Source organism: Microbacterium pollutisoli, assembly GCF_053586795.1.
Genome location: NZ_JBNYWT010000009.1, coordinates 1 through 42,078, shown reverse-complemented (window position 1 = coordinate 42,078; position 42,078 = coordinate 1). Strand labels below are relative to the sequence as shown.

General features: G+C 69.5%; 36 protein-coding genes and 3 rRNA genes. 34 read left to right on the top strand and 5 right to left on the bottom strand.

Annotated elements, in window-relative coordinates:
• Positions 1-118 precede the first annotated feature (118 nt).
• Positions 119-2,017, bottom strand: a complete 1,899-nt coding sequence (locus tag ACQ143_RS14670) for a dipeptidyl-peptidase 5 (RefSeq protein WP_449571446.1) — start codon at positions 2,015-2,017, stop codon at positions 119-121.
• A 108-nt stretch (positions 2,018-2,125) separates the two neighbouring features.
• Here ACQ143_RS14670 and ACQ143_RS14665 point away from each other — a divergent pair, with 108 nt between their 5' ends.
• Positions 2,126-2,686, top strand: a complete 561-nt coding sequence (locus ACQ143_RS14665; RefSeq protein ID WP_449571445.1) for a cysteine hydrolase family protein — start codon at positions 2,126-2,128, stop codon at positions 2,684-2,686.
• Between the two features lie 37 nt (positions 2,687-2,723).
• On the opposite strand, the gene lexA is transcribed toward ACQ143_RS14665, so the two are convergent.
• A complete protein-coding gene (gene lexA / locus ACQ143_RS14660; RefSeq protein ID WP_449571444.1) occupies positions 2,724-3,386 on the bottom strand; it encodes a transcriptional repressor LexA in 663 nt (220 codons plus the stop codon).
• A 256-nt stretch (positions 3,387-3,642) separates the two neighbouring features.
• Here lexA and ACQ143_RS14655 point away from each other — a divergent pair, with 256 nt between their 5' ends.
• From ACQ143_RS14655 to ACQ143_RS14630, 6 genes are read left to right on the top strand one after another with little or no spacing between them, the layout of a single operon-like run.
• Positions 3,643-4,008, top strand: a complete 366-nt coding sequence (locus ACQ143_RS14655; protein WP_449571443.1) for a LysM peptidoglycan-binding domain-containing protein — start codon at positions 3,643-3,645, stop codon at positions 4,006-4,008.
• 24 nt (positions 4,009-4,032) lie between these two features.
• On the top strand, positions 4,033-5,106 hold the full coding sequence (locus tag ACQ143_RS14650; RefSeq protein WP_449571442.1) for a histidinol-phosphate transaminase: 1,074 nt from the start codon (positions 4,033-4,035) through the stop codon (positions 5,104-5,106).
• A gap of 40 nt (positions 5,107-5,146) precedes the next feature.
• Entirely contained in the window at positions 5,147-5,758 is a 612-nt protein-coding gene (gene hisB, locus ACQ143_RS14645; RefSeq protein ID WP_449571441.1) for an imidazoleglycerol-phosphate dehydratase HisB, read from the top strand.
• Complete coding sequence (gene hisH, locus ACQ143_RS14640; RefSeq protein WP_449571440.1) at positions 5,755-6,405, top strand: imidazole glycerol phosphate synthase subunit HisH; 651 nt, start codon at positions 5,755-5,757, stop codon at positions 6,403-6,405. Before hisB ends, hisH begins: the two co-directional genes overlap by 4 nt.
• A 51-nt stretch (positions 6,406-6,456) precedes the next feature.
• A complete protein-coding gene (gene priA / locus ACQ143_RS14635; RefSeq protein WP_449571439.1) occupies positions 6,457-7,203 on the top strand; it encodes a bifunctional 1-(5-phosphoribosyl)-5-((5-phosphoribosylamino)methylideneamino)imidazole-4-carboxamide isomerase/phosphoribosylanthranilate isomerase PriA in 747 nt (248 codons plus the stop codon).
• Positions 7,187-7,972 (top strand): SseB family protein, encoded by a 786-nt coding sequence (locus tag ACQ143_RS14630; protein ID WP_449571438.1) that lies wholly within the window; start codon positions 7,187-7,189, stop codon positions 7,970-7,972. Before priA ends, ACQ143_RS14630 begins: the two co-directional genes overlap by 17 nt.
• Before the next feature lie 9 nt (positions 7,973-7,981).
• On the opposite strand, the gene ACQ143_RS14625 is transcribed toward ACQ143_RS14630, so the two are convergent.
• Positions 7,982-8,377, bottom strand: coding sequence for a DUF1844 domain-containing protein (locus tag ACQ143_RS14625; RefSeq protein WP_449571437.1), 396 nt, complete (start codon positions 8,375-8,377; stop codon positions 7,982-7,984).
• Positions 8,378-8,601: 224 nt separating this feature from the next.
• On the opposite strand from ACQ143_RS14625, the gene infC reads away from it, so the two are divergent.
• The 20 genes from infC to ACQ143_RS14525 all read left to right on the top strand — a co-directional run bounded on the left by infC (position 8,602) and on the right by ACQ143_RS14525 (position 29,118).
• On the top strand, positions 8,602-9,258 hold the full coding sequence (gene infC / locus ACQ143_RS14620) for a translation initiation factor IF-3 (protein WP_449571436.1): 657 nt from the start codon (positions 8,602-8,604) through the stop codon (positions 9,256-9,258).
• 48 nt (positions 9,259-9,306) lie between these two features.
• On the top strand, positions 9,307-9,501 hold the full coding sequence (gene rpmI, locus ACQ143_RS14615) for a 50S ribosomal protein L35 (RefSeq protein WP_172990219.1): 195 nt from the start codon (positions 9,307-9,309) through the stop codon (positions 9,499-9,501).
• 29 nt (positions 9,502-9,530) lie between these two features.
• On the top strand, positions 9,531-9,911 hold the full coding sequence (gene rplT, locus ACQ143_RS14610) for a 50S ribosomal protein L20 (protein ID WP_449571435.1): 381 nt from the start codon (positions 9,531-9,533) through the stop codon (positions 9,909-9,911).
• A gap of 97 nt (positions 9,912-10,008) precedes the next feature.
• Positions 10,009-10,815: a TrmH family RNA methyltransferase gene (locus ACQ143_RS14605; RefSeq protein ID WP_449571434.1), complete on the top strand. Its 807-nt coding sequence runs from the start codon at positions 10,009-10,011 to the stop codon at positions 10,813-10,815.
• Between the two features lie 103 nt (positions 10,816-10,918).
• The gene (locus ACQ143_RS14600) at positions 10,919-11,710 is read left to right on the top strand and encodes an amino acid ABC transporter ATP-binding protein (RefSeq protein ID WP_449571433.1); all 792 of its coding nucleotides are present in this window, start codon (positions 10,919-10,921) and stop codon (positions 11,708-11,710) included.
• 58 nt (positions 11,711-11,768) lie between these two features.
• Positions 11,769-12,680 carry a glutamate ABC transporter substrate-binding protein gene (locus ACQ143_RS14595; protein ID WP_449571432.1) on the top strand — a complete coding sequence of 304 codons (912 nt, stop codon included), beginning with the start codon at positions 11,769-11,771 and terminating at the stop codon, positions 12,678-12,680.
• 76 nt (positions 12,681-12,756) lie between these two features.
• Entirely contained in the window at positions 12,757-13,404 is a 648-nt protein-coding gene (locus ACQ143_RS14590; RefSeq protein WP_449571431.1) for an amino acid ABC transporter permease, read from the top strand.
• Positions 13,401-14,321, top strand: a complete 921-nt coding sequence (locus tag ACQ143_RS14585) for an amino acid ABC transporter permease (RefSeq protein ID WP_449571430.1) — start codon at positions 13,401-13,403, stop codon at positions 14,319-14,321. Before ACQ143_RS14590 ends, ACQ143_RS14585 begins: the two co-directional genes overlap by 4 nt.
• A 49-nt stretch (positions 14,322-14,370) precedes the next feature.
• Positions 14,371-15,411, top strand: a complete 1,041-nt coding sequence (pheS, locus tag ACQ143_RS14580) for a phenylalanine--tRNA ligase subunit alpha (protein ID WP_449571429.1) — start codon at positions 14,371-14,373, stop codon at positions 15,409-15,411.
• Positions 15,411-17,957, top strand: a complete 2,547-nt coding sequence (gene pheT / locus ACQ143_RS14575; RefSeq protein ID WP_449571428.1) for a phenylalanine--tRNA ligase subunit beta — start codon at positions 15,411-15,413, stop codon at positions 17,955-17,957. The genes pheS and pheT overlap by 1 nt, the downstream gene beginning before the upstream one ends.
• Before the next feature lie 46 nt (positions 17,958-18,003).
• Positions 18,004-18,801 carry an ABC transporter ATP-binding protein gene (locus ACQ143_RS14570; RefSeq protein ID WP_449571427.1) on the top strand — a complete coding sequence of 266 codons (798 nt, stop codon included), beginning with the start codon at positions 18,004-18,006 and terminating at the stop codon, positions 18,799-18,801.
• Entirely contained in the window at positions 18,783-20,363 is a 1,581-nt protein-coding gene (locus tag ACQ143_RS14565; protein ID WP_449571426.1) for a hypothetical protein, read from the top strand. Before ACQ143_RS14570 ends, ACQ143_RS14565 begins: the two co-directional genes overlap by 19 nt.
• Before the next feature lie 223 nt (positions 20,364-20,586).
• Entirely contained in the window at positions 20,587-21,642 is a 1,056-nt protein-coding gene (gene argC, locus ACQ143_RS14560) for an N-acetyl-gamma-glutamyl-phosphate reductase (protein ID WP_449571425.1), read from the top strand.
• Positions 21,639-22,796: a bifunctional glutamate N-acetyltransferase/amino-acid acetyltransferase ArgJ gene (gene argJ / locus ACQ143_RS14555; protein WP_449571424.1), complete on the top strand. Its 1,158-nt coding sequence runs from the start codon at positions 21,639-21,641 to the stop codon at positions 22,794-22,796. Before argC ends, argJ begins: the two co-directional genes overlap by 4 nt.
• A complete protein-coding gene (argB, locus tag ACQ143_RS14550) occupies positions 22,793-23,695 on the top strand; it encodes an acetylglutamate kinase (RefSeq protein ID WP_449571423.1) in 903 nt (300 codons plus the stop codon). The genes argJ and argB overlap by 4 nt, the downstream gene beginning before the upstream one ends.
• Entirely contained in the window at positions 23,692-24,939 is a 1,248-nt protein-coding gene (locus ACQ143_RS14545) for an acetylornithine transaminase (protein WP_449571422.1), read from the top strand. The genes argB and ACQ143_RS14545 overlap by 4 nt, the downstream gene beginning before the upstream one ends.
• Complete coding sequence (gene argF, locus ACQ143_RS14540; RefSeq protein WP_449571421.1) at positions 24,936-25,859, top strand: ornithine carbamoyltransferase; 924 nt, start codon at positions 24,936-24,938, stop codon at positions 25,857-25,859. Before ACQ143_RS14545 ends, argF begins: the two co-directional genes overlap by 4 nt.
• Entirely contained in the window at positions 25,838-26,911 is a 1,074-nt protein-coding gene (locus ACQ143_RS14535) for a heparan-alpha-glucosaminide N-acetyltransferase domain-containing protein (protein ID WP_449571420.1), read from the top strand. Before argF ends, ACQ143_RS14535 begins: the two co-directional genes overlap by 22 nt.
• Positions 26,912-26,961: 50 nt before the next feature.
• A complete protein-coding gene (gene argH, locus ACQ143_RS14530; RefSeq protein WP_449571419.1) occupies positions 26,962-28,392 on the top strand; it encodes an argininosuccinate lyase in 1,431 nt (476 codons plus the stop codon).
• Between the two features lie 75 nt (positions 28,393-28,467).
• Positions 28,468-29,118 (top strand): SatD family protein, encoded by a 651-nt coding sequence (locus ACQ143_RS14525; protein WP_449571418.1) that lies wholly within the window; start codon positions 28,468-28,470, stop codon positions 29,116-29,118.
• Positions 29,119-29,169: 51 nt separating this feature from the next.
• On the opposite strand, the gene ACQ143_RS14520 is transcribed toward ACQ143_RS14525, so the two are convergent.
• Positions 29,170-29,760, bottom strand: a complete 591-nt coding sequence (locus ACQ143_RS14520) for a hypothetical protein (protein ID WP_449571417.1) — start codon at positions 29,758-29,760, stop codon at positions 29,170-29,172.
• Between the two features lie 103 nt (positions 29,761-29,863).
• Here ACQ143_RS14520 and tyrS point away from each other — a divergent pair, with 103 nt between their 5' ends.
• Together tyrS and ACQ143_RS14510 are read left to right on the top strand one after the other, a co-directional pair.
• Positions 29,864-31,183, top strand: coding sequence for a tyrosine--tRNA ligase (tyrS, locus tag ACQ143_RS14515; protein ID WP_449571416.1), 1,320 nt, complete (start codon positions 29,864-29,866; stop codon positions 31,181-31,183).
• Between the two features lie 38 nt (positions 31,184-31,221).
• On the top strand, positions 31,222-32,028 hold the full coding sequence (locus ACQ143_RS14510; protein WP_449571415.1) for a DUF4184 family protein: 807 nt from the start codon (positions 31,222-31,224) through the stop codon (positions 32,026-32,028).
• Positions 32,029-32,051: 23 nt separating this feature from the next.
• Here the strand turns inward: ACQ143_RS14510 and ACQ143_RS14505 are convergent, their stop codons facing one another.
• Complete coding sequence (locus ACQ143_RS14505) at positions 32,052-33,320, bottom strand: CoA transferase (RefSeq protein ID WP_449571414.1); 1,269 nt, start codon at positions 33,318-33,320, stop codon at positions 32,052-32,054.
• 726 nt (positions 33,321-34,046) lie between these two features.
• Here ACQ143_RS14505 and ACQ143_RS14500 point away from each other — a divergent pair.
• From ACQ143_RS14500 to ACQ143_RS14480, 5 genes are all read left to right on the top strand, one after another.
• Positions 34,047-35,570, top strand: a 16S ribosomal RNA gene (locus ACQ143_RS14500).
• 389 nt (positions 35,571-35,959) lie between these two features.
• A 23S ribosomal RNA gene (locus ACQ143_RS14495) occupies positions 35,960-39,066 on the top strand.
• Between the two features lie 104 nt (positions 39,067-39,170).
• Positions 39,171-39,287 (top strand): 5S ribosomal RNA (rrf, locus tag ACQ143_RS14490).
• Together the 16S, 23S and 5S rRNA genes form the textbook arrangement of a ribosomal RNA operon.
• A 73-nt stretch (positions 39,288-39,360) precedes the next feature.
• On the top strand, positions 39,361-40,839 hold the full coding sequence (locus tag ACQ143_RS14485; RefSeq protein WP_449571413.1) for a primosomal protein: 1,479 nt from the start codon (positions 39,361-39,363) through the stop codon (positions 40,837-40,839).
• Complete coding sequence (locus ACQ143_RS14480; RefSeq protein ID WP_449571412.1) at positions 40,839-41,870, top strand: HAD-IIA family hydrolase; 1,032 nt, start codon at positions 40,839-40,841, stop codon at positions 41,868-41,870. Before ACQ143_RS14485 ends, ACQ143_RS14480 begins: the two co-directional genes overlap by 1 nt.
• The last annotated feature ends 208 nt before the right edge of the window (positions 41,871-42,078 follow it).

The following is a 42,078-nucleotide window of genomic DNA, read 5'->3' as shown; positions in this document are numbered from 1 at the left end:
CCACGCGTCACCAGACACGCCGCATCTCTGCCCGGTCACGGCGAACGACGAAGCGCCCGCCGGACAGACCAGCCCGACGGGCGCTTCACCCTGCCCGCTTGACAAAACGAGTTACATATCAGTCGAGCGCGACCGGCGCCACCCCCGGCGTCTCGAAGCCGAACACCTGGCCGAGGAAGGCCAGTTCCGTCTCCAGTGCGTGCACGATCGTCTCGGCCCGCCGGAATCCGTGGCCCTCACCCGGGTACAGCACGTACGCGTGGGGCACCCCCTGCGCCGCCAGCGCATCGCGGATCGCCTCGGACTGCGACGGCGGCACGACCTCGTCCTCCGCACCCTGCAGCAGCAGGAGCGGCACGCGGAACCGGTCCGGGCGGCTCAGCGGCGACCGCTCCACGTACGTCTGCTCCGCCTCCGGCAGCGGGCCGATGAGGCCGTCGAGGTAACGCGCCTCGAAGTCGTGCGTGTCCGCGGCGAGGGTGCGGGCATCCCCGATGCCGTAGCGGGAGATGCCGGCGCTGAACACGTCGGTGCCCACCAGTGCGGCCAGCACCGTCCATCCGCCGGCCGAGCCACCCGCGATCGCGAGCCGCCCGGCATCCGCCCGTCCCTCGGAGGCCAGGCCCGCCGCCGCCGACGCGACGTCGTCCACATCGACCACGCCCCACTGGCCGTTCAGGCGCTCCCGGTACGCGCGGCCGTACCCGGTCGATCCGCCGTAGTTGACCTCGAGCACGCCGATGCCGCGGCTGGTGAGGTACGCCGTCCGGCTGTCGGCGACGCCCCCCACGTGCGCCGTCGGGCCACCGTGGACCAGCACGACGTACGGGGGCTTCTCGTCGGCCCGGCCGGTCGCATCCGGGTTCATCGGGGGGTAGTCGAACGCGTGCACCGGGCCGTGGATGCCGGGGAACGTCACCGGCCGTCCTTCGGGATACCAGTGCGCGTCGGCGGACGGGCCGCCGGCGACCAGCAGGGGCTCGCGCCCCGGCTCGACCATCCACACGCCGGTGCCGCCCGGCGCCGCCCCGGAGAGGAGCACCCGGGTGCCCGACACGTCCTCGACCACGACGCGGGCCCGGCAGGGAACCGCCAGCGTGGCCACCTTTCCGTCGGGGGCGATGTGCACGACGGAGTCGGACCCGTTCGTGCGGACGGCGATGAAGCCGCCGTCGGCCAGCGGCGCGAACCAGCGCGCACCGAGCACCCACAGCCCGCCGCCGGTGTCGGCGTCCGCCGGCGCGATCGGGGCGCGGTCGGCCGACCGGTCGGCGGCCGGATCGGCACGCCACAGGTTCCACCGGTCGGTCGGATCGTCGACGTAGACCAGGGCGCCGTCGGCGGTCCACTCCGGCTGCAGGGCGGCGCTCGTGCCGCCGGCGACCGTCACGACGTCGGTCACCCGGCCGCCCGTGGTGCGCCCCACCTGCAGCGTCGTGCGGTCCCACGGCATGTCGGGGTGGTTCCACCCGACCCAGGCCAGGCGGGTGCCGTCGGGGGACAGGGCCGGCTGCGCGACGAAATCCGTGCCCTCCGCCAGGGTGGTCACGGTGCCGTCCTCGGCGATCGCGACGATGTCGCGGGCGGGTACCGGCTGCCGGCCGTGTCGCTCCCGCACCGCGAGCAGGGTGCCCGCGTGCCACCGCAGGCCGCCGTACCGGGTGTCGCCGTCGACCGGGGTCAGCGGGTGCGGTTGCCCGCCGCCGGTCGTGGTCCACACGCGCTGGTCGGTCTTCTCCACGAAGAACAGGCGGCCCTGGGGCGTCGCCGTCCATGAACCGCCGCCGTACTCGTGCACCCGCGAGCGCGCGTCGGCGGGGGCGGCGAGCAGCTCGTCGACGGTGCCGTCGGCGCGGCGGCGGCGCACCGTCGTGCGGCCGCCTTCGCTCGGCACCGATTCGCCCCACCAGATCTCGTCGCCGACGAACGCGGCGCCGTCGAAGCGCGGTGAGGCCGCCGAGGCCCACGTGGCGGTCAGCGGCGAAGGCCAGGAACCGCAGGGGAGGGTTTCGCTCATGGCCCCACGCTAGCCGCGATCGGGCGGGGGTGATCGATGGCACCATTCGTGCGCGGGGTGGCGCTCGTGGTTCTGGTCGCGGGGGCGGCCATGCGGTCGACTTGAGGCATGGACACCCCACCGCCCGCGCTCATCGTCATCGACATGCAGGAGGGATTCACCGACCCCTTCTGGGGCCCGACCGCCAACCACCCCGGCTGCGAAGACAACGTGGCGCGGCTCATCGCGGGGTGGACCGCCCGGGACCGGCCGATCGTGGTGGTCCGCCACGACAGCGTGCATGCGGACTCACCGCTGCGGCCGGGCCACCCCGGCAATGCCCTCGTCGCCGCGGTGGATGCGGCACCGGCCGGCCTGCGGGTGGTCAAGACGGTCAACTCGGCCTTCTACGGCACGCCCGACCTCGAGGCCTGGCTGCGCGGGCGGGACATCACCGAGCTCGTGCTGTGCGGCATCCAGACCAACATGTGCGTGGAGACCACCGCCCGCATGGGCGGCAACCTCGGGTTCGATGTCGTGGTGGCGCTCGATGCGACGCGCACCTTCGACCTCGCCGGCCCGGACGGCCGGGTGATCGGGGCCGCAGAGCTGATGGCGGTGACCGCGGCGAATCTGCACGGCGGCGGCTTCGCCCGGCTGCGGGCCACCGACGACATCCTCTCGCACTGACGGCGGCCCCGGATGCCGGGTCTGCGGCCGGCCGGTGTCAGACGGCCCGCAGCACCGCCACGACCTTGCCGAGCACCGTGGCGTCGTCGCCCAGGATCGGCTCGAACGCCGTGTTGCGGGGGAGCAGCCACGTGTGGCCGTCGCGCTGCCGGAACGTCTTGACCGTGGCCTCGCCGTCGAGCATCGCGGCGACGATCTCGCCGTTGTCGGCGGTCGACTGCGCGCGCACGACCACCCAGTCGCCGTCGCAGATCGCGGCGTCGATCATCGAGTCGCCGCTCACCTTGAGCATGAACAGCTCGCCCTTGCCCACCAGCTGACGCGGCAGCGGGAAGATCTCCTCCACCTGCTGCTCGGCCGTGATCGGCACGCCCGCGGCGATCCGCCCGACCAGGGGCACCAGGGCGGCGTCGCCGACCGACGGGCCTTCGTCGGGGTTGTCCGTGCTGCTGCCGGGCAGATCGATGAGCACCTCCATCGCGCGGGTCTTGCCAGGGTCGCGTCGCAGGTAGCCGCTGAGCTCGAGCTGGTTGAGCTGGTGGGTCACGCTCGAGAGCGACTTGAGCCCGACGGCGTCGCCGATCTCGCGCATGCTCGGCGGATACCCGTGCCGGGCGATCGAGCGCTGGATCACCTCGAGGATGGCCATCTGCTTGTCGCTCAGGCTCTTGCGCCGGCGGGTCTGCGGCTTGTCGGTCATGTCCGGCTCCTTCTCGGGCCCGGCTCCGAGTTCGAATGTCGGAGGTGGGTGATGGGCTCTTCTCATCGAAACGGTATCCGGTGACGGGCGGCTCGTGCGGCAGGCATTCGCGTGTCGCGTGCGATTCGATCTCCGATCCGGTTACCTCTTGACACGCTATCAGCTCGAAGATACATTCGGAAGAGAGATTCGCATCCGGCCCTCCCGGCCGAGGTGCCGGATGCGAATCTCTGACACCGCCGCACGAGGAGGAATGATGACCACCATCGACGTCGCCGCCCGCATCCCCGCCCCGCGTCCGACGCGTCTGCGTCTCACCGTCCGCGGCCGGCGTGTGCTGGCGACGCTCGCCTCCCTGCCGGCGGTGGTCGCACTGACGATCGCCGTCGTGTCCGGCGGCGGCGCGATCGCCTCCTCCGAGGCCGGGGCGCCCGCCGGCAGCTTCGCGACGGTGACCGTCATGCCCGGCGAGTCGCTGTGGTCGATCGCCGAGCGCGTCGCCCCGACGGCCGACCCGCGCGATGTCGTCGACGAGATCATGCGGCTCAATGCACTGGCCGGTGCCGGCCTCGACGCCGGGCAGAGCATCGCCATCCCGGCCCGGTACAGCACCGGCGGCTGAGCCCGGCGGGCCTAGCATGGAGGGGTGACTGCCCGTCTGGAAGACCTTCCGATACGCGACGACCTGCGGGGGCTCAAGCCCTACGGCGCCCCGCAGGTGCCCCTGCCCATCGCACTGAACGTCAACGAGAACACCCACCCGGTTCCGCCCGAAGTGGCCGACGACATCCTCGACGGCATCGGTCAGGCACTCGGCGACATCAACCGCTACCCCGACCGTGAGTTCACCGCCCTGCGCGAAGGCTTCGCCGACTACCTCGGCCACAGCCTGACCCGCGAGCAGATCTGGGCGGCCAACGGGTCGAACGAAGTGCTGCAGCACCTGCTCCAGGCCTTCGCCGGGCCCGGCCGCACCGCCTTCGGGTTCGCGCCCACCTACTCGATGTACCCGCTGCTGACCCGCGCCACCGGCGCCGAGTTCATCGCCGGCACCCGGGGGGTGGACTACACCGTGTCCGCCGACGACGCCGCCGCGCAGGTCGCCGACGCCCGGCCGGACGTGGTCTTCCTGTGCGCGCCGAACAACCCGACCGGCACGCCGATGCCGCTGGATGTCATCGAGGCCGTCTACGAGGCCGCCCCCGGCATCGTGATCGTCGACGAGGCGTACTGGGAGTTCGCACCCCGCGAGGAGCGATCGGCCCTCACGCTCCTGCCCGGCCGCGAGCGCCTGGTCGTGTCGCGCACGATGAGCAAGGCGTTCGCCTTCGCCGGGGCCCGGATCGGCTACCTCGCCGCAGACCCCGCGGTGATCGACGCGCTGCGCCTCGTGCGGCTGCCGTACCACCTCGGCGCGCTCACCCAGGCGGCGGCCACCGCGGCGCTGCGGCACGCGCCGACGATGCTGCAGATGGTGGACGAAATCGTCGGCCAGCGCGACCGCATCTCGGCGACGGTGGAGGCCCTGGGCTACACGCCGCACGAGAGCTGGACGAACTTCGTCCTGTTCTCCGGCGTCGACGACCCGGCCGCGACCTGGCAGGCGCTGTACGACCGCGGCGTGCTGATCCGCGACGTGGGCATCGCGCACAGCCTCCGGGTGAGCGCCGGCACCGAGGCGGAGACCACGGCCTTCCTCGACGCGCTCGCGTCGCTCTGAGCGCGGCGTCGGTGGCCTCGCGCCTCGGTAGACTCGGGGCATGAGCAGCACCGGGGCCCGTACGGCCAGCATCCGCCGCGCGACCAGCGAGTCCACCGTCGAGCTCGAACTCGACCTCGACGGCACGGGCACGAGCCGCATCGACACCACGGTGCCGTTCTTCGACCACATGCTCACGGCCTTCGCGAAGCACTCGCTGACCGACCTGACCGTCCGTGCCTCCGGCGACACCGACATCGACGCGCACCACACGGTCGAGGACATCGCGATCGTCCTGGGCCAGGCCATCCGTGAGGCGCTGGGCGACAAGGCGGGCATCTCGCGGTACGGCGACGCGCTCGTCCCGCTCGACGAGGCGCTCGCACAGGCGGTCGTCGACATCAGCGGCCGCCCCTACCTCGTGCACAGCGGCGAACCGACCGGGTTCGAGCACCACCTCATCGGCGGGCACTTCACCGGGTCACTCGTGCGGCACGTGTTCGAGGCGATCTCCTACAACGCCGCGCTGACGGTGCACGTCACCGTGCTCGGCGGCCGGGACCCGCACCACATCGCCGAAGCCGAGTTCAAGGCCTTCGCCCGCGCCTTCCGCCAGGCCAAGGCCCTCGATCCGCTGGTGCACGGCATTCCGAGCACCAAGGGCGCCCTGTGACCGGATCCGCGCCGATCGTCGCGGTGCTCGACTACGGGTCGGGCAATGTCCACTCCGCCGTCAAGGCGCTGATCGCCGCCGGCGCCGACGCGCGTCTGACCGCCGACCGCGGTCTCATCCAGGATGCCGCGGGCCTCGTCGTGCCCGGCGTGGGCGCCTTCAGCGCCGTGATGTCAGCGCTGCACGCCGGCCGCGGCGACGAGATGATCGGCCGACGCCTGGCCGGCGGGCGCCCGGTGCTGGGCATCTGCGTGGGCATGCAGATCCTCTTCGAGCACGGCGTCGAACGCGGCGTCGACACCGAAGGCATGGGGGAGTGGCCCGGAGCGGTCACGGAACTGGACGCGCCGGTGCTGCCGCACATGGGCTGGAACACGGTGCGCGCCGGCGAGGGCTCGGTGCTGTTCCGCGGCATCGAGCACGAACGCTTCTACTTCGTGCACTCCTACGGCGCCCAGCACTGGAGCCTCGATGTGATGCGCCCGTTCGCGCCGCCGGCGGTCACCTGGTGCGACTACGGCACGCCGTTCCTGGCCGCCGTCGAGAACGGTCCCTTGTCGGCCACGCAGTTCCACCCGGAGAAGTCCGGCGCGGCCGGAATCCGCCTCCTCGCCAACTGGATCGAGTCTCTGCCGCAGTCCGAGTAGGCTTGCCCCTTGTGCGCAATCGGCGCACGGATCCACTCTCCCTGGGGAACCATGAACGATTTCGCGACGACTCCTGAACTGATCCTCCTGCCCGCCGTCGATGTCGCCGACGGCAAGGCCGTGCGCCTCACGCAGGGCGAAGCCGGCACCGAGACCAGCTACGGCGACCCTGTCGACGCCGCGCTGAACTGGGCCGAGCAGGGCGCGCAGTGGATCCACCTCGTCGACCTCGACGCCGCGTTCGGCCGCGGCAACAACACCGCGATCCTGCGCCGCACCATCAAGCACCTCAAGGGGGTGCAGATCGAGCTGTCCGGCGGCATCCGCGACGACGCATCGCTGGACGCCGCCCTCGAAAGCGGCGCGACGCGGGTCAACCTCGGCACGGCGGCGCTGGAGAACCCGGAATGGGCGGCGGACGTCATCGGCCGCTACGGCGACGCGATCGCCGTCGGGCTCGACGTGCGCGGCACGACCCTCGCCGCCCGCGGCTGGACCCAGGAGGGCGGTGACCTGTGGGAGGTGCTCGAACGCCTCGAGCACGCGGGCTGCCGCCGCTACGTCGTCACCGACGTCACCAAGGACGGCACACTGCGCGGTCCCAACCTCGACCTGCTGCGCGAGATGGCCGCCCGCACCGACAAGCCCATCATCGCCTCCGGCGGCGTCTCCAGCCTCGACGACATCATCGCTCTGCGCGAGCTCGTCCCGCTCGGCGTCGAGGGCGCGATCGTCGGCAAGGCCCTGTACGCGGGGGCGTTCACCCTCGTCGAGGCTCTGGATGTCGCCGGCGCCTGATCACTCGTGCGAGCTGCCCGGCGATTCCGCCGGCCAGCCGTGGGCGGGGCGCAACTTCGAGGCGAACCCGCACGCCGGTGACGACGGCTCAGCCGACCCCGCACTGCTGGCCGCGCTGGTCGCCTTCCGCGAAGGTCGCGGCGAGGCGGCCGCGGTCGTCGACGCGTACCGTGCCGCGCGCCTGCTGATTCCGCTCGTGGCCGAGAAGGGCGACGAGGGGGTCGGGCCCACCGGACTGCCGGTGGACAAGACCCAGGAGCTGGCCATCGTCACCGTCGCCGCCCCCGACGGACGGCGCGTGCTGCCGGTGTTCACGTCGGTCCAGACCATGTCGGCGTGGGACGCCCAGGCCCGCCCGGTTCCCGCCGACGGCGTCCGCACCGCGCTGTCGGCGGCCGCCGACGACACCGATCTGATCGTCATCGACCCCGGCGCGCCGACCGAGTTCGTGCTGCGGCGCCCGGCCGTGTGGGCGATCGGCCAGGGGCAGCCCTGGGAGCCGGCCGACCGGTCGCCCGAAGTGGTCGCCGGACTGCAGGAGAGCATCGGCGGCGAACTCGCGGTGCTCGATCTGTCCGTCGCGCCGGGCGACCCGGATGCGCGGCTGCGCGGCCCCGAGCTGATCGTGCGGCTGCACCTGATCGACGGACTCGATCAGGGCGAGCTGGATGCCGTGCTGCAGCGCCTGGCGTCCCGGTGGGCCGCCGACGACCGCATCGCGGTGCTCGTCGACTCCCTCACCGTCAAGCTGCTGCGCAGCCCCGCGTAGCGCGGCGCGTCAGGTGACCGGCCCCGTCCACTTCTCGCCCGGCCCCTGACCGATCGCGTCGGGGATGGTCGAGGCCTCACGGAAGGCCAGCTGCAGCGAGCGCAGGCCGTCGCGCAGCGGCGCCGCGTGCGCGCTGCTGATCTCGGGGGCACCGGCGGTGATGAGGCCGGCGAGGGCGTTGATGAGCTTGCGGGCCTCGTCCAGGTCGAGCTGGGCGTCGGGGTCGTCGGCCAGGCCGAGCTTGACGGCGGCGGCGCTCATCAGGTGCACGGCGGTCGTGGTGATGACCTCCACCGCGGGCACGTCCGCGATGTCGCGGGTCGCCGCCTCGGCGGCCTGTGCCTGCGCGTCCCAGCGGGCCTGGCGTTCGTCGTGGGGACCGGGGGAGGAGGGAATCGTGTCCACGTGCTGCTCTCTGATAGACTTTGCGGGCACCGGAGTGTTCTGCTCCGGATCGAAAGAGGATCACATCCCACCCGCGCTTGCCGCTCCAGGCTACCGGGTCACGCACTCCGCCCCCGACGTCCGCGCCGGGGGTAGCCAGGGTGCAGAACACTTAATGCCGATGCGCGCGCATCGCGCGGGGTGGACGTGGCTCTCTTCCGCCCGAGGTACAACCCTGTATCCCGGTGGCCGTCCCGCACGAAGAGGAGTTCCGCATCAGCGATCCCCGCACCAATGAGCGCATCCGCGTCCCCGAGGTCCGCCTCGTGGGTCCCAACGGAGAGCAGGTCGGCGTCGTCCGCATCGAAGCCGCGCTGCGTCTCGCCCAGGAGGCCGAACTCGACCTGGTCGAGGTCGCCCCCAACTCGAAGCCCCCCGTGGTCAAGATCATGGACTACGGCAAGTTCAAGTACGAGGCGGCGCAGAAGGCCAAGGAAGCGCGTCGCAATCAGGCCAACACCGTCCTCAAGGAGGTCCGGTTCCGCCTGAAGATCGATGCGCACGACTACGAGACCAAGCGCAAGCGCGCCGAGGGCTTCCTCAAGTCGGGCGACAAGGTCAAGGCCATGATCCTGTTCCGCGGCCGCGAGCAGCAGAAGCCCGAGCAGGGCGTCCGGCTGCTGCGCCGGTTCGCCGAGGATGTCGCCGAGTTCGGCAGCGTCGAGTCCAACCCGACGATCGACGGCCGCAACATGGTGATGGTGATCGGACCGCACAAGAACAAGTCCGAGGTGAAGACGGAGCAGAACGCCGCACGTGCGGCGAGCAAGCAGGCCGCTCGCCAGGCGCGCTCGGCCGAGAACGCCGAGAACGCCGCCCCCGCGCCCTCTCCGTCGGAGTAGGCGCCCCACAGACTCCCGCCCGGCGGGAAGCACAACGAAGGAAGAGACATGCCGAAGCAGAAGACCCACTCGGGTGCCAAGAAGCGCTTCAAGGTCACCGGTAGCGGGAAGATCATGAAGCAGCAGGCGAACCTCCGCCACAACTTCGAAGGCAAGCCCACCAAGCGCACCCGCCGCCTGTCGCAGGACCAGGTCCTGGCCCCGGGCGACGCGAAGGTCGCCAAGAAGCTCCTCGGCCGCTGAGCGCCGACGCACGTTAGGAATCAATACCCATGGCTAGAGTCAAGCGGGCAGTCAACGCCCACAAGAAGCGTCGCGTCATCCTCGAGCGCGCCTCCGGTTACCGCGGACAGCGTTCGCGCCTGTACCGCAAGGCGAAGGAGCAGGTCACCCACTCGCTCGTCTACGCGTACCGCGACCGCCGCAAGCGCAAGGGCGACTTCCGTCGTCTGTGGATCCAGCGCATCAACGCCGCCGCCCGCCAGAACGGCGTCACCTACAACCGCTTCATCCAGGGTCTGAACCTGGCCGGCGTCCAGGTCGACCGTCGCATGCTGGCCGAGCTGGCCGTCAACGAGCCCGCCGTGTTCGCGAGCCTCGTCGAGACCGCGAAGAAGGCGCTGCCCGCCGACGTGAACGCCCCCAAGGCGTAAGCACTCCGGCATCCGGCTTCGAAAGGGCGTCCTCCCCGGGGAGGGCGCCCTTTCGTCATCTGACGGATGCCGGGACACGGCCCTCTAGACTGAGGGCGTGCTCGAGAATCCCCGATCGCCGCGAGTGCGCGCTGTCGCCAAGCTGAGCAAGCGCAGCGCCCGACAGGAGACCGGACTGTTCCTGCTGGAGGGTCCCCAGGCCGCGCGCGAAGCGCTCGCGTTCCGCCCCGACACCCTCGTCGAACTGTTCGCCACCCCGACGGCCGCCGAGAAGCACCCCGACATCCGGGACGCGGCCGCCGATGCGGGCGTCGACGTCGTGTTCACCTCGGAGGATGTGCTCGACGCGATGGCCGACACGGTCACGCCGCAGGGCATCGTGGCCGTCGCCCGCCAGTCGCCGGCGAGCCTGCGCGATGTGTTCGCGGCGTCGCCGCGGCTGCTCGTGATCTGCGAGCAGGTGCGCGACCCCGGCAACCTCGGCACCATCATCCGCGCGGCCGACGCCGCCGGCGCCGACGCCGTCGTGCTCACCGGACGCACGGTCGACCCGTACAACCCGAAGGTCGTGCGCGCCACCACCGGGTCGCTGTTCCACCTCCCGGTGGCGCTGGGCGTCGACCTGCCCACCGTCGTCGAGAAGGCGCACGCCGCCGACATCAGGGTCATCGCCGCCGACATCGGCGGATCGGACTTCCTGGCCGCGCGCAGCCTGCTGGCCGAGCCGACGGCGTGGCTGTTCGGCAACGAGGCGCACGGCCTCGACGACGAGGCGCGCGCGCAGGCCGATCTGGTGCTGCGGCTGCCGATCTACGGCTCGGCCGAGTCGCTGAACCTGGCCACCGCCGCCAGCGTCTGCCTGTACGAGACAGCCTTCGCGCAGCGCGCCGGCGACGCCTCCTGACACCGACCCGGGCGTCCTGCGCCGCCGGCGGCCCGGTAACGGATCGGTAAAGGCGCCGTGCAGGCGATGACACAGGTCGGTGCCTGCTCGTAGTGTTTCCGGCATGACGACACCGGACGATGCCGCACCGAAGACATCGAACATCAACGTCCGCCGCGGCGACCCGCTCGTCGTGGCCAGCGACGTGCAGAAGCATTACGGCGACTTCCACGCGCTGAAGAACATCAACCTCACCGTCAACCGCGGCGAGGTCGTGGTCGTGATCGGCCCGTCCGGATCCGGCAAGTCGACCCTGTGCCGCACGATCAACCGGCTCGAGACCATCACCAGCGGCACGATCTCGATCGACGGCAAGGAACTGCCCAAGGAAGGCAAGGCGCTGGCCGCGCTGCGCGCCGACGTGGGCATGGTCTTCCAGTCGTTCAACCTGTTCGCCCACCTCACCATCCTCGAGAACGTGACCCTCGGGCCCATCAAGGTCAAGGGCATGAAGAAGGCCGATGCCGACGCGCTCGCCAAGCAGCTGCTCGACCGGGTCGGAGTCGGCCAGCAGGCGGCCAAGCTCCCCGCGCAGCTGTCGGGTGGTCAGCAGCAGCGCGTGGCCATCGCGCGGGCCCTGGCGATGCAGCCGAAGGTCATGCTGTTCGACGAGCCCACCAGCGCCCTCGACCCCGAGATGATCAACGAGGTGCTCGACGTCATGGTCGGTCTCGCACACGACGGCATGACGATGATCGTCGTCACCCACGAGATGGGCTTCGCCCGCAAGGCCGCCGATCGGGTCGTGTTCATGGCCGACGGGCAGATCGTCGAAGAGGAGACCCCCGAGGAGTTCTTCACCAACCCGAAGACCTCCCGCGCCAAGGACTTCCTCTCGAAGCTCCTCACCCACTAGACGTCCGCGTCGTACAACGGCTCGGCGACCGAAGAAGACCCCGAACTTGGAGGATCACATGCGCAAGACACGGATCGGCGGCGCATTCGCCGGAATCGCGATCGCCGCACTCGCCCTCACCGCCTGCGCCGGCGGAACGCCCGGCGGCACCCCGGGCGGCGACGGCGACGGTGACGGCGACACGAATGAGGCGCCCTGGTCGGTTGCGACCGATGTCGCGCTGGAAGGCAGCCCCACGTTCGATGCGATGACCTCGCGCGGCACCGTCAACATCGGTGTCAAGGAGGACCAGCCGGGCCTGGGCTACCTCGACCCGACCACGGGCGAGCGCACCGGCTTCGACGTGGACATCGCCCGCTGGATGGCGGCGTCGCTCGGCTTCGACGAGGACGACATCGAGTTCACGACCATCCCGTCGGCCAACCGCGAGCAGGCGCTCATCAACGGCGACATCGACATGTACGTCGGCACGTACTCGATCACCGACAAGCGCAAGGAGCAGATCTCCTTCGCCGGCCCCTACTTCATCACGGGGCAGGGTCTGCTGGTGGCCGCCGACAGCGACATCACGGGTGTCGACTCGATCGACGGCAAGACCATCTGCTCGGCGACGGGTTCGACCTCGATCCAGCGGATCCGCGACGACCACCCCGAGGCCGAGACCGAGGAGTTCGACACGTACTCGCAGTGCGTCGAGCAGCTCAAGGCCGGTCAGGTCGACGCGGTCACCACCGACGAGGCGATCCTCATCGGCTACGCCGCCGGCGACCCCGACAACCTCAAGGTCGTCGGTGAGCCCTTCAGCGAAGAGCGATACGGCATCGGCATCCCGAAGGGCGACACTGCCCTGCAGGAGCACCTGAACACCACCCTGACCGACGGTGGCGACATCTGGCAGGCCATCTTCGACAACAACCTCGGCGCATCGGGCGTGGCCGCGACCCAGCCCGAGGTCGACCCGGTCGGCTGACGCGGCTCGGTGGCGGCGCCCGACCCGGCGCCGCCACCGTCCGTGACCCCTGTCCGACGACCTGCGAAGGAGCGCAGTGAACCAGATCTTCGACTACCCCGACCTGTGGCGCGAGGCCCTGTGGGGCACGATCCTGCTGTTCCTGGCGGGTGGGGCGATCGCGCTGGTGCTGGGCCTGGTGGTCGCGGCCATGCGGGTCTCGCCCGTCCCGATCGCACGCGCGGTGGGCGCGGTCTATGTCAACACGGTCCGCAACACCCCGCTGACGCTCCTGTTCTTCTTCTTCGCGTTCGGCATCCCGCTGCTGGTCGACTTCCGCGTCGACTTCACCGTGCTGGCGATCTGGGCGCTGGGCGTCTACACCGCCACCTATGTGGCCGAGACGATCCGCTCCGGCATCAACACGGTGCCGGTGGGTCAGGCCGAGGCCGCGCGCGCCCTGGGGTTGACGTTCGGGCAGGTCATGACGCTGGTGGTGCTGCCGCAGGCGTCGCGCTCGGTGATCCCGCCGATGATGAGCGTGCTGATCGCGCTGCTGAAGAACACCACGGTCGCGTCCGGGTTCTCGGTGCTCAACCTCGGCAACATCCGCGCCGAGATGAGCGAGAACGGTGAGAACCAGATGATCACCATCCTGCTGGTGATGGTCGCCTTCGTGATCATGGTGCTGCTGCTGGCCTGGCTGCAGCGGTTCCTCGAGGACAAGTGGAGGGTCGCCCGATGAGTTCGGTGCTCTATGACGTTCCCGGCCCCCGCGCCGTCGTCCGCAACCGCATCCTGGGCGTGGTCACGGTCGCCGTCGTGCTCGCCGCGATCGGCTTCGTCCTCTGGCGGCTGATCGATGCCGGTCAGTTCTCCGCCCAGAAGTGGGAGGTGTTCGGCTACGCGGCGATCTGGCGCGGATTCGGCGACGCCACCCTGCGCACGCTGGCGGCGTTCGCCGTCGCCGGTGTCGGCGCCCCCATCCTCGGCTTCCTGCTGGCCATCGCGCGGCTGAGCGACCACGCCTGGGTGCGGGTGCCGGCCGCGTGGCTCGTCGAGGTGCTGCGCGCGGTGCCGGTGCTCGTGTTCATGATCCTGCTGTACTACGGCCTGCCGGTCATCGGCATCCGGCTCCCGTCGTACTGGGCCGTGGTCATCGCCCTCATCGCCTACAACGGCTCGGTGCTGGCCGAGGTGCTGCGCGCGGGCGTCGAATCGCTGCCGCGCGGACAGAAGGAGGCCGGCTACGCGATCGGCCTGCGCAAGTCGGGCGTCATGCGCCTGATCCTCATGCCGCAGGCGATCCGCGCGATGATGCCGGTCATCATCGCCCAGCTGGTCGTCACGCTCAAGGACACCGCGCTCGGCTTCATCATCACCTACCCGGAGCTGCTGTACTACGCCAAGACCCTCGGGTCCAACGCGCTCTACGGGTCGCCGCTGATCCCCTCGGCGATCGTCGCCGGCTCGATCTACATCGCGATGTGCCTGGCGCTGTCCTACCTCGCGTACCGCGTCGAGAAGCGCCTGCGCCGCAGTGAGAAGGCCACCGGCTTCGAGCCGACGGAGGGGGCGGGCCTGGACCCGGCCACCGAGACCGAGGTCATCGCGCTGCGCACCCGCGCCGGCAAGCACGACGCGACGGGCGGCACCCCCTAGTCCGGCGACACGACGGGCCGGTCGCCGCGCGCCGGTAGACTCGGTTCTCGTGTCTGACGCACCTGAAATCACGCCCCCGGCGGTGGATGCCGCGGTCACGGCCGCGCTGGCGGCGATCGCCGCCGCCGGCACGACCGCCGACCTGAAGGCCGCCCGCAACGCCCACGCCGGCGAGGGGTCGCCCCTGGCCGCGCTCAACGCGCAGCTGCGGCACGTGCCGAACGAGCGCAAGGCGGAGTTCGGCAAGCTCGTCGGCCAGGCCCGTGGCCGAGTGACCCAGGCGCTCGCCGCCCGCGAGGCGGAGCTCGCCGAGGCCGAGACCGCCGCCAAGCTCGAGTCCGAGCGCATCGACATCACGGCGCTGCCCACGCGCGCCCGCATCGGGGCGCGGCATCCCCTCACCCTCCTGCAGGACCAGATCGGCGACATCTTCGTCGGGATGGGGTGGGAGATCGCCGAAGGGCCCGAACTCGAGCACGAGTGGTACAACTTCGACGCGCTGAACCTCGACGCCGACCACCCCGCGCGGCAGATGCAGGACACGTTCTACGTCGACCCGGTCGCCCAGCACCTGCTGCTGCGCACGCAGACCAGCCCCGTGCAGATGCGGACGATGCTCACCCGCGACCTGCCGATCTACATCATCTCGCCCGGCCGCGTCTACCGCACCGACGAGTTCGACGCGACCCACCTGCCGGTGTTCAGCCAGTTCGAGGGACTGGTCATCGACAAGGGCATCACGATGGCGCACCTGCGCGGCACCCTCGATCACGTCGCCCGCGCCCTGTTCGGCGACGAGGCCAAGACCCGGCTGCGTGCCAACTACTTCCCGTTCACCGAGCCGTCCGCCGAGCTCGACCTGTGGCATCCCACCTTCACCGGCGGCGCCCGCTGGATCGAATGGGGCGGCTGCGGCATGGTCAACCCGAACGTGCTGCGGGCCGCCGGCATCGACCCCGAGGAGTACTCGGGCTTCGCGTTCGGCATGGGGATCGAGCGGACCCTGATGTTCCGCTCGGATGTGAAGGACATGCGCGACATGGCCGAAGGCGATGTCCGCTTCAGTGAGCAGTTCGGAATGGTGGTCTGATGCGCGTCCCCCTCTCATGGCTGCGCGAGTACGTCGACGTGGCCGACGACGCGACGCCCGAAGACGTCCTGGCGGCGCTGGTCTCGGTCGGCTTCGAAGAAGAGGACGTGCACACCTTCGGGCTGACCGGCCCGATCGTGGTGGGCGAAGTGCTCTCGTTCGTCGAAGAGCCGCAGTCCAACGGCAAGACGATCCGCTGGTGCCGGGTGCGCGTCGCCCCCGACGGGCAGCCGGCCGCCGACGGCGGTGACGCGGTGCACGGCATCGTGTGCGGCGCCCGCAACTTCTTCGAGGGCGACAAGGTCGTGGTGACCCTGCCCGGCGCCGTGCTGCCGGGGCCGTTCCCGATCGCGGCCCGCAAGACCTACGGCCACGTGTCCGACGGCATGATCGCCTCGGCCAAGGAGCTCGGCCTCGGCGACGAGCACTCCGGCATCCTGCGGCTCGTCGAGCTGGGTATCGACGCACCCGTCGGCACCGACGCGATCGCACTGCTGGGGCTGGACGACGTCGCCGTGGAGATCAACGTCACCCCTGACCGCGGCTACGCGCTGTCGATGCGCGGCGTCGCCCGCGAGTACGGCCACGCGACCGGCGCGGCGTTCCGCGACCCGGGCCTGCGCGAGTGGGGCGAGCTGCAGCAGCCCACCGGCGGCTTCCCGGTCGCCGTCGACGATGTCGCACCCATCCGCGGCCACGTCGGCGCGACCGAGTTCGTCGCGCGCATCGTGCGCGACGTCGACCCGGGCAAGCCCACGCCGGCGTGGATGGTCGCGCGGCTCACGCTGGCCGGCATCCGGTCGCTGGGCGTGCTCATCGACATCACCAACTACGTGATGCTCGAGCTGGGCAACCCCATCCACGGGTACGACCTCGACACGCTGCGCGGCGGCATCACGGTGCGGCGCGCCCACGCGGGGGAGCGGCTCACGACTCTGGACGGCAAGGACCGTGCGCTGTCGACCGAAGATCTGCTGATCACCGACGACTCGGGGCCCATCGGCCTGGCCGGCGTCATGGGCGGCGGCACGACCGAGATGACCGACGCCACCCGCAATGTGCTCATCGAGGCTGCGATCTTCGACCCGGTCTCGATCGCGCGCACCGCCCGGCGGCACAAGCTGCCCAGTGAGGCCTCCAAGCGGTTCGAGCGCGGCGTCGACCCGCTCATCCCGTTCGTGGCGGCGCGCCGCGTGGCCGACCTGATGGTCGAGTACGCCGGGGGCACCCTCGACACCGAGAAGGGCGGCGCACTGTTCGCCACCGTCGAGCAGTCTGCCATCGCCCTGCCCCAGGGCTTCGTGTCGGCCCTCATCGGCGTCGACTACACCGACGCCGAGATCACCGGCGCCCTCGAACTGATCGGCTGCGAGGTCTCCGCCGGCGACGGGCAGTGGTGGGTCACCCCGCCCACGTGGCGCCCGGACCTCACCGACAAGTGGACCCTCGCCGAGGAGGTCGCCCGCATCACCGGCTACGACCGCATCGGTTCGGTGCTGCCGCTGCCGCCCGCAGGCCGTGGTTTCACGCCGGCCCAGCAGGGGCGGCGCCGCGTCGCCAACACCCTGGCGGCCGCCGGGTTCGTGGAGACCCCGTCGTTCGGGTTCACCACCGCCGAGCAGAACGACCTGCACGGGTCGGCGTCGGGTGAGAAGCTCCCGTCGGTCAAGCTCGCCAACCCGCTCGACGGGCAGGCGCCGTTCCTGCGCCGCTCGCTCGTGCCGGGTCTGCTGCAGGTCGCGCACCGCAACGTGGCGCGCGGCCGGACCGACCTCGCGCTGTTCGAGACCGGCACCGTGTTCCTGCCCCGGCCGGGCGTGGAGTACGGCACCGCCACGGTGCCTGCCGCCGCGGTGCGCCCCGATGCGGCGACCCTCGCCGCGCTCGACGCCGCGATCCCGCCGCAGCCGCGCCACGTCGCGGTGCTGCTGACCGGCCACCGCGTCGCGAAGCAGCCCGGACAGGCCGCCGAGCCGTTCGAGGTCGCCGACGCGCTCGACGCCGTGGGCACGATCGCCTCCGCCGCCGGGGTCACCATCGACGTCGCCCAGACCCAGCGCGCCGCGCTGCACCCGGGCCGCGCCGGTGTGCTGACGGTGACGGATGCCGCCGGTGCCGCCGTCGAAGTCGGCTACGTGGGCGAGCTGCACCCGAGTGTGTCGGCCGACGCCGACCTGCCGGGCCGTGTGGTGGTCGCCGAACTCGACCTCGACCGCGTACTGGAACTGGCCGGCGAGCGGGTCGTCGCGGCGTCCCTGTCCGGCTACCCGGCCGCGACGCAGGACGTCTCGCTCGTGGTCGGCGCCGAGGTGCCGGCCGCCGCCGTGCGCGACGCGCTGACCGAGGGCGCCGGTGCGCTGCTGGAGTCGCTGCGCCTCGTCGACGACTACCGCGGCCCGGGCGTGCCCGACGGATCCAAGAGCCTGACCTTCGCGCTGCTGTTCCGCGCCGCCGACCGCACGCTCACGGCCGCCGAGGCGACCGAAGCGAAGCTGGCCGGCGTCGCGATGGCCGCCGAGCGGTTCGGGGCGACGCTGCGCGAATAGCCGGACCGGAGGCCGCGGCGGGGGAGGGCGCCACTAGGCTCGCACCGTGACCGACACGACCGCGATCCCCACTCCCGTCCCGCCCGGACCCACGCCGGCGCTCGAGCTGACCGGCCTGACCAAGCGGTTCGGCGACAAGGTCGCCGTCGCCGGCATCGACCTCGTCGTGCCGGCGGGGTCGTTCTACGGGCTCGTGGGTCCCAACGGCGCGGGTAAGACCACGACGCTGTCGATGGCGACGGGCCTGCTGCGTCCCGACGCCGGCACGGCGCGGGTGCACGGCCTCGACGTGTGGCAGCAGCCCGTCGAGGCCAAACGCATCATCGGCAATCTCGCCGACGGCGTGCGCCTGTTCGACCGGCTCACCGGCGAGCAGCTCATCACCTACACCGCGATGATGTTCGGCATCCCGCGCCCCGACATCGCACCGCGGGTGGCCGACCTGCTCGAGCTCATGGACCTGCGCGAGGCGGCCGGCACGATCGTGGCCGACTACTCCGCGGGCATGACCAAGAAGGTCGCGCTGGCCTGCGCCCTCGTGCACGCCCCGCGGCTGCTCGTGCTCGACGAGCCCTTCGAGTCGGTCGACCCGGTCTCGGCCGCGAACATCGAAGACGTGCTGCGCGGCTACACCGCCACCGGCGGCAGCGTCATCGTCTCGAGCCACTCGATGGACCTCGTCCAGCGCATGTGCGACCACGTCGCCGTGATCGCCGCCGGCCGGGTGCTCGCCGCCGGCACCGTCGACGAGGTGCGCGCCGGCGAGACTCTGCACGACCGGTTCGTCTCGCTCGTCGGCGGCCGCCACACCTCGGAGGGGCCGCAGTGGTTGCGACAGTCCTGAAGCTCCGGTACCGGGTCCTCGGCAACACCCTGGCGCGCCGACCGTGGCAGCTGGTCGGGTTCTGCCTGGGCATGCTCGGCGCGCTGTGGATGCTGGGCCTGGCCGTGGCCGGGCTCGTCGCACTCGGGTTCGCCGGCGACCCGGAGCTCTCGCGCACGCTGGTGGTCCTGGCCGGCTCTGTGCTCATCGCCGGCTGGGTGATCGGGCCGCTGCTGGTCGCCGGCACCGACACGACAGTGGATGCCGGGCAGCTGGCCCCCTTCCCGTTCTCGCTCCGGCAGCTCATGCTCGCGCTCGCCGGGGCCGGTCTCACCGGCATCCCGGGCATCGCCACCACGCTGGCGGCGGTGGCGACGACGGTCGTGTGGGCACGCTGGCCGGCCGCGGCGATCATCGCGGTGCCGGCGGCGGTGATCGGCGTGCTGATCGCCGTCGTCGCCAGCCGCCTGGTCGCCACCCTGTCCCGGGGCCTGGGCGCCGGCCGACGCGGCCGGGAGATCATCGGCACCGTCGTGCTGGGCGCGATGATCATGGCCGGGCCCATCGTGGTCGGCATCCTGAGCCTGATCGGCGACGGCGCGGGCGGTGCCGCACGGCTCCTCCAGGCCGCCGACGTGCTGGGTTGGACGCCGCTCGGCGCGGCCTGGGCGGTCCCGGCCGACGCGGCCACGAATCAATGGCTGCCGGCGATCGCCAGAATCGGGATCGCCGCGGCGACGCTGGCCATGCTGTGGCTGGTGTGGGCCCGGGCGCTCGACGCCTCGGTCACGGCACCGCCGCGGGTCCAGACACGTGCCGTCAAGCCCGGCGCCCTGGGACTGTTCGCGGTCATGCCCACCGGCGGCGTCGGCGCGACGTGGGCCCGGTCGCTGACCGCGTGGCTGCGCGACCCGCGGTATCTGCGTCAGCTCATCTTCGTGCCGCTGTTCCCGGCGCTGTTCGCGTTCACCGGCGGCGTCGACGGCTTCCTGTTCTCGGCATCGGCGGTGATCGTCGCCTTCATCCTGGCGATTGCCGGCTACGCCGACATCTCCTACGACGGCACCGCGTTCGCCGCCGTGCTGTCGACCGGTGTGCGCGGGCGTGCCGACCGGTGGGGGCGGGTGCTGGGGGCGGCGAGTGTGGGCGTGCCGGCCGTCGTCGTGGTGGCGGTGGTCACGGCCGCCCTCGGCGGTGCGTGGGCGCAGCTGCCGGCCGTGCTCGGCGCGGCGCTCGGACTGCTGCTGGTCGGCTACGGCGTCTCGGCCGTGTCGTCGGCGCTGTTGGTGGTGCCGGTCGCCTCGGCCGGTGACAGCCCGTTCAAGTCGGTGCCCGGTCAGACGTTCCTCAACGGCCTGACCGTGCTGGTCGTGTGGGCCGCGTGCATGGTGCTCGCCGCGCCGCCCCTCGTGCTCGGCGTGATCTCGGTGACCGGCTCGTCGACGGCGATGGGTCTGGCCGCGCTGGCCGTCGGCGTTGTCTGGGGTGTGGTGGTCATCATCGCCGGCACCGTGGTCGGCGGCCGCACCCTCGACCGCACCGGCCCCGACCTGCTGGCGCGCATCAAGGCGTTCCCGACATGACCGCCGCACGGGAGGCGGCGATTTGCGATCGGCCCGCAGGCGGCGCTATCGTCACGGCATGCCCTCGGCCGCGACCCGCACCGTCTCGACGGTCCTCCGCGCGCGCCGACGTCTGAACCGCGGCCGCCGACTCTAGGCGACCCCGCGCGCTCCCCGCCGTCGGCGGGTCGAGCCCCGGTGTCGCCGTTCCCGGCCCCCGTTCCTCAGACAATAAGGTTGAACCATGACCTATTCGGTCGCCGTTTCCGGCGCTTCCGGCTATGCGGGCGGCGAGATCCTCCGCCTGCTCGCCGCTCATCCCGACATCGAGATCCGCACCGTCACCGCGCACTCCAATGCCGGCCAGCCGCTCATCGACCACCAGCCGCACCTGCGGTCGCTGCGTCACCTGACCCTGCAGGACACGACGCCCGAGATCCTCGCCGGGCACGACATCGTCTTCCTCGCGCTCCCGCACGGTCAGTCCGGGCAGTACACCGACGCGCTGGGCGAGGTGCCCCTGGTGATCGACGCCGGCGCCGATCACCGGCTGACCGACGACCGGGCGTGGGCGCAGTTCTACGGCGGTCACTTCCATGAGCCGTGGACCTACGGGGTGCCCGAGCTGCTCGTGCACGGCCGCAAGCAGCGCGAGCTGCTCGCCGGTGCGAGCCGCATCGCCGCCCCCGGGTGCAACGCCTCCACCGTCAGCCTCAGCCTCGCTCCGGGCGTCGCCGCCGGCGTCATCGACCCGGGCGACATCGTCAGCGTCCTGGCCGTCGGCCCCTCCGGCGCCGGGAAGTCGCTCAAGCCGAACCTGCTGGCCTCCGAGATCCTCGGCACGGCCAACCCGTATGCCGTCGGCGGCACCCACCGGCACATCCCCGAGATCCAGCAGGCGCTCGCCGCCGTGGGCGCCGAAGGCGGCACCTCCGGCATCCGCATCTCGTTCACGCCCGTGCTCGTGCCCATGGCGCGCGGCATCCTCGCCACCTCGACGGCGCCCATCGCGCCCGGGGTCACCGACGCGCAGATCCGCGCCGCGTGGGAGGACGCGTACGGCGACGAGACGTTCGTGCAGCTGCTGCCGGAGGGACACTTCCCCCGCACCGCCGACGTGCTCGGCGCCAACACGGCGCTGATGGGCCTGGCCATCGACCGCGCGGCGAACCGCGTCGTGCTCGTCACCGCCGTCGACAACCTCGCCAAGGGGACGGCCGGTGCCGCCGTCCAATCCATGAACATCGCCCTCGGACTGGAAGAGACCACGGGCCTGACCGTGAACGGAGTCGCGCCGTGAGCGTCACCGCAGCCCAGGGGTTCGAAGCGGCCGGGGTCGCCGCCGGACTCAAGTCCACCGGCTCCAAGGACGTCGCGGTCGTCGTCAACCGCGGGCCGCTCAAGATCGGCGCCGCCGTGTTCACGAGCAACCGCGCCAAGGCGAACCCCATCCTCTGGTCGCAGCAGGCCGTCGCCGACGGCGTCGTCGAGGCGGTCGTGCTCAACTCCGGCGGCGCGAACTGCTTCACCGGTGCCTTCGGCTTCCAGACCACGCACCAGACCGCCGAGAAGGCCGCGGAGCTGCTCGAGGTCAGCGCCGGGGACATCCTGGTGTGTTCCACCGGGCTGATCGGCACCGGCGACGAGGTGTTCCGCAGCAAGGTGCTCGCCGGCACCGCCGAAGCCGTCGCCGGGCTGAGCGCCGACGGCGGCGAGGCCGCCAGCGAGGCCATCATGACCACCGACACGAAGCCCAAGCGCGCGGTCGTCACCCGCGACGGCTGGACGATCGGCGGGATGGCCAAGGGCGCCGGCATGCTCGCGCCGGGCCTGGCGACCATGCTCGTGGTCATCACCACCGACGCCGAGATCACCGCCGAGGAGGCCGACACCGCACTGCGCCGCGCTACCCGGGTCACCTTCGACCGGCTCGACTCCGACGGCTGCATGTCGACCAACGACCAGGTGACGCTGCTGGCCAGTGGGGCCACCGGCATCCACCCCGATCTCGATGTGTTCGCCGCAGCGCTGACCGAGGTGTGCGGCGACCTCGCCGCGCAGCTGCAGGCCGACGCCGAGGGCGCCAGTCACGACATCCGCATCGAGGTCATCCACGCCGCCGGCGAAGACGACGCGGTCACCGTCGGCCGCTCGGTCGCCCGCAACAACCTGTTCAAAGCCGCGATCTTCGGCAACGACCCGAACTGGGGACGGGTGCTCGCCGCCATCGGCACCACCGATGCCGCCTTCGACCCCTACGACGTCGACGTATGGTTCAACGGCGTGCGTGTGTGCACCGCCGGCGGCCCGGACCGCCCGCGGGAAGAGGTCGACCTGACCCCGCGCGCCACCGACATCCGGATCGATCTGAAGGCCGGCGACGCAGCGGCGACGATCCTCACCAACGACCTCACGCACGACTACGTCCACGAGAACAGCGCCTACTCCTCATGACCGACAACCTCCAGCTGACCACACCCGAGCAGGCCGCCGAGAAGGCCGCCGTGCTCATCGAATCGCTGCCGTGGCTGCAGCGGTTCCGCGATCGGATCGTGGTCATCAAGTACGGCGGCAACGCCATGGTGTCGGCAGAGCTGCAGCAGGCGTTCGCGCAGGACATCGCCTACCTGCGCTTCGTCGGCGTGCGGCCGGTCGTCGTGCACGGCGGCGGCCCGCAGATCTCGCAGATGCTCGACCGGCTTGCGATCCCGAGCGAGTTCAAAGGCGGCTACCGGGTCACCAGCACCGAGGCCATCGGCGTCGTGCGCATGGTGCTCACCGGGCAGATCAACCCGCAGCTGGTGGCGAACATCAACGCCTACGGTCCGCTGGCGACCGGCCTGTCGGGGGAGGACGCGGGACTGTTCGGCGGGCGTCGCCGGGGCGTGGTCATCGACGGCGCCGAGCACGATCTCGGCAACGTCGGCGATGTCGTCGAAGTGGACCCGCAGCCGGTCCTCGACCAGCTCGCGGCGGGACGCATCCCCGTGGTCTCCTCGATCGCGCCCGACCTCGACAACCCGGGGCAGTCGCTGAACGTGAACGCGGATGCCGCGGCGGCGGCCCTCGCGGTCGCCCTCAAGGCCACGAAGCTCGTCGTGCTGACCGACGTGCCGGGGCTGTACGCCGACTGGCCCAACCGCGACTCGCTCGTCTCGCATCTGACCGCGGCCGAGCTGCGTGCGCTCCTGCCGCAGCTGGAATCGGGCATGATCCCGAAGATGCAGGCATGCCTCGACGCGGTCGACGGCGGCGTGGACACGGCCGCCATCATCGACGGCCGCCAGCCGCACTCGCTGCTGGTGGAGATCTTCACAGAACAGGGAATCGGAACGGAAGTGGTGGCGGCGTGAACACGGCACAGGCAGCTGAAGACTGGCGGAGTGACGCCTCGCGCGACCTGGTGCGCCACGCCGGCGACCGCTTCGCGCTGTTCACCCGAGGAGAGGGCGCCTACCTCTGGGACGAGGAGGGGACGCGCTACCTCGACTTCCTCGCCGGTATCGCGGTCGTCTCGCTCGGCCACGCCCACCCGGTGTTCGTCGAGGCCGTCGCCACCCAGGCGGCCACGCTCACGCACGTGTCGAACTACTTCGCCACCCCGCCGCAGCTCGCGCTCGCCGCACGGCTCAAGCGTCTGGCCGGCACCGGGGAGTCGGGCCGGGTCTACTTCGGCAACTCCGGCGCCGAGGCCAACGAGGCCGCGTTCAAGCTCGCGCGCCTGCACGGCCAGGCCCGCGACGGCAGGCCGGGGCGCCCCCGCATCCTGGCCCTCACCGGTGCCTTCCACGGCCGGACGATGGGCACGCTGGCCCTCACCGGCAAACCGGCCATGCAGGAGCCGTTCCAGCCGATGGTGCCCGGTGTCGAGTTCATCGACTCGACCGTCGAGGCGCTCGAGCGGGCCATGGACGACCGGGTCGCCGCCCTGTTCGTCGAGCCCATCAAGGGCGAGGCTGGGGTGCTCGACCTGCCCGAGGGGTACCTGCAGGCGGCGCGGGAGATCACCGCACGCCACGGCGCCCTGCTGATCGTCGACGAGATCCAGACCGGCGCCGCGCGCACCGGCGCCTGGTTCGCCTTCCAGCACGCCGGCATCACCCCCGACGCGATCACGGTCGCCAAGGGCATCGGCAACGGGTTCCCGATCGGCGCGCTGATCACGTTCGGCCAGGCCAGCGAGCTGTTCTACCCCGGCACGCACGGCTCGACCTTCGGCGGCAACGCGCTGGCCACCGCCGTCGCCGGCGCCGTGCTCGAGGAGATCGAAAGGGCCGACCTGGTCACCGCCGCCGCCACCCGCGGTGCGCAGGTGCGCGAGGCGGTCGCCGCGATCGGCTCCGACCTGGTCGACGGATGCCGGGGCATGGGCCTGCTCATCGGCGTGGCCCTGCGGCATCCCGTCGCCGGAGCCGTCGTCGCCGCCGCGCAGCAGCACGGGCTGGTCGTCAACGCCGCGAACGAGTCGACCATCCGCCTGGCGCCGCCGCTGACCATCGGCGACGTCGAGATCGACGAGTTCCAGGACAAGTTCGGCCGCGCCCTGCACACCGTCCAGGACGCGCTCATGCTCGACACGACGGAGGCCTCCGCATGACCCGCCACCTGCTGCGCGACGACGACCTGACTACCGCCGAGCAGAGCGAGATCCTCGACCTCGCACTCGCGCTGAAGAAGGACCGCTGGAAGCTCAAGCCCCTCGAGGGGCCGCAGACGGTCGCGGTCATCTTCGACAAGTCGTCCACCCGCACGCGCGTCTCGTTCGCCGTGGGCATCGCCGATCTGGGCGGGTCGCCGCTGATCATCTCGACCGCCAACAGCCAGCTCGGCGGCAAGGAGACCCCCGCCGACACCGCGCGCGTGCTCGAACGGCAGGTGGCCGCGATCGTGTGGCGCACCTACGCGCAGGCCGGGCTCGAGGAGATGGCCGCCGGCACCACCGTCCCGGTGATCAACGCGCTCAGCGACGACTTCCACCCGTGTCAGCTGCTGGCCGACCTGCTGACCATCCGCGAGCACAAGGGCGACCTGAAGGGCCTCACCCTCGCGTTCTTCGGCGACGGCCGCTGCAACATGGGGCACTCGTACGTGCTCGCGTGCGTCACCGCGGGAATGCATGTGCGGGTCGCGTCGCCGGCCGCCTACGCGCCGCGTGAGGATGTCGTCGCCGACGCCGACCGCATCGCGCAGACCACCGGCGGCTCGGTGACCCTGTACACCGACCCGAACGAGGCGGCGGCCGGCGCCGACGTCGTCGTGACCGACACGTGGGTGTCAATGGGCAAGGAGGAGGAGAAGGCGCAGCGCCTGCGCGACCTCGGCGGCTACAAGGTCACCACCGAGATCATGGCGCAGGCGGCCGACGACGCCATCTTCATCCACTGCCTGCCCGCCGACCGCGGCTACGAGGTGGATGCCGAGGTCATCGACGGACCGCAGTCGGTCGTGTGGGACGAGGCCGAGAACCGCCTGCACGCCCAGAAGGCGCTGCTGGTGTGGCTGCTGCGTCAGCAGTGACGCTCGGTCGGGGCCTCAGCGGCCCCGACCGATTGCAAGGCGTCGACCTGGCCCGCGGGTTGGCGGTGCTGGGCATGTTCGCCGCCCACCTGCTGGTGATCCCGGCACTGGTGATCACCGACCCGGCCACCTGGATCGACCTGGCCAACGGGCGCTCCTCGATCCTGTTCGCCGTGCTCGCCGGCGTCTCGATCGCGCTTGTCACCGGCGGGGCCCGGCCGCGGCGCACGGGCCTGGGCACCGCCCGCCGGCGCATCGCCGTGCGGGCGCTCGTGCTGTGGGTGTTCGGCATCCTGCTGATCCTGACCGGGGTGCCGGTGTTCGTCATCCTCCCCGCGTACGCGGTGCTGTTCCTGCTCGCCCTGCCGCTCGTGCGGCTGCCGGCGCGCACCCTGTGGATCACGGCCGCGGCGCTCGGGGTGGTCATGCCCTGGGTCCAGCCGGTGCTGAACGCCCTGCCGCTGTGGGAGGGCGAGATCGGCGGGGCGCTCGCGCTCGCCGTCGGCTGGCACTACCCGTTCCCGCTGTGGGCGGCGTTCCTGGTGGCGGGCCTGGCCGCCGGCCGGTCGGACCTGCGTCGCCCCGACACGCAGTGGGCGCTGCTGCTGGCGGGCGGTGCGCTCGCGCTGCTGACGGCTGCGGTGGATGCCACGTTCGCGGCACCGGCGGATCCCTATCTCGCGCAGGTGTGGGCCAGCGGTGCGCACTCCGGGGGGCTGCTCGAGGTGGTCGGCTCGGGCGGGCTGGCCCTGGCGACGATCGCGGCCTGTCAGCTGCTGTGCCGCACGCCGCTGCGCTGGGTGGCGCTGCCGCTGCGCGCTGTGGGGTCGATGCCGTTCACCGCGTATGTCGGACAGCTCGTGGCCTGGGCGGTGATCGCCACGGCCCTGCTCGGCGACCCGGGGGATCTCACCGGCATGCGCGCCCTCGAACCGTTCTGGCCCTTCGCGGTCGTGACGCTCATCGCGTGCACGGTGTGGGCGCTGCTGCTGGGGCGCGGCCCGCTCGAACGGTTCACCGCCTGGGTCTGCCGCACCCTCGCCCCGCGCTGACGCGCGCCCGCGCCCGGCGCCGAGTCCGCCGTCGCGGCTAGGCTGGTGCGGTGACTGGAACGGATGCACACGGCACGAACGAAGGCGCACTCTGGGGCGGGCGATTCGCGTCGGGTCCCTCGCCCGAACTGGCCGCGCTGAGCAAGTCCACCCACTTCGACTGGGCGCTCGCGCTGTACGACCTGGCCGGTTCGCACGCGCACGCCAAGGCGCTCGCCGCCGCCGGCTACCTCACCACCGACGAGGAGGCCCGCATGCACGCGGGCCTCGACGCCCTGGCCCGCGGTGTGCAGGACGGGTCGCTGGTGGCGCAGCCCGAAGACGAAGACGTGCACGGCGCCCTCGAGGCGCTGCTCATCGCCGAGGTCGGCCCGGAACTCGGCGGCAAGCTGCGCGCCGGACGCAGCCGCAACGACCAGATCGCGACCCTGGTGCGCATGTACCTGCTCGACCACGCCAAGGTGATCGCCCGCGACATCCTCCGCCTCATCGACGCCATCGTGGCGCAGGCCGAGGCGCATCCCGACGCGATCATGCCCGGCCGCACCCACCTGCAGCATGCGCAGCCCATCCTGCTGGCCCACCACCTCCAGGCCCACGCCTGGCCGCTGGTCCGCGACCTCGAGCGCCTGCGCGACTGGACCGCGCGGGCTCGCGTGTCGCCCTATGGCGGCGGCGCGCTCGCCGGGGCCACCCTGGGGCTGGATCCGCAGCTGGTGGCCTCCGAGCTCGGCTTCGACCGGCCGGCCGAGAACTCGCTCGACGGCACCGCCGCCCGCGACGTGGTGGCCGAGTTCGCGTACATCGCCGCGCAGATCGGCATCGACCTGTCGCGCTTCGCCGAGGACATCATCATCTGGAACACCCGCGAGTTCGGGTTCGTCACCCTCGACGACGGCTACTCGACGGGTTCGAGCATCATGCCGCAGAAGAAGAACCCTGACATCGCCGAGCTGGCCCGCGGCAAGTCCGGGCGCCTCATCGGCAACCTCGCCGGGCTCCTGGCGACCCTCAAGGCGCTCCCGGTCGCGTACAACCGCGACCTGCAGGAGGACAAGGAGCCGATCTTCGACTCGGTCACCACCCTCGAGGTCGTGCTGCCTGCCTTCGCCGGCATGGTGGCGACGCTCCGCTTCGACGTCGACCGCATGGCGGCGCTCGCCCCCGAGGGCTTCTCGCTCGCGACCGACGTGGCCGAGTGGCTCGTCAAGCGCGGGGTGGCGTTCCGTGACGCGCACGAGATCTCCGGTGCGCTCGTGCAGGCGTGCGAGCAGCGGGGGATCGGTCTCGAGGATGCCGGTGACGCCCTCCTCGCGGAGGTCTCGCCCCACCTGGTGCCTGCCGTGCGCGAGGTGCTCACGATCGAGGGCTCCGTCGCCAGCCGCGCCGGGATCGGCGGCACGGCGCCGGTGCGGGTGACCGAGCAGCGCGCCGAACTCACCGGCCGTGCCCAGAGCGCCGCACACGCACTCGGCATCTGATAAGAAGAACACTTATGTTCTGAGGGTATAAACCAAACCCTTATATTACTGAAGTATCAGTGATACACTGATCGCATGGATGCCACGACCGAGGCCGTCGCCGTGACCGCCGACATCATCGGGTCACGCCGCCTGGACGACCGTGACGCCGCGCAGCGTACGCTCGATGACACCATCGCGCGTGTCGAGAGCGCTGTACCGCTCGCCGTGCAACCCCTGCGCCCCACCGTGGGCGATGAGCAGCAGGCGATCTACCCGGGGCTCGACGAGGCGCTTGCCGCACTGCTTCTGCTGCAGCTCGCCCTGCCCGACGGCATCGAGTGCCGGTTCGGGCTGGGGCTGGGCGAGATCGGCATGGTCCCGGCCGCCGGCGGCGACATCCCCGACGGGCCGGGGTGGTGGGCGGCGCGCGCGGCGATCGACCACCTGCACGCGCTGCAGCAACGCCGTGCGCCGGCCGCGCGCGCCTGGGTGTCGGCCGCCGCCGACGCGCCCGAGGACGTGCACGCGAGAGTGCGACACGCGAACGCCTACCTGCTGGCGCGCGATGAGCTCGTCGTCGCGATGAGCGAGCGCACGCGACGGCTCACCTACGGTCGGTGCCTGGGCCGCACCCAACGTGAGCTCGCCGCCGAAGAGGGCATCACCCAGTCCGCCGTCTCACAGGCGCTGGCCACCAGCGGCGCGGCCGCCGTGGTCGAGGGATTCCGGCTGCTGCGCGGGTGACGGGATTCCCCGTGAGGCGCAGCGGATCGTCGCGACGCGGTGCGCCCGGGCTCACCAGATCGCGAGCCGCGCCAGCGCACCGGCCACGCAGGCCCACAGCAGACTCGCGAGCGTGCCGATGATGAACCGCTCCCGCGCCTCCGACGCCGCCAGTTCCGAGAAGCGGCCGATGCCCTTGACGGCCACCACGACGGCGATCGCCTCGGGGAACCCGGCGATGATGCCGATCGTCACCGCGAGCCGCTCGAGGTAGCCGATCGTGGTGCCGCCGCGCATGAGGGGCTCCATCTCCGTGGGGGCGTCGTCGCGGCGGGGCGTCGGCAGCAGGATGCCGCCGTCCGCCGTCTCGCGGACCCGGCCACCGGTGGCGATGTCCAGCACCCGCCGGGTGACCGGATTGCCGCCGAGCACCGCGACGGTGATCGCCAGCACGGCGATGATCAGGCCCATGATCGCGGTGATGTTCACCGGCGCGATCGCGGTGACGGTCGTGGCGAGCACCAGGATGCCGGTGGCGACGGCGAGGGGGAGCGTCGACGGCTTGCGCAGGCTCACGATCACCAGCACCAGCACCGCGCACAGCGCCAGGAACAGGAAGATCGACAGCATCGCCGTGAGCAGGACGTCAGGCACCAGCACCATGCCGACAGTGTGGCACGGGCCGCGGACGTGCCGCCGGTGCGACACCTCACCGGCCGCGCCGCCGCGCCGTGGCATCCACTCGCCCGCTGGTAGCCTGGAACGCGTGTCTGAACCCGTCGTGAGCGCCCCCGCGCGTGCCCTGACGCCTGCCAACGATCCCTCCTTCGAGAACGTCTGGGACGAGATCGTCTGGCGTGGCCTGGTGCACGTGTCCACCGATCAGGAGGCGCTGCGTGCGCTGCTGGCCGGGGACCCGATCACGTACTACTGCGGGTTCGATCCGACCGCGCCGAGCCTGCACCTGGGCAACCTGGTGCAGCTGCTGCTGCTGCGCCGTCTGCAATTGGCCGGGCACAAGCCGCTCGGACTCGTCGGCGGCTCCACGGGGCTCATCGGAGACCCGCGTCCGTCCGCCGAGCGCACGCTCAACACGAAGGACACCGTGGCGGAGTGGGTGGGCTACTTGCGCGCGCAGGTCGAGCGGTTCCTGAGCTTCGAGGGCGACAACGCCGCGCGCATCGTGAACAACCTCGACTGGACGGCGCCGATGTCGGCGATCGATTTCCTGCGCGAGATCGGCAAGCACTACCGCGTCGGCACGATGCTCAAGAAGGATGCCGTCGCGGCACGCCTGAACTCGGATGCCGGCATCAGTTACACCGAGTTCAGCTACCAGATCCTGCAGGGCATGGACTTCCTCGAGCTGTACCGCCAGTACGACTGCATCCTGCAGACCGGCGGCAGCGACCAGTGGGGCAACCTGACCAGCGGCACCGACCTCATCCACCGCGTCGAGGGCGTGTCGGCCCATGCCATCGGCACGCCGCTGATCACCAACAGCGACGGCACGAAGTTCGGCAAGAGCGAGGGCAACGCCATCTGGCTCGATCCGGCGATGTGCAGCCCGTACCGGATGTACCAGTTCTGGCTCAACACCGACGATGCCGATGTCATCGCGCGGTTGAAGGTGTTCACGTTCCTCACCCGCGCCGAGATCGAGCAGTACGCGCAGCTCGTCGCGGATGAACCGTTCCGCCGGGCGGCGCAGAAGCGTCTCGCGCTCGAAGTGACCACGACCGTTCACGGTCCCGAGGCGGCGGCGGCCGTCATCGCAGCCTCCGAGGCGCTGTTCGGACAGGGCGACCTCACGTCGCTCGATGCGGCGACGCTGCGCACGGCGCTCGAAGAGCTTCCGAACGCGACCGTGGATGCCGGTTCCTCGGTCGTGCAGGCCCTGGTCGACACCGGCTTGTCCGCCAGCCTGAGCGATGCGCGCCGCGCGATCGCGCAGGGCGGCGTGTCACTCGACGGTGTCAAGGTCACCGACGACGCCGCGACGGTGACCGGTGCGCTGCCGGGCGGCGTCTCGGTGCTGCGCCGCGGCAAGAAGACCCTCGCCGGACTGTTCGTCACGGCGCAGTGACCCCGCTGCGGCGCGGCGGACCGCGGCGAGGCTGACCCGTGCCGTTCACGCCCAGTCACGCCGTCGTCGCGCTGCCGTTCGTGCGATCGCCGCTGATCCCGGCGGCGATCGCGGTCGGGGCGATGGCCCCGGATCTGCCGCTGTTCCTCCGTGGCACGCCGTTGACCTACGCGCTGACCCACACGCACCCGGCGTCGGCCGCGCTGGTGGCGCTCGGCCTGCTGCTGATGTGGTGGGCCGTGCTGCGTCCGGCCGTGCGCGAACTCGCCCCCGTCTGGCTGGCAGCGCGACTCCCCGCGCGGTGGGATGCCACGGGCTTCGACATCGTGGCCACGATGCGCCGGCCGCGTGCCGGCACCCGTCTCGCCGGGCCGGACGGCGCCCGGTTCGCGATACTGCTGGTGACGTCGCTGCTGCTGGGCGTGCTCTCCCACATCGTGTGGGACGCGTTCACGCACGCCGGCCGCTGGGGGCTCGATCTGATCCCGGCACTGGCCGCGCCGTGGGGGCCGCTGCCCGGCTACCGATGGCTGCAGCACGGATCGAGCATCGGCGGGCTGGCTGTCATCGCCGGGTGGACCTCGGTCTGGCTGAGGCGGCGCACGCCGGCATCCGTCACCCGGATGCTGCCCGCCGGAGTGCGCGTGGCGTGGTGGCTGTCGCTGCCGCTGCTCCTGGCGGGGGCGTGGCTCGCGGGGTGGGCGGTGCACGGCCCGTTCACCGCGACCTGGACGCCGCCGCACCTGGCCTACCTCGTGCTGCCGCCGGCGTGCGCGGTGTGGGGCGTGCTCACCCTCGGGCTGTGTGTCGTCGTGCAGGCGGTGCGCCGCCGCGCGCACACCTGAACGGCCGGGTCGGTCCGCCCTGGTCACTCCCGCCACTCGGGGCGGTCACGTCCCCACGGCCGGGGTGGTGCGAATCGGTCCGGCGCGCCGCGATAGGCCAGAGCCGGAGCGGCGGTCGTGAGGGCGATGCCGTCGACGTCGAAGTGCTGCAGGTGCCCGGCGGGATCGAGCGGATCGGTCGACGTCGGCTCCGCGCGCCGGGGCATTCCCAGCAGTTCGGCGGCGATGCGGCGCAGCGAGGTCTCGACGAGCCACGATCCGCCCTCCTCGGCCCGGCGCGCCAGCAGCGTCAGGGCATGGGCCGCCAGCAGGTACCCCGCGCTGTGGTCGAGCGCCTGGGCCGGCAGGGCGCCGGGCGTCGAACCGTCGGCGGATTCGATCCACGCCAGTCCCGACGCCGCCTGCACCAGGCTGTCGAACCCGCGGCCGTGTCCGGCACCCCACGCCGAGTGGCGCACGACGATCACGCCGGGGCGGGCGGCGGCGATCGCGTCGGGCTGCAGACCGAAGCGATCGAGGGATGCCGGACGGTACCCGAGCACGACGATGTCGGCGCCGGCGAGCAGTGCGCCCAGCCGCGCGTGACCGCGCGCGGTGGTGAGGTCGAGCAACGCGGAGCGCTTGCCGTGCCCGGTGTCGAGATGCTGCCAGCCGATCTCGGGCAGCCCGGGCGGATCGATGCGCAGCACGTCCGCGCCCAGCAGAGCGAGCGTGCGAGTGACGACGGGGCCGGCGATCACGCGGGTGAGGTCGAGAACGCGGACACCGTGCAGCGGCGCCGCCGGCGATCCGGCCGGCAGAGGCCGCGGGGGAGCGGGCGTGATCCGCGTCACCTCGATCAGGGGCCGTTCGCGGAGCCGGTCGTCGGTCGGAGGATGTTCCCGTCCGACGACGACGCACAGACCACCGCGCGCCGTGACGGCGGCGGCCGCCGCACCGGCCTCCCGCCGTGCGAGAGCGGCGCCGAGCTGATCGTGCCCGGCGTGCTCGTCCAGGTCGAGCGCGTCGCGCAGCGCGGCGGCGTGATGCGGGTAGTTCGCGTGCGTGCGCACCCACCCGTCACGGGTGCGGAAGTAACCGGAGAGGGGAGCGAACGCGACCGGCTGGGAACCGTCCACACGGATCCAGCGCTCACTCGTGTACGCCACCGCGACCCGGACCGCATCTGGAGGAAGCGGTGCGGTGCCGCTCAACCCGGCGGCAGCACGGGAGGCGGCCGCGACGCTCACGACGGCGAGGGCGCCCACAGCGGTGCGCGCCGGCATCGGCGGCGACGGAGACACCAGGTCCATGTCACGCAGGGTACGCGCTGCCGGCGCCGCTGCGCAGAGCAGACCCGCGGAATCCTGCGGGTGAGGGGCGCGACACGCCCGGGATGCGAGCCGGATTTGCCCGATCTCGACCGGCCACGTAACTTATTACTTGTTCGCCCCACAGGGAAGAGCGAAAAGGCCGAAGGCCTCGCCCCCTCAAGCGGAGAACCACCCCTCATCTGATCAACTCTCGATTGAGAGCCTGACCTTCTTGGTCTAAGATGGAGGTTCCCACTCCTCGAAGCTGTCGATGAGTGCTTCCGGAGACGCCAAATCAGTCACGGACAGCCGATTTGACAAGCCGAGCGAGCGGGATAAGATAGAGAAGTTGCCCAAGCGACTCGGCCGGATCGGCAGAGAGTGCAGGGCAGCGGATCTCTCGGGGTGAGACGCGTCAGCGTCGAGTGCCAGCCGGCTTGCAGCCGAAAAGCGCCGATTTGACAAGCGCCTCACCGCGAATAAGATAGAGAAGTTGCCCTGCGGGCAAGGCTGAGAGGCTGAGCAGCAGGAGCATCCGATCCTTGAGAACTCAACAGCGTGCACTTGTCAAATGCCAAATAACCTCGTTCCAGCTCCGGCTGGATAGAGATTCCTTTGGATCAAAGACCGACCTTAGGGTCGGCAACGGATAGTCAGCAATGATATCCCTTTGGTCAGATCAAACTCGTTACGTCGACCCTATTCCGGTCGTCGTAGCAACATTCTTTTACGGAGAGTTTGATCCTGGCTCAGGATGAACGCTGGCGGCGTGCTTAACACATGCAAGTCGAACGGTGAAAGCGGAGCTTGCTCTGCTGGATCAGTGGCGAACGGGTGAGTAACACGTGAGCAACCTGCCCCGGACTCTGGGATAACAGCTGGAAACAGCTGCTAATACCGGATACGAGCTGCGAAGGCATCTTCAGCAGCTGGAAAGAATTTCGGTCCGGGATGGGCTCACGGCCTATCAGCTAGTTGGTGAGGTAACGGCTCACCAAGGCGTCGACGGGTAGCCGGCCTGAGAGGGTGACCGGCCACACTGGGACTGAGACACGGCCCAGACTCCTACGGGAGGCAGCAGTGGGGAATATTGCACAATGGGCGCAAGCCTGATGCAGCAACGCCGCGTGAGGGACGACGGCCTTCGGGTTGTAAACCTCTTTTAGCAGGGAAGAAGCGAAAGTGACGGTACCTGCAGAAAAAGCGCCGGCTAACTACGTGCCAGCAGCCGCGGTAATACGTAGGGCGCAAGCGTTATCCGGAATTATTGGGCGTAAAGAGCTCGTAGGCGGTCTGTCGCGTCTGCTGTGAAAACCCGAGGCTCAACCTCGGGCCTGCAGTGGGTACGGGCAGACTAGAGTGCGGTAGGGGAGATTGGAATTCCTGGTGTAGCGGTGGAATGCGCAGATATCAGGAGGAACACCGATGGCGAAGGCAGATCTCTGGGCCGTAACTGACGCTGAGGAGCGAAAGGGTGGGGAGCAAACAGGCTTAGATACCCTGGTAGTCCACCCCGTAAACGTTGGGAACTAGTTGTGGGGACCATTCCACGGTTTCCGTGACGCAGCTAACGCATTAAGTTCCCCGCCTGGGGAGTACGGCCGCAAGGCTAAAACTCAAAGGAATTGACGGGGACCCGCACAAGCGGCGGAGCATGCGGATTAATTCGATGCAACGCGAAGAACCTTACCAAGGCTTGACATATACGAGAACGGGCCAGAAATGGTCAACTCTTTGGACACTCGTAAACAGGTGGTGCATGGTTGTCGTCAGCTCGTGTCGTGAGATGTTGGGTTAAGTCCCGCAACGAGCGCAACCCTCGTTCTATGTTGCCAGCACGTAATGGTGGGAACTCATGGGATACTGCCGGGGTCAACTCGGAGGAAGGTGGGGATGACGTCAAATCATCATGCCCCTTATGTCTTGGGCTTCACGCATGCTACAATGGCCGGTACAATGGGCTGCAATACCGTAAGGTGGAGCGAATCCCAAAAAGCCGGTCCCAGTTCGGATTGAGGTCTGCAACTCGACCTCATGAAGTCGGAGTCGCTAGTAATCGCAGATCAGCAACGCTGCGGTGAATACGTTCCCGGGTCTTGTACACACCGCCCGTCAAGTCATGAAAGTCGGTAACACCTGAAGCCGGTGGCCCAACCCTTGTGGAGGGAGCCGTCGAAGGTGGGATCGGTAATTAGGACTAAGTCGTAACAAGGTAGCCGTACCGGAAGGTGCGGCTGGATCACCTCCTTTCTAAGGAGCATCTGGCACCCTCGGGTGTCCAGGCGCCGGATCAGGACCGAATGCGTCCTGCCGGTTAGCTCATGGGTGGAACATTTGACGAGGTGCCGGAGGGTGACCTTCGAACTCAGTACGCTGCTTGCAGCTGGAACGGTCCGGAGCAAGCCAGCCGGCACATGCACGCTGTTGGGTCCTGAGGGACCGGATGCGCTCCGATCATCGATCGGGAGCAGACGAACCTCAGGACCTTTTCTGGCTGCCGAATCGGCAAGCGGGGAAGGTACCGCCCGTACTTTGAGAACTACACAGTGGACGCGAGCATCTTCGAGATGATTTTCATCTCGTATAGATGATCTTAAAGATCATTAGTCAATTTCAATTGACGATTCAAACTCATGTGATTTCAAGTCTTTAAGAGCAAACGGTGGATGCCTTGGCATCTGGAGCCGAAGAAGGACGTAGCAATCTGCGATAAGCCTCGGGGAGTGGATAAGCACACTTTGATCCGAGGATTTCCGAATGGGGAAACCCCGCTGGGCGGCGTGCCGACCCAGTGACTCCCGCCTGAATATATAGGGCGGGTAGAGGGAACGTGGGGAAGTGAAACATCTCAGTACCCACAGGAAGAGAAAGCAACCGCGATTCCGTTAGTAGTGGCGAGCGAAACCGGAACAGGCTAAACCGAGTACGTGTGATATCCGGCAGGAGTTGCGTATTCGGGGTTGTGGGACTTTTCAGGCTGTTCTGCCGAGCAGCCGGCGTTACAAGAAGGTATAGACGAACTGGATTGAAAGCCAGGTCATAGAGGGTGCCAACCCCGTAGTCGAAATGCCTCTCTTGACGCGAAGAGTATCCCAAGTAGCACGGGGCCCGAGAAATCCCGTGTGAATCTGTCAGGACCACCTGATAAGCCTAAATACTCCCAGATGACCGATAGCGGACAAGTACCGTGAGGGAAAGGTGAAAAGTACCCCGGGAGGGGAGTGAAATAGTACCTGAAACCGTTTGCTTACAAACCGTTGGAGCAGCCCTAGCAGCTGTGACAGCGTGCCTTTTGAAGAATGAGCCTGCGAGTTAGCGATACGTGGCGAGGTTAACCCGAGAGGGGTAGCCGTAGCGAAAGCGAGTCTGAATAGGGCGATTCAGTCGCGTGTCCTAGACCCGAAGCGAAGTGATCTATCCATGGCCAGGTTGAAGCGCGTGTAAGAACGCGTGGAGGACCGAACCCACTTAGGTTGAAAACTGAGGGGATGAGCTGTGGATAGGGGTGAAAGGCCAATCAAACTTCGTGATAGCTGGTTCTCTCCGAAATGCATTTAGGTGCAGCGTTGCGTGTTTCTTGCCGGAGGTAGAGCTACTGGATGGCCGATGGGCCCCAAAAGGTTACTGACGTCAGCCAAACTCCGAATGCCGGTAAGTGAGAGCGTAGCAGTGAGACTGTGGGGGATAAGCTTCATAGTCGAGAGGGAAACAACCCAGACCACCAACTAAGGTCCCAAAGCGCGTGCTAAGTGGAAAAGGATGTGGAGTTGCTGTGACAACCAGGAGGTTGGCTTAGAAGCAGCCACCCTTGAAAGAGTGCGTAATAGCTCACTGGTCAAGTGATTCCGCGCCGACAATGTAACGGGGCTCAAGCACGCCACCGAAGTTGTGGCATTGACATTATTGGTAGGCCTTCGTGGTCCAGCCGTGTTGATGGGTAGGAGAGCGTCGTGTGGCGAGTGAAGCGGCGGTGTGAACCAGCCGTGGACGCTACACGAGTGAGAATGCAGGCATGAGTAGCGAAAGACGTGTGAGAAACACGTCCTCCGAAAGACCAAGGGTTCCAGGGTCAAGCTAATCTTCCCTGGGTAAGTCGGGACCTAAGGCGAGGCCGACAGGCGTAGTCGATGGACAACGGGTTGATATTCCCGTACCGGCGAAGAACCGCCCAAGCTAATCCAGTGGTGCTAAGAGTCCTAGCTCGGAATGTTCGGACCCCTTCGGGGTGATGACGTCCGTGTGAACGCTCGACCCCATGCTGGTGCGGCTAGCGTATTAACAGGTGTGACGCAGGAAGGTAGCCCAACCCGGGCGATGGTTGTCCCGGGGCAAGTGCGTAGGCCGAGAGATAGGCAAATCCGTCTCTCATCAAGGCTGAGACACGATGCGGATGAAAAGTGGGTGATCCTATGCTGCCGAGAAAAGCATCGACGCGAGGTTCTAGCTGCCCGTACCCCAAACCGACTCAGGTGGTCAGGTAGAGAATACCAAGGAGATCGAGAGAATCGTGGTTAAGGAACTCGGCAAAATGCCCCCGTAACTTCGGGAGAAGGGGGGCCTTCGACGTATTAGGACTTGCTCCGAAAGCGTTTGGAGGCCGCAGAGACTAGTGGGTAGCGACTGTTTACTAAAAACACAGGTCCGTGCCAAGTCGCAAGACGATGTATACGGACTGACGCCTGCCCGGTGCTGGAAGGTTAAGAGGACCGGTTAGCCGCAAGGCGAAGCTGAGAATTTAAGCCCCAGTAAACGGCGGTGGTAACTATAACCATCCTAAGGTAGCGAAATTCCTTGTCGGGTAAGTTCCGACCTGCACGAATGGCGTAACGACTTCCCAACTGTCTCAACCGCGAACTCGGCGAAATTGCAATACGAGTAAAGATGCTCGTTACGCGCAGCAGGACGGAAAGACCCCGTGACCTTTACTACAGCTTGGTATTGGTGTTCGGTGTGGCTTGTGTAGGATAGGTGGGAGACTTTGAAGCAGGGACGCCAGTTCTTGTGGAGTCATTGTTGAAATACCACTCTGGTCACTCTGGATATCTAACTTCGAACCGTAATCCGGTTCAGGGACAGTGCCTGGTGGGTAGTTTAACTGGGGCGGTTGCCTCCCAAAAAGTAACGGAGGCGCCCAAAGGTTCCCTCAACCTGGTTGGCAATCAGGTGGCGAGTGTAAGTGCACAAGGGAGCTTGACTGTGAGACTGACAGGTCGAGCAGGGACGAAAGTCGGGACTAGTGATCCGGCAGTGGCTTGTGGAAGCGCTGTCGCTCAACGGATAAAAGGTACCTCGGGGATAACAGGCTGATCTTGCCCAAGAGTCCATATCGACGGCATGGTTTGGCACCTCGATGTCGGCTCGTCGCATCCTGGGGCTGGAGTAGGTCCCAAGGGTTGGGCTGTTCGCCCATTAAAGCGGTACGCGAGCTGGGTTTAGAACGTCGTGAGACAGTTCGGTCCCTATCCGCTGCGCGCGTAGGAAGTTTGAGAGGATCTGACCCTAGTACGAGAGGACCGGGTTGGACGAACCTCTGGTGTGTCAGTTGTTCCGCCAGGAGCACCGCTGATTAGCTACGTTCGGGATGGATAACCGCTGAAAGCATCTAAGCGGGAAGCCGGCCTCAAGATGAGACTTCCATGCCTTCGGGCGAGAGGCTCCCAGCTAGACTACTGGGTTGATAGGCCGGATGTGGAAGCGTGGCAACACGTGCAGCTGACCGGTACTAATAAGCCGATGACTTGATAACACACCTTGTTTGTAGGTGCTTGCGTCCACTGAGTGGTTCTCGATGTACGGTCGAGAACCGCATGACAATGACTTTGTTGTGCACGATTGAAACATCAATAGTGTTTCGGCGGCCATAGCGAGAGGGAAACGCCCGGTTACATTCCGAACCCGGAAGCTAAGCCTCTCAGCGCCGATGGTACTGCAGGGGGGACCCTGTGGGAGAGTAGGACACCGCCGGACTTCTTTCGTGAAATGGCCACCCATCGTTGGGTGGCCATTTCTCGTTAACACGCTCTGTGAGAGGATCCAGCCGATGAGTGAAGACGACCGTTCCCGTTCCGAGGGTGCGCAGCGTCCCCCATCGCGCGACTCTGACGGACGTGCCCCGCGCGAGGGCGGCGCCGCGCGGCGCAGTTTCCGCGAAGCCGGCCGCGGCTCGAGCTCCCGTGACGGGGATCGGATGCCGTACGCGAAGCGTGACGGCGAGCGGAAGCCGTACGCGAAGCGTGATGGTGACCGGACGCCCTACCCCCAGCGCGGCGAGCGCAAGTCCCCGACCACGCGTGACGGGGAGCGCCGCCCATACGGGCAGCGTGACGGCGACCGTAAGCCCTACGCGAAGCGTGAGGGCGACCGTAAGCCCTACGCCCAGCGCGACGGCGACCGCAAGCCGTACGGCCGGCGTGACGATCGGGCGCCGCACGCCGCGCGGGAGGGGGAGCGCCGCCCGTATGCGAAGCGTGACGGTGAGCGCACGCCCAACCCGAAGCGGGACGGCGACCGCCGCCCGTACGCGAAGCGTGAAGACGGCCGCAGGCCCTATGGGGAGCGCGCCGGCGAGAAGAAGCCGTATGCGAAGCGCGACAATGACCGGCGGTCCTCCCGTCCGCCGCAGGACGCCGAGCGTCGCCAGCGTCCCGCGGGCCCGGTGCTGCCCGATGATGTGACGCCCCGTGATCTGCACGGCGCCGCCCGGAACGAACTCAAGACCCTCTCCAAGGAGAACGCCGAACAGGTGGCCCGACACCTCGCGATGGTGGCCCGGCTCATCGACGACGACCCGGCCCGCGCTCACGAGCACGCCCTCGCAGCCTCACGCAGCGCCGGCCGTGTCGGCGTCGTCCGCGAGACCGTCGCCATCACCGCGTACGCCGTCGGGGACTATGCGCTCGCGCTGCGCGAGGCCCGCACCTACCGCCGCATCTCCGGCAGCGACGAGCAGATCGCGCTCATCGTCGACAGTGAGCGTGGCGTGGGGCGTCCGGACCGGGCGCTCGAGGTCGGCCGCGGTGTCGACCGGGCCACGCTGCCCATCGAGGTGCGTGTGGAACTCGCCATCGCGATGTCCGGCGCCCGCCTCGACCTGGGTGAGACAGAACGCGCCCTGCAGGAGCTCGACATCCCCGAGCTCGACCCCGACCGCGCGTTCTCCTGGAGCCCCGGACTGTTCGCCGCCCGCGCCGCCGTGCTCGAGGAGCTCGGCCGCGACGACGAGGCACGCCAGTGGCGTCGGCGCGCAGAGGTCGCCGCAGCGGCCCTGGGCGACGTGGATGCCGATCGCGAGACCATCGAGATCGACGAGATCGAAGAGATCATCGACGACCAGGCATCCGAGACCGCGGCGGCTGACGTGATCCCGGCACCGGCCGACGCGCCCGCGGCGGCGGAGGCGGAGGCCTCCCCGGTGCCGGCGGAAGCGGACGGCGCGCAGATCTCGGTGGAGGACGAAGTCGTCGAGCTGCTCGGCGAAGCCGACGCGTCTGACGAGGGGACCACGGGGGAGCGCGACTGATGGCGCTGTTCGGCCGGACCCGGCCCACCCCGCTGCAGGGCGTCGACCTGATCCTCGCCGACCTCGACGGCGTCGTCTACGCCGGCGCGGGCGCGCTGCCGCACGCGGTGGAGAGCCTCAACCGCGCGGCCCAGTCGGCGCGACTGGCCTACATCACCAACAACGCGTCGCGCCGTGACACGACCGTCGCCGCCCACCTTCGCGACCTGGGGCTTCGCACCGACCCGAGCGACGTCATCACCAGCCCGCAGGCGGCCATGCGCCTGCTGCGCGACCGCGTCCCCGCCCCGGCGACCATCCTCATCGTCGGGGGAGACGGGCTCGTGTTCGAGGCTGAGCGCGCCGGCTACCGTGTCACCCGCAGCGCCGAGGACAACCCCGCCGCCGTCGTGCAGGGGTTCGCTCCCGAGGTCGGCTGGGAGCACCTCGCCGAGGCCGCCTACGCGCTGGCGACGCCCGAAGACGAGGGCGGCATCCCGTGGATCGCCACCAACACCGACTGGACCATCCCACAGGCCCGTGGCCTGGCCCCGGGCAACGGCACCCTCGTCTCGGCGGTGCACACCGCGGTCGGCCGTCTCGCGGTGGTGGCCGGCAAGCCCGAGCGCGCGATCTTCGAGGAGGCGGTGGCCCGCTTCGGCGCCCGGCATCCGCTGTTCATCGGCGACCGGCTCGACACCGACATCGCCGGAGCGCAGGCCGCCGGCATGCCGTCGGTGCTCGTGCTGACCGGCGTCGACCGCCCCAAGCACGTCCTGGCCGCACCATCGACCTCGCGCCCGACCTTCATCGTCGGCGACCTGCGCGAGCTGCACGAGCCGTACCCCGAGACGATCGTCAAGGGTGACACCGTCACCGTCGGCGGCGCCACCGTGCGCGTCGACGGGGTCGACCTGCGCATCGTCGCCGAGGGAACCCGCCCCATCGACCTCGTGCGCGCCGGCGCCGCCGCGATCTGGAACTCCGGACGCGCGATATACGGGTTCCGGGTGCCTGAACGGCTGTACGCCGACCCGTTCCACCGGCCCTGATCTCCAGACATGCACCGCTGACCACCGACACGCCGAACGGCCACCACGATCTGAACCGTGGTGGCCGCTGCGCGGGCGGGGTCAGACCCTATGAGTGTGGGGTTCTGATGTTGGTCTTGTAGGCCAGGGCCTCACGGTGCAGATTCGTGGATCATCCCCGAGGAGCGGCCTTGGGGTGCCGACATGCAGCGGAGGCCCTGGTGTTTAT

Bases quoted from the DNA above. Each gene is read 5' to 3' on its own strand.
- ACQ143_RS14630 (WP_449571438.1), top strand. From the start codon at position 7,187: ATGTCGCCGGCGCCTGATCACTCGTGCGAGCTGCCCGGCGATTCCGCC.
- ACQ143_RS14655 (WP_449571443.1), top strand. From the start codon at position 3,643: ATGACCACCATCGACGTCGCCGCCCGCATCCCCGCCCCGCGTCCGACG.
- ACQ143_RS14525 (WP_449571418.1), top strand. From the start codon at position 28,468: ATGGATGCCACGACCGAGGCCGTCGCCGTGACCGCCGACATCATCGGG.
- ACQ143_RS14595 (WP_449571432.1), top strand. From the start codon at position 11,769: ATGCGCAAGACACGGATCGGCGGCGCATTCGCCGGAATCGCGATCGCC.
- ACQ143_RS14485 (WP_449571413.1), top strand. From the start codon at position 39,361: ATGAGTGAAGACGACCGTTCCCGTTCCGAGGGTGCGCAGCGTCCCCCA.
- argB (WP_449571423.1), top strand. From the start codon at position 22,793: ATGACCGACAACCTCCAGCTGACCACACCCGAGCAGGCCGCCGAGAAG.
- priA (WP_449571439.1), top strand. From the start codon at position 6,457: ATGAACGATTTCGCGACGACTCCTGAACTGATCCTCCTGCCCGCCGTC.
- rplT (WP_449571435.1), top strand. From the start codon at position 9,531: ATGGCTAGAGTCAAGCGGGCAGTCAACGCCCACAAGAAGCGTCGCGTC.
- ACQ143_RS14520 (WP_449571417.1), bottom strand. From the start codon at position 29,760: ATGGTGCTGGTGCCTGACGTCCTGCTCACGGCGATGCTGTCGATCTTC.
- lexA (WP_449571444.1), bottom strand. From the start codon at position 3,386: ATGACCGACAAGCCGCAGACCCGCCGGCGCAAGAGCCTGAGCGACAAG.
- ACQ143_RS14665 (WP_449571445.1), top strand. From the start codon at position 2,126: ATGGACACCCCACCGCCCGCGCTCATCGTCATCGACATGCAGGAGGGA.
- ACQ143_RS14600 (WP_449571433.1), top strand. From the start codon at position 10,919: ATGACGACACCGGACGATGCCGCACCGAAGACATCGAACATCAACGTC.
- argC (WP_449571425.1), top strand. From the start codon at position 20,587: ATGACCTATTCGGTCGCCGTTTCCGGCGCTTCCGGCTATGCGGGCGGC.
- argF (WP_449571421.1), top strand. From the start codon at position 24,936: ATGACCCGCCACCTGCTGCGCGACGACGACCTGACTACCGCCGAGCAG.
- pheT (WP_449571428.1), top strand. From the start codon at position 15,411: ATGCGCGTCCCCCTCTCATGGCTGCGCGAGTACGTCGACGTGGCCGAC.
- rpmI (WP_172990219.1), top strand. From the start codon at position 9,307: ATGCCGAAGCAGAAGACCCACTCGGGTGCCAAGAAGCGCTTCAAGGTC.
- ACQ143_RS14585 (WP_449571430.1), top strand. From the start codon at position 13,401: ATGAGTTCGGTGCTCTATGACGTTCCCGGCCCCCGCGCCGTCGTCCGC.
- ACQ143_RS14505 (WP_449571414.1), bottom strand. From the start codon at position 33,320: ATGGACCTGGTGTCTCCGTCGCCGCCGATGCCGGCGCGCACCGCTGTG.
- hisB (WP_449571441.1), top strand. From the start codon at position 5,147: ATGAGCAGCACCGGGGCCCGTACGGCCAGCATCCGCCGCGCGACCAGC.
- ACQ143_RS14480 (WP_449571412.1), top strand. From the start codon at position 40,839: ATGGCGCTGTTCGGCCGGACCCGGCCCACCCCGCTGCAGGGCGTCGAC.
- ACQ143_RS14670 (WP_449571446.1), bottom strand. From the start codon at position 2,017: ATGAGCGAAACCCTCCCCTGCGGTTCCTGGCCTTCGCCGCTGACCGCC.